This window comes from Isoptericola sp. NPDC019482 (assembly GCF_040632295.1).
Classification (GTDB): Bacteria; Actinomycetota; Actinomycetes; order Actinomycetales; family Cellulomonadaceae; genus Isoptericola.
This window is the reverse complement of the sequence record NZ_JBEYBQ010000009.1, coordinates 1-56,115: the sequence shown is the minus strand read 5'-3', so window position 1 is coordinate 56,115 and position 56,115 is coordinate 1. Positions and strand designations below refer to the sequence as shown.

General features: G+C 74.7%; 56 protein-coding genes (1 of these 56 only partly in view). 40 read left to right on the top strand and 16 right to left on the bottom strand.

All coding sequences use genetic code 11. The features are described from left to right. Together ABZ493_RS08750 and ABZ493_RS08745 are read right to left on the bottom strand one after the other, a co-directional pair. On the bottom strand, positions 1-615 hold the 5' portion of the coding sequence (locus tag ABZ493_RS08750; protein WP_430581779.1) for an ATP-grasp domain-containing protein. Its footprint begins 297 nt before the window's first position; 615 of the gene's 912 nt are visible here — the first part of the coding sequence; its start codon is at positions 613-615; the stop codon falls past the left edge of the window. Positions 616-661: 46 nt separating this feature from the next. Next, complete coding sequence (locus ABZ493_RS08745; protein WP_430581778.1) at positions 662-1,567, bottom strand: neutral zinc metallopeptidase; 906 nt, start codon at positions 1,565-1,567, stop codon at positions 662-664. Between the two features lie 82 nt (positions 1,568-1,649). On the opposite strand from ABZ493_RS08745, the gene ABZ493_RS08740 reads away from it, so the two are divergent. After that, complete coding sequence (locus ABZ493_RS08740) at positions 1,650-2,372, top strand: peptidase E (RefSeq protein ID WP_430581777.1); 723 nt, start codon at positions 1,650-1,652, stop codon at positions 2,370-2,372. A gap of 31 nt (positions 2,373-2,403) precedes the next feature. On the opposite strand, the gene ABZ493_RS08735 is transcribed toward ABZ493_RS08740, so the two are convergent. Continuing rightward, a complete protein-coding gene (locus tag ABZ493_RS08735; protein WP_430581776.1) occupies positions 2,404-3,885 on the bottom strand; it encodes a DUF2809 domain-containing protein in 1,482 nt (493 codons plus the stop codon). 111 nt (positions 3,886-3,996) lie between these two features. Here ABZ493_RS08735 and abc-f point away from each other — a divergent pair, with 111 nt between their 5' ends. Next, positions 3,997-5,595: a ribosomal protection-like ABC-F family protein gene (gene abc-f, locus ABZ493_RS08730; RefSeq protein WP_430581775.1), complete on the top strand. Its 1,599-nt coding sequence runs from the start codon at positions 3,997-3,999 to the stop codon at positions 5,593-5,595. Here abc-f and ABZ493_RS08725 read toward each other — a convergent pair. Genes ABZ493_RS08725 through ABZ493_RS08715 form a run of 3 tightly spaced genes read right to left on the bottom strand, consistent with a single transcriptional unit; the run spans position 5,568 to position 7,329 of the window. Beyond that, complete coding sequence (locus tag ABZ493_RS08725; protein WP_430581774.1) at positions 5,568-6,602, bottom strand: SURF1 family cytochrome oxidase biogenesis protein; 1,035 nt, start codon at positions 6,600-6,602, stop codon at positions 5,568-5,570. The two genes, abc-f and ABZ493_RS08725, sit on opposite strands and share 28 nt — an antisense overlap. Then, positions 6,599-6,835, bottom strand: coding sequence for a hypothetical protein (locus tag ABZ493_RS08720; protein WP_079576726.1), 237 nt, complete (start codon positions 6,833-6,835; stop codon positions 6,599-6,601). Before ABZ493_RS08720 ends, ABZ493_RS08725 begins: the two co-directional genes overlap by 4 nt. Beyond that, positions 6,835-7,329: a DUF3099 domain-containing protein gene (locus tag ABZ493_RS08715; protein WP_430581773.1), complete on the bottom strand. Its 495-nt coding sequence runs from the start codon at positions 7,327-7,329 to the stop codon at positions 6,835-6,837. Before ABZ493_RS08715 ends, ABZ493_RS08720 begins: the two co-directional genes overlap by 1 nt. 219 nt (positions 7,330-7,548) lie before the next feature. Here ABZ493_RS08715 and fabG point away from each other — a divergent pair, with 219 nt between their 5' ends. Genes fabG through ABZ493_RS08700 form a run of 3 tightly spaced genes read left to right on the top strand, consistent with a single transcriptional unit; the run spans position 7,549 to position 9,718 of the window. Then, positions 7,549-8,301, top strand: coding sequence for a 3-oxoacyl-ACP reductase FabG (gene fabG / locus ABZ493_RS08710; protein WP_430581772.1), 753 nt, complete (start codon positions 7,549-7,551; stop codon positions 8,299-8,301). Positions 8,302-8,355: 54 nt separating this feature from the next. Next, positions 8,356-9,120, top strand: a complete 765-nt coding sequence (fabI, locus tag ABZ493_RS08705; protein ID WP_430581771.1) for an enoyl-ACP reductase FabI — start codon at positions 8,356-8,358, stop codon at positions 9,118-9,120. Between the two features lie 49 nt (positions 9,121-9,169). Further along, on the top strand, positions 9,170-9,718 hold the full coding sequence (locus ABZ493_RS08700; RefSeq protein ID WP_430581770.1) for a histidine phosphatase family protein: 549 nt from the start codon (positions 9,170-9,172) through the stop codon (positions 9,716-9,718). A gap of 3 nt (positions 9,719-9,721) precedes the next feature. Here the strand turns inward: ABZ493_RS08700 and ABZ493_RS08695 are convergent, their stop codons facing one another. The 4 genes from ABZ493_RS08695 to glgC form a co-directional block, all read right to left on the bottom strand. Then, complete coding sequence (locus ABZ493_RS08695) at positions 9,722-10,276, bottom strand: cysteine hydrolase (protein ID WP_430581769.1); 555 nt, start codon at positions 10,274-10,276, stop codon at positions 9,722-9,724. Beyond that, positions 10,273-11,709 (bottom strand): cytosine permease, encoded by a 1,437-nt coding sequence (locus ABZ493_RS08690; protein ID WP_430581768.1) that lies wholly within the window; start codon positions 11,707-11,709, stop codon positions 10,273-10,275. The genes ABZ493_RS08695 and ABZ493_RS08690 overlap by 4 nt, the downstream gene beginning before the upstream one ends. 75 nt (positions 11,710-11,784) lie before the next feature. Continuing rightward, entirely contained in the window at positions 11,785-12,525 is a 741-nt protein-coding gene (serB, locus tag ABZ493_RS08685) for a phosphoserine phosphatase SerB (protein WP_430581767.1), read from the bottom strand. Then, positions 12,518-13,762, bottom strand: coding sequence for a glucose-1-phosphate adenylyltransferase (gene glgC, locus ABZ493_RS08680; protein ID WP_430551762.1), 1,245 nt, complete (start codon positions 13,760-13,762; stop codon positions 12,518-12,520). The genes serB and glgC overlap by 8 nt, the downstream gene beginning before the upstream one ends. A 65-nt stretch (positions 13,763-13,827) precedes the next feature. Between glgC and glgA the strand changes: the two genes are divergently transcribed. After that, positions 13,828-15,120 carry a glycogen synthase gene (gene glgA / locus ABZ493_RS08675; RefSeq protein WP_430581766.1) on the top strand — a complete coding sequence of 431 codons (1,293 nt, stop codon included), beginning with the start codon at positions 13,828-13,830 and terminating at the stop codon, positions 15,118-15,120. Positions 15,121-15,235: 115 nt separating this feature from the next. Here glgA and ABZ493_RS08670 read toward each other — a convergent pair whose 3' ends face one another. After that, on the bottom strand, positions 15,236-16,000 hold the full coding sequence (locus tag ABZ493_RS08670) for a hypothetical protein (protein WP_430581765.1): 765 nt from the start codon (positions 15,998-16,000) through the stop codon (positions 15,236-15,238). A gap of 88 nt (positions 16,001-16,088) precedes the next feature. On the opposite strand from ABZ493_RS08670, the gene ABZ493_RS08665 reads away from it, so the two are divergent. From ABZ493_RS08665 to ABZ493_RS08640, 6 genes are all read left to right on the top strand, one after another. After that, the gene (locus ABZ493_RS08665; RefSeq protein ID WP_430581764.1) at positions 16,089-16,886 is read left to right on the top strand and encodes an ABC transporter ATP-binding protein; all 798 of its coding nucleotides are present in this window, start codon (positions 16,089-16,091) and stop codon (positions 16,884-16,886) included. A gap of 124 nt (positions 16,887-17,010) precedes the next feature. Then, on the top strand, positions 17,011-17,484 hold the full coding sequence (locus ABZ493_RS08660; RefSeq protein WP_430581763.1) for an NfeD family protein: 474 nt from the start codon (positions 17,011-17,013) through the stop codon (positions 17,482-17,484). 104 nt (positions 17,485-17,588) lie between these two features. Next, a complete protein-coding gene (locus tag ABZ493_RS08655; RefSeq protein ID WP_430581762.1) occupies positions 17,589-18,776 on the top strand; it encodes an SPFH domain-containing protein in 1,188 nt (395 codons plus the stop codon). A gap of 159 nt (positions 18,777-18,935) precedes the next feature. Then, positions 18,936-19,706, top strand: a complete 771-nt coding sequence (locus ABZ493_RS08650) for a TetR/AcrR family transcriptional regulator (RefSeq protein WP_430581761.1) — start codon at positions 18,936-18,938, stop codon at positions 19,704-19,706. Beyond that, positions 19,706-21,457: an ABC transporter ATP-binding protein gene (locus ABZ493_RS08645; RefSeq protein WP_430581760.1), complete on the top strand. Its 1,752-nt coding sequence runs from the start codon at positions 19,706-19,708 to the stop codon at positions 21,455-21,457. Before ABZ493_RS08650 ends, ABZ493_RS08645 begins: the two co-directional genes overlap by 1 nt. Further along, positions 21,454-23,478 (top strand): ABC transporter ATP-binding protein, encoded by a 2,025-nt coding sequence (locus ABZ493_RS08640; protein ID WP_430581759.1) that lies wholly within the window; start codon positions 21,454-21,456, stop codon positions 23,476-23,478. The genes ABZ493_RS08645 and ABZ493_RS08640 overlap by 4 nt, the downstream gene beginning before the upstream one ends. A 28-nt stretch (positions 23,479-23,506) precedes the next feature. On the opposite strand, the gene ABZ493_RS08635 is transcribed toward ABZ493_RS08640, so the two are convergent. After that, entirely contained in the window at positions 23,507-24,043 is a 537-nt protein-coding gene (locus ABZ493_RS08635; RefSeq protein WP_430581758.1) for a GNAT family N-acetyltransferase, read from the bottom strand. 71 nt (positions 24,044-24,114) lie between these two features. Further along, the gene (locus tag ABZ493_RS08630; protein ID WP_430581757.1) at positions 24,115-24,852 is read right to left on the bottom strand and encodes an NAD(P)-binding oxidoreductase; all 738 of its coding nucleotides are present in this window, start codon (positions 24,850-24,852) and stop codon (positions 24,115-24,117) included. Positions 24,853-24,987: 135 nt separating this feature from the next. Here ABZ493_RS08630 and ABZ493_RS08625 point away from each other — a divergent pair, with 135 nt between their 5' ends. The 19 genes from ABZ493_RS08625 to ABZ493_RS08535 all read left to right on the top strand — a co-directional run bounded on the left by ABZ493_RS08625 (position 24,988) and on the right by ABZ493_RS08535 (position 44,470). Further along, a complete protein-coding gene (locus ABZ493_RS08625) occupies positions 24,988-26,058 on the top strand; it encodes an AraC family transcriptional regulator (RefSeq protein ID WP_430581756.1) in 1,071 nt (356 codons plus the stop codon). Between the two features lie 40 nt (positions 26,059-26,098). Beyond that, positions 26,099-26,956: an RNA methyltransferase gene (locus tag ABZ493_RS08620; RefSeq protein WP_430581755.1), complete on the top strand. Its 858-nt coding sequence runs from the start codon at positions 26,099-26,101 to the stop codon at positions 26,954-26,956. A gap of 128 nt (positions 26,957-27,084) precedes the next feature. Further along, complete coding sequence (locus ABZ493_RS08615) at positions 27,085-27,891, top strand: ABC transporter ATP-binding protein (protein ID WP_430581848.1); 807 nt, start codon at positions 27,085-27,087, stop codon at positions 27,889-27,891. A gap of 110 nt (positions 27,892-28,001) precedes the next feature. Then, complete coding sequence (locus tag ABZ493_RS08610; RefSeq protein ID WP_430581754.1) at positions 28,002-28,988, top strand: iron-siderophore ABC transporter substrate-binding protein; 987 nt, start codon at positions 28,002-28,004, stop codon at positions 28,986-28,988. A 19-nt stretch (positions 28,989-29,007) separates the two neighbouring features. Continuing rightward, complete coding sequence (locus ABZ493_RS08605) at positions 29,008-31,101, top strand: iron ABC transporter permease (protein WP_430581753.1); 2,094 nt, start codon at positions 29,008-29,010, stop codon at positions 31,099-31,101. Between the two features lie 41 nt (positions 31,102-31,142). Further along, positions 31,143-32,069: a universal stress protein gene (locus tag ABZ493_RS08600; protein WP_430581752.1), complete on the top strand. Its 927-nt coding sequence runs from the start codon at positions 31,143-31,145 to the stop codon at positions 32,067-32,069. Positions 32,070-32,123: 54 nt separating this feature from the next. Continuing rightward, positions 32,124-33,176, top strand: coding sequence for a siderophore-interacting protein (locus tag ABZ493_RS08595; protein WP_430581751.1), 1,053 nt, complete (start codon positions 32,124-32,126; stop codon positions 33,174-33,176). Positions 33,177-33,210: 34 nt separating this feature from the next. Then, positions 33,211-33,696, top strand: a complete 486-nt coding sequence (locus ABZ493_RS08590; protein ID WP_430581750.1) for a hypothetical protein — start codon at positions 33,211-33,213, stop codon at positions 33,694-33,696. 313 nt (positions 33,697-34,009) lie between these two features. After that, positions 34,010-34,690: an SAF domain-containing protein gene (locus ABZ493_RS08585; protein WP_430581749.1), complete on the top strand. Its 681-nt coding sequence runs from the start codon at positions 34,010-34,012 to the stop codon at positions 34,688-34,690. A 7-nt stretch (positions 34,691-34,697) separates the two neighbouring features. Then, positions 34,698-35,489: a hypothetical protein gene (locus ABZ493_RS08580; protein ID WP_430581748.1), complete on the top strand. Its 792-nt coding sequence runs from the start codon at positions 34,698-34,700 to the stop codon at positions 35,487-35,489. After that, positions 35,486-37,234: an ATPase, T2SS/T4P/T4SS family gene (locus tag ABZ493_RS08575; RefSeq protein WP_430581747.1), complete on the top strand. Its 1,749-nt coding sequence runs from the start codon at positions 35,486-35,488 to the stop codon at positions 37,232-37,234. Before ABZ493_RS08580 ends, ABZ493_RS08575 begins: the two co-directional genes overlap by 4 nt. Continuing rightward, positions 37,231-38,097 carry a type II secretion system F family protein gene (locus ABZ493_RS08570; RefSeq protein WP_430581746.1) on the top strand — a complete coding sequence of 289 codons (867 nt, stop codon included), beginning with the start codon at positions 37,231-37,233 and terminating at the stop codon, positions 38,095-38,097. Before ABZ493_RS08575 ends, ABZ493_RS08570 begins: the two co-directional genes overlap by 4 nt. Beyond that, the gene (locus ABZ493_RS08565; protein WP_430581745.1) at positions 38,094-39,005 is read left to right on the top strand and encodes a hypothetical protein; all 912 of its coding nucleotides are present in this window, start codon (positions 38,094-38,096) and stop codon (positions 39,003-39,005) included. The genes ABZ493_RS08570 and ABZ493_RS08565 overlap by 4 nt, the downstream gene beginning before the upstream one ends. Before the next feature lie 56 nt (positions 39,006-39,061). Continuing rightward, entirely contained in the window at positions 39,062-39,262 is a 201-nt protein-coding gene (locus ABZ493_RS08560; protein WP_430581744.1) for a hypothetical protein, read from the top strand. Continuing rightward, positions 39,259-39,675 (top strand): TadE family protein, encoded by a 417-nt coding sequence (locus ABZ493_RS08555; RefSeq protein ID WP_430581743.1) that lies wholly within the window; start codon positions 39,259-39,261, stop codon positions 39,673-39,675. Before ABZ493_RS08560 ends, ABZ493_RS08555 begins: the two co-directional genes overlap by 4 nt. After that, entirely contained in the window at positions 39,672-40,121 is a 450-nt protein-coding gene (locus ABZ493_RS08550; RefSeq protein WP_430581742.1) for a TadE/TadG family type IV pilus assembly protein, read from the top strand. The genes ABZ493_RS08555 and ABZ493_RS08550 overlap by 4 nt, the downstream gene beginning before the upstream one ends. 45 nt (positions 40,122-40,166) lie before the next feature. Continuing rightward, on the top strand, positions 40,167-40,610 hold the full coding sequence (locus ABZ493_RS08545) for a Tad domain-containing protein (protein ID WP_430581741.1): 444 nt from the start codon (positions 40,167-40,169) through the stop codon (positions 40,608-40,610). Continuing rightward, positions 40,610-43,813 carry a LysM peptidoglycan-binding domain-containing protein gene (locus tag ABZ493_RS08540; protein ID WP_430581740.1) on the top strand — a complete coding sequence of 1,068 codons (3,204 nt, stop codon included), beginning with the start codon at positions 40,610-40,612 and terminating at the stop codon, positions 43,811-43,813. Before ABZ493_RS08545 ends, ABZ493_RS08540 begins: the two co-directional genes overlap by 1 nt. A 15-nt stretch (positions 43,814-43,828) precedes the next feature. Next, positions 43,829-44,470: a prepilin peptidase gene (locus ABZ493_RS08535; protein ID WP_430581739.1), complete on the top strand. Its 642-nt coding sequence runs from the start codon at positions 43,829-43,831 to the stop codon at positions 44,468-44,470. Between the two features lie 5 nt (positions 44,471-44,475). On the opposite strand, the gene ABZ493_RS08530 is transcribed toward ABZ493_RS08535, so the two are convergent. The 3 genes from ABZ493_RS08530 to ABZ493_RS08520 all read right to left on the bottom strand — a co-directional run bounded on the left by ABZ493_RS08530 (position 44,476) and on the right by ABZ493_RS08520 (position 47,530). Continuing rightward, complete coding sequence (locus tag ABZ493_RS08530) at positions 44,476-46,245, bottom strand: serine/threonine-protein kinase (protein WP_430581738.1); 1,770 nt, start codon at positions 46,243-46,245, stop codon at positions 44,476-44,478. Positions 46,246-46,346: 101 nt separating this feature from the next. Next, positions 46,347-46,946, bottom strand: coding sequence for a YbaK/EbsC family protein (locus ABZ493_RS08525; protein ID WP_430581737.1), 600 nt, complete (start codon positions 46,944-46,946; stop codon positions 46,347-46,349). After that, positions 46,943-47,530, bottom strand: a complete 588-nt coding sequence (locus ABZ493_RS08520) for a YbhB/YbcL family Raf kinase inhibitor-like protein (RefSeq protein ID WP_430581736.1) — start codon at positions 47,528-47,530, stop codon at positions 46,943-46,945. Before ABZ493_RS08520 ends, ABZ493_RS08525 begins: the two co-directional genes overlap by 4 nt. Before the next feature lie 126 nt (positions 47,531-47,656). Here ABZ493_RS08520 and ABZ493_RS08515 point away from each other — a divergent pair, with 126 nt between their 5' ends. From ABZ493_RS08515 to ABZ493_RS08475, 9 genes are all read left to right on the top strand, one after another. Next, positions 47,657-48,400 carry an SDR family oxidoreductase gene (locus ABZ493_RS08515; RefSeq protein WP_430581735.1) on the top strand — a complete coding sequence of 248 codons (744 nt, stop codon included), beginning with the start codon at positions 47,657-47,659 and terminating at the stop codon, positions 48,398-48,400. A gap of 11 nt (positions 48,401-48,411) precedes the next feature. After that, positions 48,412-48,996 carry a TetR/AcrR family transcriptional regulator gene (locus ABZ493_RS08510; protein WP_430581734.1) on the top strand — a complete coding sequence of 195 codons (585 nt, stop codon included), beginning with the start codon at positions 48,412-48,414 and terminating at the stop codon, positions 48,994-48,996. A 52-nt stretch (positions 48,997-49,048) separates the two neighbouring features. Further along, entirely contained in the window at positions 49,049-50,101 is a 1,053-nt protein-coding gene (locus ABZ493_RS08505; protein WP_430581733.1) for an NADPH:quinone oxidoreductase family protein, read from the top strand. A gap of 119 nt (positions 50,102-50,220) precedes the next feature. After that, a complete protein-coding gene (locus ABZ493_RS08500) occupies positions 50,221-50,991 on the top strand; it encodes a glucose 1-dehydrogenase (protein ID WP_430581732.1) in 771 nt (256 codons plus the stop codon). A gap of 131 nt (positions 50,992-51,122) precedes the next feature. Next, complete coding sequence (locus ABZ493_RS08495) at positions 51,123-51,860, top strand: ATP-binding cassette domain-containing protein (RefSeq protein ID WP_430581731.1); 738 nt, start codon at positions 51,123-51,125, stop codon at positions 51,858-51,860. Beyond that, positions 51,857-52,588 (top strand): ABC transporter ATP-binding protein, encoded by a 732-nt coding sequence (locus ABZ493_RS08490; protein ID WP_430581730.1) that lies wholly within the window; start codon positions 51,857-51,859, stop codon positions 52,586-52,588. The genes ABZ493_RS08495 and ABZ493_RS08490 overlap by 4 nt, the downstream gene beginning before the upstream one ends. 100 nt (positions 52,589-52,688) lie before the next feature. Next, positions 52,689-53,567 carry a branched-chain amino acid ABC transporter permease gene (locus tag ABZ493_RS08485; protein WP_430581729.1) on the top strand — a complete coding sequence of 293 codons (879 nt, stop codon included), beginning with the start codon at positions 52,689-52,691 and terminating at the stop codon, positions 53,565-53,567. Continuing rightward, entirely contained in the window at positions 53,564-54,733 is a 1,170-nt protein-coding gene (locus tag ABZ493_RS08480; protein WP_430581728.1) for a branched-chain amino acid ABC transporter permease, read from the top strand. The genes ABZ493_RS08485 and ABZ493_RS08480 overlap by 4 nt, the downstream gene beginning before the upstream one ends. 5 nt (positions 54,734-54,738) lie before the next feature. After that, complete coding sequence (locus tag ABZ493_RS08475; protein WP_430581727.1) at positions 54,739-56,007, top strand: ABC transporter substrate-binding protein; 1,269 nt, start codon at positions 54,739-54,741, stop codon at positions 56,005-56,007. Positions 56,008-56,115: the final 108 nt, after the last annotated feature.

Genomic DNA, 56,115 nt, shown 5'->3' with positions numbered 1-56,115 from the left:
GGAGCGGTAGACCTGCGGGCTGTACTCCGTGCCGGGGGCGAACTCCTGCACGATCCACGAGGCATCGAGAGAGGACCACCCGGGGTCGCGCGGGTCCTCGACGACGCGCACCCCGCGGCCGCCGCGGGAGACGCGGGGCTTGACCACCACGGGACCCCCGGCCCACGCCAGCGCCTCCGCGGCCGAGCCGAGCGCGTCCGCGGGGGCGTGGCGCGGCACGGCCACGCCCCGGCGGTCCAGGGCCCACATGGTGAGGAGCTTGTCGTCGGCGACGGCGGTGGGGCCCGGCGGTGACAGCACGACGGCGTCCCCCAGCCCGGCAGCGCGGGCCAGCACGGCCAGGCGGGGCAGCTCGTCGGACACCGTCGGCACGACGAGACGCGGACGGTGCCGGACCAGGAGCTCGATCGTCGCGGCGTCGTAGGCGGGATCGACGGCGGCGGGCACCTTCTCGACGGTGTCGAAGCCCGGGAGCGGGACCGGGGAGAGGTCGACGCCCACGACGCGTCGTCGGGCCGCGTCGGCACGGCGGGCGAGCTGCGTGCCCAGGGTGCGCCCCGCGGGTCCGGCCGCACCCGTCACGAGGATCGTGTGCCGGGCCGACGCATCCTCCATGTTCGGATCGTAGGTTCCGCCCCGCGGGGGTGCAGCCGGGAAACCCTCAGAGGCTCCGTGCGACCAGGGTGTCGCAGTCGTCCAGGGTGCCGCCCTCGTAACCGACGGTGAACCACCGCACCCGCTGCTCGGAGGTGCCGTGGGTGAAGCCCTCCGGGCTGACCTGGCCGGTGGCCTGCTGCTGGATGCGGTCGTCGCCGACCGCGGCGGCGGCGCCGAGCGCCTGGCGCAGCTCGGCGGGGGTGATCGGGTCGAGGAACGTCACGCCCGTGTCGGGGTCGATCTCGGTCGCGGCGGACCCCGCCCACATGCCGGCGAGGCAGTCGGCCATGAGCTCGATGCGCACGGAGTCGGACTCGGGCCCGCTGCCGCTGCGGTCGGCGGCGTCCATCGCGCCGACGAGCTGCTCCACGTGGTGGCCCACCTCGTGCGCCACGACGTACTCCTCCGCCAGCGGCCCGCCCTCGGCGCCGAACTGGGTGGTGAGCTGGTCGAAGAACGAGACGTCGACGTACACCGTCTGGTCCGGCGGGCAGTAGAACGGCCCCGTCGCGCTGGTCGCGGCCCCGCAGCCCGTCGTCGTCGACCCGGAGAAGCTCTCGACCGGCGGCAGCGCGTACTCCACCCCGGCCTGCTCGGGCAGCACGCGTTCCCAGTAGGCGTCGAGCGACTGCACGGTGGCCGACAGGCGGCACTCGCGGTCGGTGTTCGCCTGCTCGGCGGTGCAGTCCTCGACGAACTGCTCCTGCCCGTCGCCGGCGGGCGCCGCGGCGTCCTGCACGGCGCCGCCCAGCGCCCCCGTGAGCTGGCCCAGGTCGCCGCCGCCGAGGAACACCGCCAGCAGCGCGACGACGATCGCGCCGATGCCGCCGCCGACGACCGCTCCGCGGCGCCGGCCCGCCCCCTTGCGGACCCGGCCCCCCTCGAACTCGCCGCCCTCGTTGAAGGTCACGCTCGCCACGCTAGGTCGGGGCGGGGGTGGTCGCGCGGGAAAGGGCGGGCGCCCGTGGCCGCCCGCTCCGTAGGGTGCAGCCATGCTCTCCACGGTGACCGGTACGGTGCTCGCCCTCGGCGGCGGCGGGTTCTCGATGTCCGACGACGGCTCCTCCGCGATCGACGACCACCTGCTCGACCTCACCGGCAAGGACACGCCGAAAGTCTGCTTCGTGCCCACCGCGAGCGGCGACGACAACGGGTACGCCCACCGCTTCGAGGAGGCGTTCGCCGGTCGGGCCCGGACGTCGGTGCTCTCGCTGTTCTGCCACGAGCCGTGGGGTTACGCCGACCCGACGCTGCTGCTCGAGCAGGACGTCGTGTACGTCGGCGGGGGCTCGACGGCGAACCTGCTGGTGGTCTGGCGGCGGCACGGGCTGCCCGGCATCCTCGCCGAGGCCGCGGCCGCGGGGACGGTCCTCGCCGGCATCAGCGCGGGGATGAACTGCTGGTTCGAGTCCTCCTCGACCGACTCCTTCGGCCCGCTCGCGCCGCTCGACGACGGGCTGGGCTTCCTGCCCGGCAGCGCCTGCCCGCACTACCTGGGCGAGGCCGACCGGCGGGAGGCGTACCTCGGCTGGGTGGCCTCCGGGGCGCTGCCCGCCGGCTACGCGGTGGACGAGTACGCCGCGCTCCGTTTCGTCGACGGGGTGCCCGTCGAGGCCGTGAGCGAGCGGCCCGACCGCCCCGTCCTGCGCGTCGAGCGCGACGGTGACGGCGCGCGGGAGGTGCCGTTCGACGTGCGCCGGCTCCCCGGGACCTGACGGGGCGTGGCCGGGCGTTGTCGGTGAGGCGTCAGTACTCCGTCGGCGTCTCGACCGACTGCCAGTGCCACGGCTCGGGCAGCCGGCCGTCGGGCTCGGCCCAGCCCGGGTGGGTCCAGCCGTGCTCCTCGGCGTGCTCCTTGAGCCAGGCGTAGCGCTCGCCGTCGAAGCCCTGCGGCCCCATGGAGAGGTCGACGGCGGTGCCCAGGCCGTGGTTGGAGCAGCCGGGCGGGGCGGCCAGCGGGTTGGGGTCGTCCGGGTTGTAGACGTCGACCTGCTGCTCGTAGCTGCGGTAGGCGGAGTTCACCGTCAGGTGCTGGCCGAACTCGGCACGGTAGGCGGCGTCGAGCGCCACCAGCCCGTCCAGGACGTCGGCGCGCACGGAGTACTGCGGCGCCCACGGGATCGGTGCGAGCTTCTTCGCGGAGATCTTCCCGGCCTCCGGGAACCACACCTGGTCGGGCTCGGGGCAGACGACGGCGTCCTGCGCCGTCATGAGGTCCGTGGTCGCGTCGGCGAGGTTGTCGCGCAGCGCGGCCAGGTCCGCCGCGGCGGACTCGAGCTCCGTGAACGACGCCGTGGCGATCCGGTCGTCCTGGGTCTCGGCGGTCAGCTCGTCCGCGGTGCCGAGCGCGTCGCGGGACGAGGCGCGCACCCTCTCGCCGGCGTCCTGCCCGCTCTCGGCGAGCTCGTCGGTCGCGGCCAGCACGCGGTCGGCGCGGCGCGCCACCGGGGCGAGAGCGTCGCGCGCGTCGGCGGCCTGCGTGCGGGCGAAGGCGAGGCGCGAGGCCTGCACCGCCTCGACGTCGTCGTCGAGCCGCGTGCCGAGCGCGGGGGCGTCGCCGGGCATCCGGTCCAGCACCGGCGTGGCGTCGATCAGGGCGCGGGCCTCGTCGATCGTCGCGGCGAGGTCGTCGCGGACGCCGGCGTCGGCCACCCGGTCGGCGGAGCCGTCGAGCGCGTCCTGCGCGACGACGACGCGCGCGGAGAGCTCCTGGGTCTCGGAGCGCAGCACCCAGGCCAGGGCTGCGCCGCCCGCGGCGAGCGCGACGACCAGCACCACGGGGACCGCGACGCGCGCGCCCCGTCGTCGTGCCCCGGTCGCTGCACGCACGTGCCGCAACGAGTGGTCCACCCCGCGCGCCCGGGGCCGGACCAGGGCGAGCAGCAGCCCGCCGGCCACCGCCCCCGCGGCGTACCAGGCCAGGTCGGCGGGCGTGAACGCCGTGCCGAGCACGAAGCGTGCGAAGGGAAAACGCTCGACCACCTGGCCGGGGACGTCGGTCAGCCACGCCGCCTCGATGCCGGCGCACACGACGAGCCCGACGACGGCCGCGATCACGGGGCGCGTGCGCGGGACGAGGAACGCGACGAGCAGGACGACGAGGGTCGCGAAGAGGGCGTCCCCGAGCGGCCCGCCGACGGCGGGCGGGAGCAGGGCGCGGCCGCCGAGGCCGGCGAGGACCACGACGACGGCGAGGCCGGCCGTCGTCGGGCGAGGGGCGCGGGTCACGCGCGAACCTTACCGAGAGCGGCGGGAGTGTGACCTAGGTCGTCGTGGGCCGGACGCCGGGAGCACTAGACTCGGGGGGCCTCCCACCCTCTGTCGAAGGACACCCCTGCCTTGATCACCGCCCATGGCGTCGAGCTGCGCTTCGGCGCCCGCACCCTGCTGCACGAGGCCACGTTCCGCATCGCGCCGGGCGACCGCATCGGCCTCGTCGGCCGCAACGGCGCGGGCAAGACGACGCTCACCAAGACGCTCGCGGGCGAGACGCTGCCCGCGGCCGGGCAGATCACCCGCGGCACCGACATCGGCTACCTGCCGCAGGACCCGCGCACGGGCGACCTCGACGTCATCGCGATGGACCGCGTGCTCAGCGCGCGCGGCCTGGACCACATCGTCACGCAGATGCGCGAGACGGAGGGGCTCATGGCGTCGGCCGACGCCGACACGCAGGCCGCGGCGCTCGAGCGGTACCCCAAGCTCGAGGCGCGTTTCCTCGCCGCCGGCGGGTACGCGGCCGAGTCCGAGGCGCACCGGATCACCAGCAACCTCGGCCTCGACGACCGCGTCCTGGCCCAGCCGCTGAACACGCTGTCCGGCGGTCAGCGCCGCCGCATCGAGCTGGCGCGCATCCTGTTCTCCGGCGTCGACACGCTGCTGCTCGACGAGCCCACCAACCACCTCGACGCCGACTCGATCGTCTGGCTGCGCGACTACCTCAAGACGTACAGCGGCGGGTTCATCGTGATCAGCCACGACGTCGACCTGCTGCGCGCCACGGTGAACAAGGTGTTCCACCTGGACGCGAACCGCGGCGAGCTCGACCAGTACAACCTGGGCTGGGACGCCTACCTGGAGCAGCGCGAGCAGGACGAGCGCCGCCGCCGCCGCGAGCGGGCCAACGCCGAGAAGAAGGCCGGCGTGCTGTTGGCCCAGGCCGACAAGATGCGTGCCAAGGCGACCAAGGCGACGGCCGCCCAGAACATGATGAAGCGCGCGGAGCGGATGCTGTCCGGGCTGGAGGGGGAGCGGCGCGCCGACAAGGTCGCGCACCTGCGGTTCCCGAAGCCGGCGCCCTGCGGCCGCACTCCGCTCACGGCCACCGAGCTGTCGAAGAGCTACGGGTCGCAGGAGGTCTTCGCGGGCGTCGACCTCGCCATCGACCGCGGCTCGCGCGTGGTCATCCTCGGCCTCAACGGCGCGGGCAAGACGACGCTGCTGCGCATCCTCGGCGGCGTGGAGCAGCCGGACACGGGACAGGTCGTGCCGGGGCACGGGCTGAAGATCGGCTACTACGCCCAGGAGCACGACACCCTGGACATGGACGCCACGGTCGTGGAGAACCTGCGGCACTCGGCCCCGGACCTCACCGACACCCAGGTGCGCTCGGTCCTCGGGTCGTTCCTGTTCAGCGGCGACGACGCGGAGAAGCCGGCGAACGTGCTGTCCGGCGGGGAGAAGACCCGGCTCGCCCTCGCCACACTCGTCGTCTCGAGCGCGAACGTGCTGCTGCTCGACGAGCCGACGAACAACCTCGACCCGGCGTCGCGCGCCGAGATCCTCGGCGCGCTCGACACCTACGAGGGGGCCGTGGTGATGGTCACCCACGACGACGGCGCGGTCGAGGCGCTCAATCCGGAGCGGGTGCTGCTGCTGCCGGACGGCGACGAGGACCTGTGGTCCGCGGACTACGCCGAGCTGGTGTCGCTGGCCTGACGCTCGCCGGCGGGCCGCTCGGCGTCGGCCCGCGGCCGCTCGGCGGCGTCCAGCAGGGCGTCCTCGTAGTCCTCGTCGAGCTTCCGCCGGCGGGGACGCTGGGGGCGCCCGGCAGCGCCCGGCCGCCCGGTCCCGTCCCGGGGGTCCGGGTCGTCGCCGGCGGCGAGGAGGTCGCCCGCCGTGACGTGCACGGGTCGCGTCTCACGCCGCCACAGCACGACGTAGCCGCCCAGCGCGCCGAGCGCGAAGATGCACCACTGCACCGTGTAGCTGAGGTGCGAGCCCGGGTCGGTGTCCGGCTCCGGGAGCGCGCCCGGCGTCGTCGCGGCGGACGGGTCCTCGGAGCGCAGCTGCCCGTACCCGCCCACGGTGGCGCCCTCTGCCCACGCGGCGCCGTCCGCGCCGGCGGCGAGCACCTGGTCGGTGTGGATGGCCTGCACCTGCCCTGCGGGGGTGCCCCGGTCGGAGGAAGGCTCGTCGGGCCGCATCGTCATCGTCACCTCGACCTCGCCGGACGGCGGGTCGGGCACGGAGGACGGCCCGCTCGCGTCCTCGCCCAGCGGCACGAACCCCCGGTCCACGACGAGGACGACCCGCTGCCCGTCCGCCCCGGTGGTCTCGAGCGGCACCAGCACGTGGAAGCCGGGCTGGCCGCCGACGGGGCGGTTGCGCAGCAGCACCGTGTCCTCGGGGCGGTAGGTGCCGGTGGCCACGGCGGGGCGCCACTCGTCATCCGGGTCGAGGACGTCGCCGGGCTCGGGCAGCACGTCCGTCAGGGGCACCGGGGCCGCCGCGTAGTTCGACTCCACCAGGTCGATCTGCGCCTCGCGCCACGTGTAGCGGTGCCACTGCCACACGGCCGCCAGGACGCACACGGCGGCCAGCAGCACGGCGCCCAGGCCGAGGGTGATCCACTGCCGGCGCGTGCGCGGCGCGGCGGGCCCGTCGGGGGAGCGGTGGTCGTCCGACGGCAGGGGCGGGCGGTCCGTGGGGTGGTCGGTCGTCACGCGCGATCGAGCTCCGCGACGGGGACCGTCTGCTTCCAGAACGAGCGCGCGCCGAGGAACTGCTCGAGGTGCTCGCGGTGGTCGTCGCACGCGAGCCACACCTTGCGGCGCTCCGGCGTGTGCAGCCGCGGGTTGTTCCACAGCAGGCCCCACGCCGCCTCGGCGCGGCAGCCCTTGGCGGAGCAGATCAGCTCGCCCGCCACCGGGTCGGCGTTCGTCCCGAGCACGTCCATCAGCGGGTCCCTCCGGGGTTCTCGTTCGTGTCCTCGTTCTCGTCCGCCGGGTCGTCCTGGTGCTCGACGACGCGGTGCGGGCCGTCGAACGTCTCCGGCCCGGAACCCTCCTGGCGGTGCGGGGCGGCGTCGTCCTGGGCGGGCTCCTGGGTGGACGCGGTCAGCTCGGTGGGCGCGACGTCGACCATCGGCGAGGTGTCGTAGGAGACGCGGTCGCGCCCCGCGTTCGCGAACAGCACCGCCGAGTACGGCAGGACGACGGCGGCGACGACAAGGACCCACCGCACCCAGGTGTCGCCGACGGCGATCGCGCCCAGGAAGCAGATCACCCGGATGCCCATCTGCACGAGGTAGCGGTGCGTGCGGCGCGCCTGGTCCTCCTCCAGCGGCTCGGGCGCGCTGGTGATCGAGGGGACCTCGGCACCCTGGTCCGCACCGTGGCGGCGGCCTCCGGAGGGGCGCGGACCGGGAGAGGTCGCGCGGGCGTTGCTCACCCGGCCAGTCTAAGGCGGCGCGCACAGCCCCCCGGACCCGCCGGCGGGGGCACCTCGCCTTGTAGGGATCCGACAAACCGCCGGGAGGACGTGTGACGCGCCGCGACCCTGCGAGGGCGCCGCGTCGGGGTACCGTCACCAGGGCGTCGACGGCCGTCCGCACGCCCGTCCCGCCCATCCCCGTCCGCCCGCACGAGCACGACCGCCCGAGGAGATTCCGTGACCGACGCCCCCGCCCCCCAGCCCGCCGCCGGTGCCGGCACCTCCGCCGGCCGGGTCGTCGTCGTGACCGGCGCGGCACGTGGCATCGGCCGCACCATCGCCGAGCACTTCGTCGCCGCGGGCGACACGGTCGCGACGCTCTACCGCAGCGGCGAGCTGCCGGAGGGCGTGCACGGCTACGTCGCCGACGTCACCGACAGCGCGGCCGTGGACGCCGCGTTCTCGGCGATCGAGTCCGACCTCGGCCCGGTCGAGGTGCTCGTCGCCAACGCCGGCGTCACGCGCGACCAGCTCCTGATGCGCATGAGCGACGAGGAGTTCGAGACCGTGCTCGACGTCAATCTCACCGGGACGTTCCGCTGCGTGCGCCGCGCCTCCAAGGGGATGATCCGTGCGCGCAAGGGCCGCATCGTGCTCGTCGGCTCGGTCGTGGGGCTGTACGGCGGCCCCGGCCAGGTCAACTACTCGTCGTCCAAGGCGGCCCTCGTGGGCATGGCCCGGTCGATCACCCGCGAGCTCGGCGGCCGGGGCATCACGGCGAACGTGGTGGCGCCGGGCTTCGTCGAGACGGACATGACGGCCGCGCTGCCCGAGGCGACCCAGAAGCAGTACAAGGCGTCGATCCCGGCCGGCCGGTTCGCGTCGACCGACGAGGTCGCGGGCGTCGTGCAGTTCCTCGCCTCCGACGCCGCGGCCTACGTCTCCGGCGCGGTCATCCCGGTCGACGGCGGCCTCGGCATGGGCCACTGACCGGCACTGCCGGCATCCCCGCTCCCACCCCCTCAGCACAACCGGAAGGTCATCATGGCTCTGCTCGACGGCAAGAAGCTCCTCATCACGGGCGTCCTCACGGACAGCTCGATCGCGTTCCACGCCGCCCGCCTCGCCCAGGAGGAGGGCGCCGAGGTGGTGCTCACCTCGTTCGGCCGCCAGATGAAGCTCACGCAGGCGTTCGCGAAGCGCCTGCCGGTCACGGCGCCCGTGGTGGAGCTGGACGTCACCAGCGACGAGGACCTCGCCGCCCTCCCGGAGCGCGTCAAGGAGCACGTGGACGGGATCGACGGCGTCGTGCACTCGATCGGCTTCGCCCCGCAGACCGTGATGGGCGGCAACTTCCTGGGCGCCGAGTGGGGCGACGTCGCGACGGCCCTGCAGGTCTCCACGTTCTCGTACAAGTCGCTCATCGAGGCGGCCCGCCCGCTGATGTCCGGCGGCGCCTACGTGGGCCTCACGTTCGACGCCACGTTCGCCTGGCCGGTCTACGACTGGATGGGCGTCGCGAAGGCCGGCCTGGAGTCCGCCAACCGCTACCTGGCCCGCGACCTCGGGCCCCACGGCATCCGGTGTAACCTCGTCTCCGCCGGGCCCATCCGCACCACGGCCGCGAAGTCCATCCCGGGGTTCGCGACCATGGAGGACGCCTGGCCGCAGCGGGCCCCGCTGGGCTGGGACCAGACGACGGCGGAGCCGGCTGCGCGCGCCGTCGTGGCACTTCTCTCGGACTGGTTCCCCGCCACGACCGGGGAGATCGTCCACGTCGACGGCGGTGTGCACGCGATGGGTCAGTGACGGGTCGGGGCCCGGAGCGGCCCCTGGAACGACCTGTGAGACGGAGCCCATGAGAGCGGTGACGCAGGCCGAGGGCGAGGCGCCGACCTGGCGCCTCGTGCTGTTGCGCCATGCCAAGGCGGAGCCCGGCAAGGGCGTGATCACCGACGACCGTCGCCCGCTGGCGCTGAACGGGCGCAAGCAGGCGAGCCGCGTCGGCATGGCGCTGACCGCGGCGGGGGTGCGGCCGCAGGTCGCGCTCGTGTCCTCTGCGCTGCGCACCCGGCAGACCTGGGACCTGGCCTCCTCCCACCTCGACGGCTCGGGTGACACCGTGCTCGAGGTGCGGGACGAGCTCTACGAGGCGAGCGTGCGCGACGTCCTCGGCCTCCTGCGGGAGGTCGAGGCGTCGGCGTGCACGGTGCTCGTCGTCGGGCACGAGCCGACCATGGCGGCGACGGCGGCGTACCTCGCCGGGGACGGCTCCGACGCCGCGGCGGTCGCCCAGGTGCGCGTCGGCGTCCCGACCGCCACCTACGCGGTGCTCGAGTCCGCCGAGCCGTGGTCCGAGTGGGGCCGCGACGGCGCGCGGCTCGTGCACGTCGGCCGGCCGTCCTGACCGTCAGGAGCTGCCGCGGGTCTCGCCGAGCAGCTCGTCGACGGTCGTGACCTCCACCAGCGGCGCGTAGAGCCCCATCGTGTCGAGCGCGCGCCGGTGATCGGCGTCGCTCGCCCCGGCGCACGCGTCGGCCACCACGCGGACCCGCCGGCCGGCGTCCGCGGCGGGCAGCACCGTGGACAGCACGCAGCAGTCGGTGGAGACGCCGGCCACCACCAGCTCGTCCGCGCGGCCCGTCGCCGCGTCGAGCTCCGGTCCCCACTTGCCGAACGTCGTTGCCGTGACCACCGGCGCGCCCGCGGGGTCCAGGCCGTCCGCGAACGCGTACAGCGGGTCGTCGGGCGGCACGAGGGCGAACGGCCACTGCGCGAAGTAGTCCCGCCACGCGCCCTCCGGCTCGCGGGGCGCCACGTAGCGGGTCCACACCGTCCGGCGGGCGAAGGCCGGCAGCAGCCGCCGCAGGTTCGCGGCCGCGGCGTCGAAGCCCGGCGCGGCCCACGGGCTGCCCGGCCGGCCGAAGACCGCCTGCATGTCGACCACGACGAGCGCGGCGCTCATGCCGCCTCCTGCGCCGACTCCTGGCGCCGCACCGCGCGCGCCGAGAGGACGAACGTGCCCAGCAGCCCGAGCGCGAGGGCCACGAGCACGCCGAGGTTCGCGCCCGCCCACTGACCGTCGCGGCCGCCGAGGCCGAGCGGCTCGAGCAGGTAGCCCTGCCACGACAGCCACCCGGCGTACGTGTTGGTGACGAGACCCCAGCCGATGGCGGTGCCTGCCACGACGAGCAGCACCGCCGACCACCGCACGCTGCCGTACCGCCCCCGCCGGTCCGCGAGCTCGTCGTCCGCGTAGTCCTTGCGGCGCAGCGCGATGTCGGCGAGCAGCACGCCGCACCAGGCGGCGATCGGCACGCCGAGCGTGATGAGGAAGCCCTGGAACGGGCCGAAGAAGTCGTCGGCGACGAAGACGACGTAGGTGGCGCCGAGCACCATGAGGACGCCGTCGATCGCGGCCGCCACCCAGCGCGGGGCGGGCAGCCCCAGCGACAGCAGGGCGAGGCCCGAGGAGTAGATGTCGAGCGCCGCGCCGCCGATCAGCCCGGCCAGCGCCACGACCATGAAGGGGACGAGGAACCACTCCGGCAGCAGCACGGCCAGCGCGCCGATCGGGTCGGCGCCGATCGCGTCGGCGAGGGCGGGGTCCGAGCCGGCGAGCAGCATCCCGGCGACGAGCAGCAGCACCGGCGGGAGGGAGGCGCCGAACGTCGTCCAGCCGACGACGGCGGGGCCGGAGGCCGTGCGCGGCAGGTAGCGCGAGTAGTCGGCCGCCATGTTCACCCAGCCGAGCCCGAAGCCGGTCATCATGAAGACCAGGCCGCCGATCACCTGCGGGGCCTGGCCGGGCGGGATCGCCGCGACCGTCGCCCAGTCGATGTGGCCCGCGACCAGCACCACGTAGATCACGGTGAGCACCGCGGTGAGCACGGTGATGACCTGCTGCAGCCGCATCACGAGCTGGAAGCCGAAGATCCCCGCGGCCACCACGACCAGCGCCACCACCGCGAGCGTCACGACCTGCGTCACGGTGCCGCCGCCCCACCCGAGGGTGCCGAGCACGGTCGCCGTCGCGAGCGTGGCGAGGGCGACGAGCACCGTCTCCCAGCCCACCGTGAGGATCCAGGACAGCAGCGACGGGAGCCGGTTGCCGTCCACGCCGAACGCCGCCCGGCTCAGCACCATCGTGGGCGCCGACCCGCGCCGTCCGGCGAGCGAGATGAACCCGCAGGCCAGGAACGACGCCACGATGCCCACGGCGCCCACGACCACGGCCTGCCAGAAGGACACGCCGAACGCCAGCAGGTACGCGCCGTAGCCCAGGCCCAGCACGGACACGTTCGCCGCGAACCACGGCCAGAACAGGTCCCGTGGCCTCCCGTGCCGCTCGGACTCGTCGATGGTGTTGAGCGCGTTGGTCTCGACCGTCGTCGCCATGCTCCGATCCTGGCCCCTGCCAGGGGCTTCGCGCTACGGGTGCGCGCTCAGGCCGGTGGGCTCAGGGCCGCCGGCTCAGGGGCGGGTGCTGGCGGGCCCGCGGCCCGCCGCGGCGTCGACGGCGTCGATGACGCCGAGCACGTCGTCGAGCCGGGGGCCGTCCACGCTGAACGGCGCCTGCGCGCGCACGAGCGGCTTGGCGGCGAAGGCGATGCCGATGCCCGCGGCGTCGATCATGTCGAGGTCGTTGGCCCCGTCCCCGACCGCGACGGTGTCGACCATCTCGAGCCCGCACTCGGCGGCCCAGCGGCGCAGCGTGGCGGCCTTGTCGGCGCGGTCGACGACCGGTCCGACGGTGCGGCCGGTGAGGACTCCGTCGGCCACCTCGAGGCGGTTGGCGCGCCAGCGGTCGATGCCGAGTGCGGCGGCGATCGGGCCGAGGATCTCGGCGAATCCGCCGGACACGAGCCCGAACTCCCAGCCGCGGCGGCGGGTCTCGCTCACGAGGTCCGCGGCGCCCGGCGTGAGGACGACGGCCTCGCGCACCGCGGTCAGCGCCTCGACGGGCACGCCCCGCAGGGTGGCGACCCGCTCGCGCAAGGAGCCGGCGAAGTCGAGCTCGCCACGCATCGCCCGCTCGGTCACCTCGGCGACCTCGGCGCGCGTGCCGGCGTGGTCGGCGAGCAGCTCGATCACCTCGGCGGTGATGAAGGTGGAGTCGACGTCGGTGACGACGAGCCGGCGGCGCGGCGCCTCGGCGCCGCCGTCCGCGGTGCTGGCGGGGGCGGGGGCGGTGCGGGGAGCGGGGTCAAGCAACGACGGTGCCCTTCGGGACGACGGTGATCCCCGACTCCGAGACGGTGAAGCCGCGGGCCCGGTCCTCGTCGTGGTCGACGCCGACGCGGGCCCGTTCGCTCACCACCACGTTCTTGTCGAGGATGGCGCGGTGGACCTGGGCGTGCCGCTCCACCTGGACGTTGTCCATCACGACGGCGTCCGTGACGGTGGCCCACGAGTGCAGGTGCGCGCCCGGGGACAGGATGGACCCTGCGACGGTCGCGCCGGAGATGAGGACACCAGGCGAGACGATCGAGTCGGCGGCGTGACCCAGGCGCCCCGGCCCGGCGTGCACGAACTTGGCGGGCGGCAGCCCCGTGTACCCGGTGAGCAGCGGCCAGTCCTGGTTGTACAGGTTGAACACCGGCTGCACGGCGATGAGGTCGGTGTTGGCCTCGAAGTAGGCGTCGATCGTCCCGACGTCGCGCCAGTAGTCGCGGTCGCGGTCGGTGGACCCGGGGATCTCGTTGCGGATGAAGTCGTACACGCCGGCGGTGCCCTCGGCGACGAACGCGGGGATGATGTCGCCGCCCATGTCGTGCCGGGAGTCGGGGTCGGCCGAGTCCTTCGTGACCGCCTCGACGAGCGCGTCGGCGTCGAACACGTAGTTGCCCATCGACGCGAGCACCTCGGTGGGGGAGTCGGGCAGCCCCACCGGGCTCTCCGGCTTCTCCAGGAACTCGCTGATCCGCGTCGGGTCCTCGCGGTCCACCTCGATGACGCCGAACTGGTCGGCCATCGCGATCGGCTGCCGGATGGCCGCGACCGTGGCGCGGGCGCCCGAGGAGACGTGCGCCTCCACCATCTGCGAGAAGTCCATGCGGTACACGTGGTCCGCGCCGACCACCACGACGATGTCGGGCCGTTCGTCGTCGATGATGTTGAGGCACTGGTAGATGGCGTCCGCGGACCCGAGGTACCAGTGCTTGCCGACCCGCTGCTGCGCGGGCACCGACGACACGTAGTTGCCGAGCAGCGACGACATGCGCCACGTCTTCGAGATGTGCCGGTCCAGCGAGTGCGACTTGTACTGGGTGAGCACGATGACGTGCAGGTAGTGCGAGTTGATGATGTTGGACAGCGCGAAGTCCACGAGCCGGTAGATGCCCCCGAAGGGGACGGCCGGCTTGGCACGGTGCGCGGTGAGCGGCATGAGGCGCTTGCCCTCGCCCCCGGCGAGGACGATCGCGAGCACGCGGGGCTGGGTCGACGCCATGCCACGACCCTAGGGCGTCGTGGGCCGCCGCGCCCGCGACCCGCCGACCCCGCTAGGTTGGCCGGGTGAGCACGCCCACCAGCAGCCCCGCCGGCAGCCCGTTCCGCGTCGACCTGCTGACCCGCGAGTACCCGCCGCACGTCTACGGGGGCGCCGGCGTGCACGTGGCCGAGCTGTCCGCCGTGCTGCGCCGCCACGTCGACGTGCGGGTGCGCTGCTTCGACGGGCCGCGCGCGGCCGCCGACGCCGAGGCGGGCGTGACGGGCTACGGCGTGCCGGCCGAGCTCGCGTCCGCGAACCCCGCCCTCGGCACGTTCGGCGTGGACCTGGCGATGGCGCAGGACGTCGGGGGCGCAGACGTCCTGCACTCGCACACCTGGTACGCCAACCTCGCCGGGCACGTCGGCGGCCTGCTGCACGGTGCGCCGCACGTCGTGACGGCGCACTCGCTCGAGCCGTTGCGGCCCTGGAAGGCGGAGCAGCTCGGCGGCGGGTACGCCCTGTCGTCGTGGGCGGAGCGCACCGCCTACCTGGGCGCCGCGGGCGTGATCGCGGTGTCCGCGGGGATGCGCGCCGACATCCTGCGCGTCTACCCGGAGCTCGACCCGGCGCGGGTGCACGTCGTGCACAACGGCATCGACCTCGCGGGCTGGCGGCGCCCGGCGCCCGGCGACCCGGCGGCCGAGCGGGTCGTCCGCGACCTCGGCATCGACCCCGAGCGCCCGGCCGTCGTGTTCGTCGGCCGCATCACCCGGCAGAAGGGCCTGCCGTACCTGCTGCGCGCCGCGGCGCGGCTGCCGCGCGAGGTGCAGGTCGTGCTGTGCGCGGGCGCCCCTGACACCGCGGAGCTCATGGCGGAGGTGCGCGGCCTCGTGGCGGACCTGCGCCGCGCGCGGGGCGGCACGGGCGAGGCGGGGCCCGGCGGCTCCGGTGCCGAGGCTGGGGTGGTCTGGATCGAGCAGATGCTGCCCCGCCCCGACCTGCTCGCCGTGCTCGCGGCGAGCACCGTCTTCGTCTGCCCGTCGGTGTACGAGCCGCTCGGGATCGTCAACCTCGAGGCGATGGCCGTCGGCCTGCCCGTGGTCGGCACCGCGACCGGCGGCATCCCCGAGGTGGTCGACGACGGCGTCACGGGCGCCCTGGTGCCGATCGAGCAGGCCGACGACGGCACGGGCACGCCGCTGGACCCCGAGCGGTTCGTCGCGGACCTGGCGGGTGCGCTCGAGCGGGTGCTCGACGACCCGGCCGGTGCGGCGGCGATGGGCGGGGCCGGCCGGCGCCGGGCCGAGGAGCTGTTCTCCTGGGAGGCCGTCGCCGAGCGCACCCTCGACGTCTACCGATCGGTCCTCGTTGGCTGACCCGCACGGCTGACCCGCACGGCTGACCCGCACGGCTGACCCGCACGGGTGAGCAGGACGGGTGAGCAGGACGGGTGAGCAGGACCGAGCGGGTCGCGCGGGCCGGTGGGCGGGGTCAGCCCACGGAGCCGTAGGTCGCGGCGCTGAGCGCCCGCCGGGCGGTGCGTTCCACCTCGCGCAGCGCGGTGGAGCGCTGGTCCGACTGCCAGACGTTGACGGCGCCGCCCTCGTCGACCGTCGCGAGGTCGACGATCGCGAGCAGGCGCGTCGCGAGCTGCAGCACCCGCGCGCGGCGGCCGTCGAGCTGCGGTACCGGCCAGCCGTCCGTCGTCCCGCCCCGGAGACGCTCGATCGCGTCCGCGGCGTCGTCGCGCCAGCGCGCCACGTCGAGGGCGTCGAGCGCGTCGGTCGCGGTGACGAGGCTGGTGCGCAGCTCGCGCTCGGCGTCGGCCAGGGAACCGAGGGTGCCGGCGACGAGGGTCGACCACGCCGGGACCGGCCGGACCTGCCACGCGACGAGGTGGCCGGGCTCGAGCGCGCTGCCGAACGCCGTCACCGCGGGCACGGCGGCGAAGGAGCCCGCCGGGGTGGTGACCACCACGCACTCGCCGGCGTCGGTCGCCGCGGCGCTGACGTCCGCGGGCACCCCGCCGAGGTCGCCGGGGGCGGGGAGCAGCGCGCACACCTCGCGCGGGCCGTCGAGCCACGTCGTGACGAGCTCGCGCAGGTCGGCGTCGTCGGCCCCGGGGAGGCCGACGACGCCGTGCGGCTCGTCGTCGCCCTGCACGCTGCGCACGACGACCCCGGGCGCGGCGCCGGCCGTCTGCAGCCACAGGGCCAGCACGACGCTGCGCGGGAGGACGTTCGGGTCGGTCTCCACGGGGCTCACAGTAGACGTCCGCGAAGCGCGTCCGCAGGGCGAGGCGGTCGTCCGGGCCGGGGTGCGTGCTCGGGTAGGGTCGGGCCTCATGAGCGCGGTTCTCGACCTGCAGGGCGTCACCGTTCGACGCGGTACCACCACCATCCTCGACGCCGTGGACTGGCAGGTGAACGAGGGCGAGCGCTGGGTCGTCCTCGGCCCCAACGGCGCCGGCAAGACGACCATGCTGCAGATCCTCGCCGCACGCTCGCACCCCACGGCCGGGACGGCGGAGCTCCTGGGCGAGCGCCTGGGCCGCGTCGACGTGTTCGAGCTGCGCCCGCGGATCGGCTTCGCCTCCGCGGCCCTCGCCGACCGGATCCCGGGGCACGAGACCGTCCGCGACGTGGTGCTCACGGCGGCGTACGGCGTGACCGGCCGGTGGCAGGAGACCTACGAGGAGTTCGACGAGCAGCGGGCCAAGGACCTGCTCGCGGCGTTCGACGTCGCGGACCTGGCGGACCGCTTCTACGGGACCCTGTCGGAGGGCGAGCGCAAGCGCGTGCAGATCGCCCGTGCCCTCATGACCGACCCGGAGATCCTGCTGCTCGACGAGCCCGCGGCGGGCCTGGACCTCGCCGGCCGGGAGGAGCTGGTCGGCGCGCTGTCCGAACTCGCGGCCGACCCGGCGTCGCCCGTCCTGGTGCTCGTGACGCACCACGTCGAGGAGATCCCGCCGGGGTTCACCCACCTCATGCTCATGAAGCGCGGGGGCATCCAGGCCGCCGGTCCGATCCACGAGGTGCTCACGGCCGAGAACCTCTCGCAGGCGTTCGGCACCCCTCTCATGGTCGCCCACGGCGGGGGCCGCTGGCTGGCCCGTGCGGCGCGACCCGCCGGCCGCTGAGACGGCTTCCCGCGTCGGCTCGGGCTTGGTAAAGTCTGTGCAAAACCTGGTGGCGGGGGCGTCGCTTCCCTGAGGGGTCTCCGGCACCGCACGCTCCCGCGAGGGACGACGAGGGGAGAGGTCCGTGGACTCCTGGCTGTGGTGGGTCGGAGGCGCGCTGCTGCTCGCCGCGATCGAGATGCTCTCGTTGGACCTCGTGCTGATCATGCTCGCCGGCGGCGCCCTCGGCGGAGCCGTCACCGCGGCGGCGGGCGGTGAGCTCTGGCTCCAGATCCTCGTCGCATGCATCGTGTCCGCGCTGCTGCTCTTCACGCTGCGACCCTGGCTGCTGCGCCACCTGCGCCAGCGGATGCCGCTGGTCGAGACCAACGCGGCGGGCCAGATCGGCCGGCTGGCCGTGGTCCTGGCCGAGGTCACCGAGACCGGCGGCCGAGTCAAGCTGCAGGGCGAGGTCTGGAGCGCCCGCCTCGAGGACGACGGCATCCCGAACTCGACCGGGCGCGTGCCCGTCGGCGCCGAGGTCCGCGTCGTCCGTATCGACGGCGCGACCGCCGTCGTCGCCCCGGTGGCGACGACGCACGAGCAGCACCCCGCCTGACGTCCCGCGCGCCGGGCCCTCCCGCCGGCCGGGATCCTGCACGACCCGCCGGGGAGACCGGCGGCACCGTCCGATGTCGACAGTGTCGACAGGAAAGGACCGACGTGTCCGATACCGAACCCGGCACCATCGTGCTCTACGTGGTGCTCCTCATCCTGGCGATCGTGCTGATCGTCGCGCTGGTCAAGGCCGTGCGCATCGTCCCCCAGGCGACGGCGCTGATCGTCGAGCGGCTCGGTCGCTACAACAAGACCTTCGAGCCCGGGCTGCACCTGCTGGTGCCGTTCGTCGACCGCATCCGTGCGGGCGTCGACCTGCGTGAGCAGGTCGTGTCCTTCCCGCCGCAGCCCGTGATCACGAGCGACAACCTCGTGGTGAGCATCGACACCGTCATCTACTTCCAGGTGACGGAGCCCAAGTCGGCGGTCTACGAGATCGCGAACTACATCACCGGTATCGAGCAGCTCACGGTCACCACGCTGCGCAACGTCGTCGGTTCCATGGACCTCGAGCAGACGCTCACCAGTCGCGACCAGATCAACGGCCAGCTGCGCGGCGTCCTCGACGAGGCGACCGGCCGCTGGGGCGTGCGCGTCAACCGCGTCGAGCTGAAGTCGATCGAGCCGCCCGCCTCCGTGCAGGGCGCGATGGAGCAGCAGATGCGCGCCGAGCGTGACCGTCGCGCCACGATCCTCACGGCGGAGGGTGTCAAGCAGTCGCAGATCCTCACCGCCGAGGGTGAGAAGCAGTCCCAGATCCTCCGGGCCGAGGGTGACGCCCAGGCGAAGATCCTCCAGGCCGAGGGTGAGGCGCGCGCCATCCTCCAGGTGTTCGGCGCGATCCACGAGGGCGACGCCGACCCGAAGCTGCTGGCCTACCAGTACCTGCAGATGCTGCCGGAGATCGCCAACGGCAACGCGTCGAAGCTGTGGGTCGTGCCCACCGAGTTCACCGCGGCGCTCGGCTCGATCGCCAAGGGCTTCGGCGGCGTGCCCGGCACGCCCGGCATCCCCACCCCGCCCGCCGACGACGAGGGCGGCGCCGAGGCGCGCCCGCGGCCGTCGTCGCTCCCCGCGCAGGCCCTGGAGGACCCGGGCGAGGCGCTCGCGGAGGCGCGGCGCCAGGCCGAGGCCGCCACGGCGGACGCCACGAGCGCGGGCACCCGGTCGGGCGCACCGTTCGACCCGTCCGCCGAGCGCGGCCAGCGGCCGTCGGACGGCCCGACGCCGCCGCCGTCGCCCGGGGCGCAGCCGCGGTCGCTCGGCGGCGAGCCGGAGGACCCGCAGCAGTAGCGGTGGTCCCGGCACGTTGCCGGCAGGTGGCCGGCGCGAATCCGGACGCGAGGGCCGTCACCCCGAGGGGTGGCGGCCCTCGCCGTCTCCGGACGGCGCCGACCGGTGCGGATCGACCAGCGTTGCGGAGTGAGTGCTCACTCATTTAGTGTGGCGACCATGAGCCCCACGCCCACGCCGACCGGTCGTGCCGCCCCCATGGCGCCGGACGACCGCCGCTCGGCGATCGTCGACGCCGTGCTCCCGCTCGTCGGCGAGTTCGGCCTCGACGTCACGTCCCGCGAGCTCGCGGATGCCGCGGGCGTCGCCGAGGGCACGCTGTTCCGCGCCTTCGGGGACAAGTACACGCTCATCGGCGCGGTGGCGGTCGAGGGCCTGCACCGCGCGTCCGGGCCGGTCGAGACGCGCGCGGAGCTGGCGGCGATCGACCGCGAGGCGCTGCTCGAGGAGCGGCTCGAGCGGGTCATCGAGCTCGGCCGCCGCCGGATGAGCGACGTCATGCGCTGGATGGGCGTGCTGCGCGCGCTGCACCACCGCACCGGGGCGCGCGACCAGGTCGAGCCCGGGCACGTGCAGGACTTCCGCGCGCAGCTGATGGAGCAGCGGGAGCAGCAGCGCGAGGCCACGGTCGCCGGCCTGATCGGGGTGCTGCAGCCCGACGAGCACCGGCTCCGGGTGCCGATCGAGGTCGCGGTGGCCCTGGTCGAGGCGAGCATCGCCGGCACGCACGCCCGCGTCGACCACCTGCTGCCGGCACCCTCGCCCCGGGTCGTCGCCGATGCGCTCGTCAACGGCATCGCGGAGGATCGAGAAGAAGAGCACGTTCCCGAGGCCACCCCGGCGCAGAACGCTGCGCACCGGAAGAACACCGCGTCCGACAATTTCCCCGGGACGGCGACGCCCCGTACCCCCCACCCCCAGGAGCCCTGATGCTCGTCTCCCTGGCGCGGAGCTATCTGCGCCCGTACTCCGGCGCGGTCGCGCTGCTGCTGGTGCTCCAGCTGCTCGCGACCCTCGCCTCGCTCTACCTGCCGTCCCTCAACGCGGACATCGTCGACAACGGCGTGACCACCGGGGACACGGCCTACATCATGCGCGTGGGCGGGTGGATGCTCGTCGTGAGCCTCGTCCAGGTCGCCTGCGCGATCGGCGCGGTGTTCCTGGGCGCCCGGGCCGCGACGGCGCTGGGCCGTGACGTGCGCCGCGACCTGTTCGACTCGGTGCAGGGCTTCTCCGCCCGCGAGCTCGGGCAGTTCGGCGCCCCGTCGCTCATCACCCGTACGACCAACGACGTGCAGCAGGTGATGATGGTCGTGCTGATGACCTTCACCATCATGGTGATGGCGCCGATCATGCTGGTCGGCGGCGTCATCATGGCGCTGCAGGAGGACGTCGAGCTCTCGGCGCTGCTGCTCGTCGTCGTGCCCGTGCTGGGCATCGCGATGGGCCTGCTGATGTGGCGGATGGTGCCGTACTTCAAGGCGATGCAGAAGCGGATCGACGCGATCAACGGCGTGCTCCGTGAGCAGATCACCGGCCTGCGGGTGGTGCGGGCGTTCGTCCGCGAGCGCCGCGAGCTGGAGCGGTTCGGTGCCACCAACGAGGCCCTGTACGACACGTCGCTCAACGCGGGCAAGCTCATGGCCCTGGCGTTCCCGATGGTCATGCTCATCATGAACGCCTCGAGCGTGGCGGTGCTGTGGTTCGGCGCGCAGCGCATCGACAACGGGCAGATGCAGGTGGGCGCGCTGATGGCGTTCCTCAGCTACATCATGTACATCCTCATGGCCGTCATGATGTCGACGATGATGGTGATGATGGTGCCGCGCGCCTCGGTCGCCGCGGGCCGCATCAGCGAGGTCCTCGACACCGAGACCTCGGTCACAGAGCCGACCGCGCCGGTGTCCCTCTCCTCCCTGGCCGGCGGCGAGGGGCCGCGCGGCGAGGTGCGGTTCGAGGGCGTCGAGTTCCGGTACCCCGGCGCCGACGAGCCGGTGCTGCACGACCTGTCGTTCACCGCGTCTCCCGGGCGGGTGACCGCGATCATCGGCTCGACCGGCGCGGGCAAGACGACGCTGCTCAACCTCGTGCCGCGGCTCTTCGACGTGACCGGCGGGCGGGTGCTCCTGGACGGCGTGGACGTGCGGCACCTGTCCACGGCGGACCTCGGTTCCCAGCTCGGCCTGGTGCCGCAGAAGGCGTTCCTGTTCAGCGGGACCGTCGCGGACAACCTGCGCTACGGCAAGGGCGACGCCACCGAGGACGAGATGTGGTCCGCGCTGGAGATCGCGCAGGCGCGCGACTTCGTCGAGGCACTGCCGGAGGGCCTCGAGGCGCCGGTGGCGCAGGGTGGCTCCACCTTCTCCGGCGGGCAGCGGCAGCGGCTCGCGATCGCGCGTGCCGTCGTCCGGCGCCCGCGCGTCTACCTGTTCGACGACTCGTTCTCGGCCCTCGACTACAGCACGGACGCGCGGCTGCGCGCCGCGCTGCGGCCACGCACGCAGGACGCGACCGTCCTCGTCGTCGCGCAGCGCGTGGCGACCATCCGGGACGCCGACCAGATCCTCGTGCTCGACCACGGGCGCATCGTCGGGCGCGGCACGCACGCCGAGCTGCTCGCCGACAACGAGACCTACCAGGAGATCGTCTCCTCCCAGATGTCCCTCGAGGAGGCGGCATGAGCACCGAACGCAAGGCACCGGCCGCCCGTCCCGCCGGCGGACCCCGCGGCGGCCACGGCCCGATGGGCGGCATGGGCGGGGCCCCGGGCGCCAAGGCGATGGACTTCCGCGGGTCGCTCGTGCGGTTCGCGCGGGTCATGCGCCCCGAGCGGGCGCGCGTCGTCCTGCTCACCCTGTGCGGCATCGTGTCGGTGGCGCTCACCGTGGCGGGCCCGAAGATCCTCGGCGAGGCCACCAACGTCATCTTCGCCGGGGTGGTCGGCAAGGCCCTGGGCGCCTCCGTGCCCGCCGGGACGCCGATCGACCAGGTGGTCGAGGGGCTGCGCGCGTCCGGTGACACCACCCAGGCCGACATGCTCGCCTCGATGCAGGGCGTCGTGGTCGGGCAGGGCGTGGACTTCACCCGCCTCGCGGAGATCCTGATGTGGGTGCTCGCGATCTACCTGGGCGCGTTCCTCTTCGGCTGGCTGCAGGCGCGGATCATGACCATCGCCGTGCAGAACACGATGCGCCGCCTGCGCGACGACGTCGAGGCCAAGCTGCACCGCATCCCGCTGAGCTACGTGGACAAGCAGGCCAAGGGCGAGATCCTCTCGCGCGTCACCAACGACATCGACAACGTCGCGCAGACGACGACCCAGACGCTCGCGCAGCTCGTGACCTCCGTGCTCACGGTGATCGGCGTGCTCGGGATGATGTTCTGGATCTCGTGGGTGCTGGCGCTCGTCGCGCTGGTGACCGTGCCGTTGTCCGTGATCCTCACGATGCAGATCGCCAAGCGGTCGCAGCCGCAGTTCGTGGCGCAGTGGGCGGCGACCGGGCGGCTCAACGCGCACGTCGAGGAGATGTTCACCGGCCACTCGCTGGTCAAGGTCTACGGGCGCCAGGAGGCGGCGGCCCAGAAGTTCGGCGCGGAGAACGAGGCGCTGTACGACGCGTCCCGCAAGTCGCAGTTCATCTCCGGCACCATGCAGCCGTCGATGGGCTTCCTCGCGAACCTCAACTACGTGATCGTGGCCGTGATCGGCGGGCTGCGCGTGGCGTCGGGGCAGCTGTCGCTCGGTGACGTGCAGGCGTTCATCCAGTACTCGCGGCAGTTCACGCAGCCGCTCACGCAGATCGCGTCGATGATGAACCTGCTCCAGTCCGGCGTCGCGTCGGCCGAGCGGGTGTTCGAGCTGCTCGACGCGCCGGAGCAGGAGCCGGACCCGGCGGACCCCCACCGGCTCGGCGAGGTCCGCGGCCGCGTGGCGTTCGAGGACGTCTCGTTCTCCTACGTCCCCGAGACGCCGCTCATCGAGCACCTCGACCTCGTCGCGGAACCCGGTCAGACGATCGCGATCGTCGGGCCGACGGGCGCCGGCAAGACGACGCTGGTGAACCTGCTCATGCGGTTCTACGAGGTGAGCTCCGGGCGCATCACGCTCGACGGCGTGGACACGCGCGACCTGACGCGGGACGACCTGCGCTCGCGGATCGGCATGGTGCTGCAGGACACGTGGCTGTTCAAGGGCACCATCGAGGAGAACCTGCGGTACGGGGTGCGCGACGGCGCCACGGTCGGGGAGGCGGAGTTCCTCGCCGCGACCGAGGCCACGCACGTGGACCCGTTCGTGCGCACGCTGCCCGACGGGTACGCGACGCTGCTCGACGACGAGGCGACCTCGCTGTCCGCGGGGGAGAAGCAGCTGCTGACCATCGCCCGCGCGTTCCTCGCCGACCCGGAGATCCTCGTCCTCGACGAGGCGACGAGCTCGGTCGACACCCGCACCGAGGTGCTGGTGCAGCAGGCGATGAACGCGCTGCGGGCGAACCGCACGTCGTTCGTCATCGCGCACCGCCTGTCGACCATCCGCGACGCCGACACCATCGTCGTCATGGAGCACGGGCAGATCGTGGAGCAGGGCGACCACGACACGCTGCTCGCCGCGGGCGGGGCCTACGCGCGGCTGTACGAGTCGCAGTTCAGCGCCCCCGCGGTGGACGAGGAGGACGTGGTGGCCGACTCCGCCGGGGTCTGACGGCGGACCCGCTCGATGTCGTCAGGGGTCAGGGCAGCACGAGCATCCGGGCCGGCGGCGCGCCCTCGCGCTGCCAGTCGAACCGCGCCTCTCCGACGACGCGCCACCCGCGGTGGAGGTAGACGGCGTGCGCGACGCCGTCGCGGTCGTCGACGTCGAGCACCGGCGTGCGGCCCCGGGCGTGCAGGTGCGCCACGGCGACGTCGAGCAGCGCGCCGCCGACGCCGCGGCCCTGCGCGTCCGGGCCGACGAAGAGGACCGACACGCAACCCAGCTCGTCGACCGGGCGGCCGGCGCCCGCGGACCAGATGGCGCCGAACCGGTCGTCCGGCACGGACGTCACGCTCACGTGCCCCACGACCGCGCCGTCGAGCTCGGCGACCCACGCGCGCTCCTCGTCGGGCCGCACCAGGAACTCCTCGACCGGGAAGGGCAGCGGCCACCGGTGCGGGTAGCCCGACGCCGGCTGCTGGGCGGCGAGGACGTCGACGAGGGCGGGCAGGTCGGCGGTGGTGCGGTCGCGGAGCACGACGGCGGGCGTGCGGGCCGGGGCGTGGGAGGTCACCTCGCGATCCTGGCACGGGGCCCCGACAGGCTCGCGCCGGTCGGGGCCCGGGGTCCGAGGTGGTGCGGACGTCACGCAGAGACGCTGAGCGTGGCCCCGACGGCAGCCGGGTCGGCGAGGGCGGCGGCGTGCACCCGCGCGAGCTGCGCGCGGGACACCTTGAGCCCGCGCCGCGTGTCGTCGGTCGTGACGTGGGCGGGTGCCTCGGTGTCGGCGCCGTCGGCCGCGTCGTCCGGGGCGTCGGTGAGCGAGACGGGGCGGACGAGCGTCCAGTCCAGGCCGCTGGCGCGCACCACGTCCTCCTGCCGGCCCGAGTCCGTGAACTGGCGGCCGATGACGAAGCGGAACACCAGCTTCCACGTGAGGTCGAGGTGCGCCCACGAGTCGCCGAGCCCGTAGGTGCTCTGCACGACCAGGCGGCGCACGCCGGTCTCCCGCATCGCGTCCACGACGTTCCTGGTGCCGCGCGACCGCACGTCCGGCGCCGTGCTCGACCGGCGCAGCCACTGCACGGCGAGCGGGTTGTCCGAGATGCCGAGCGCGACGACGACGGCGTCCTGCCCGGCGACGGCCTTGGCGACGGCCTCGGGGTCGAGGGCGTCGCCGTCGACGGGCCGCACGGAGCCCGGCCCAGCGCCCGGCCCAGCGCCCGGCCCAGCGCCCGGCCCAGCGCCCGGCCCAGCGACCGGGGCGGCGAACGCGGTGCTCGCCGTCCGGCCGAACGCGGTCACGCGGTGACCCGCGGCCACGAGCTCGCGGGTGATGGCGAGGCCGCTACCCCGCGTCGCTCCGATCACGATGACGTCCATGAGAGTCCTCCTCGTCGTGCCGGGTCCCGTGCGGCCCCGGCCTCTGGCTCCAGACTTCCGCCCGGGAGCCGGACGAACCATGAGGTGTCATCCGGGAGTCTTGACCGTTCGTCCGGAGGGTCGCAGGATGGCGGGATGAGCGACGCTGCCGCCCTGCTGCCCGTCCCCGGCGCGGGGAAGCCGCAGGAGGATCCCTGGGCGGACGTGCTCGGGACCCTCGAGATGGACGCCGTCTTCTGCTCCACCGGCCGGTTCTCCGAGCCGTGGGGCATCGCGATGCCGGCGCTGCCGGGCGTGCTGATGTTCCACCTGCTGCTCGACGGCCGGGCGGTCGTCGACGTCGAGGGCGGGCGGCACGGCCTCGGCCCCGGCGACCTCGTGCTGGTGCCGCACGGCGCCGGCCACGCGATCACCGGCACCGCCGACGACCCGGCCACCGGGCTCTGGGACGTCGACCGCACGGTGGTCGCCGACCGGTACGAGCAGCTGCGGATCGACGGTGGCGGTCGCCCGGCCACCCTGGTCTGCGGCGCGGTCGGGTTCACCGACCCCGGCGTCGGCCGCCTGCTGGCGAGCCTGCCGGCCGTGCTCCGGGCGCCGGACGCCATCAGTGCCGGTGACAGTGCCGGTGACAGTGCCGGTGACGGTGCCGGTGACGGTGCCGGTGACGGCGATGCCGTCGAGCCGGACGGCGACTGGCTGCGCGCCGTCGTCGCCGCGATCGACCACGAGGTGCGCCACCCGCGGCCGGGCACCGACGTCGTCACCGCCCGGCTGGCCGACGTGCTCCTCGTGCACGTGGTGCGCCGCTGGCTCGAGGCCCAGGAGCCGGCGTCGGGCTGGATCGCCGCGCTGCGCGACCCGGCGCTGGGCCCGGTCCTGCGCGCCGTGCACGCGGCACCGCAGGACCCGTGGACGCTGGAGTCGCTCGCCGCCGTCGCGCGGCTGTCCCGGTCCGTGTTCGCCGAACGGTTCGCCCGCACGGTGGGCGAGCCGCCCATGGCCTACGTGGCCGGGTGCCGGATGGATGCCGCCGCGCGGCTGCTGCGCGCCACGGACGCGAGCGTCGAGCGCGTCGCCCGGCAGGTCGGCTACGACTCGGTACCGGGCTTCCACCGTGCGTTCGTGCGACGGCACGGCGCGACGCCGGGCGCGTGGCGGGCGGGCGCCCCCGTGCGCACGCTGGCGGAGGTCCTCGCGCGCTGACCGGTCTCCCGCGGGCGAGGGCCCGGGGGAGAATGCGTCGGTGAGCACCCCCGAGCCCGGCGTCGACGACGCCCGCACCACCCGCGTCACCGACCCCGCCGACCCGCGCCTGCACGACTACACGGACCTCAAGGACGTGAAGCTCCGCTCCGTGCGCGAGCCCGCCGAGGGGCTGTACATGGCGGAGTCGTCGTCGGTGATCCGGCGTGCGCTCGAGGCGGGCCACCGGCCGCGGTCGTTCCTCATGGCCGAGAAGTGGCTCGACTCCATGGCGGACGTGCTCGCCGCCCACCCCGACGCCCCGGTGTACGTCGGCTCCGACGAGGTGGTGCAGCAGATCACGGGGTTCCACCTGCACCGCGGGGCGCTCGCGGCGATGCACCGACCCGTGCTGCCGTCCGCGCACGAGCTGCTCGCCGCGGCGCGGGGCGGGGAGGGTGCCTGCCGGGTCGCCGTGCTGGAGGACATCGTCGACCACACCAACGTCGGGGCCATCTTCCGCGGGGCCGCGGCCCTCGGCGTCGACGCCGTCCTGGTGTCGCCGCGCTGCGCCGACCCGCTCTACCGCCGGTCGGTGCGGGTGTCGATGGGCACCGTGTTCCAGGTGCCGTGGACGCGGCTGGAGTCGTGGCCGGGCGGCCTGCACGCGCTGCAGGAGGACGGCTTCACCGTCGCGGCGCTCGCGCTGTCCGACGACTCGGTCTCGCTCGACGACCTGGTCGCCGACCCGCCCGAACGCCTCGCGATGGTGCTGGGCACCGAGGGTGACGGCCTGTCGCGCGGTGCCGTGGCAGCGGCCGACGTCGTGGTGCGGATCCCCATGGCCGGGGGAGTGGACTCGCTCAACGTCGCCGCCGCGTCTGCCGTCGCGTTCTGGGCGACGCGCGACCGAGGGTGACCTGAGTCACTCGGAATTACGCAACAGGGGGATGACGTAACCCTTCGGTGAAGGTTAGCCTCACCTACGTGAGTCAGACCTTGGTGACCTCGCCGCCCCCCGTGGTCGAGTCCCGTCCCGCCGTCGCGATGGCCGGACGCGGCCTGCGGCTGTCCTACGACCGCCGCACCGTCGTCGACGACGCGGAGATCGAGCTGCGGCCGGGCGCCGTGACGGCGCTGCTCGGGCCCAACGGCTCGGGCAAGTCGACGCTGCTGCGCTCGCTCGCGCGGCTGCACCGCCCCGATGCGGGCAGCGTCACGCTCGCCGACGGCGACCGCGACGGCGACACCGACGCGCTCGCCCTGCACCCCAAGGACTTCGCGCGGCGGGTCACGCTGCTGTCGCAGAGCCACCCGACGCCCAGCGGCGTCACGGTGCGCGACGTCGTCGCCTACGGGCGCCACCCCTACCGCGGGCGCTTCCGCTCCGCCGACGACGACGGGCCGCAGGCCGTCGCGCACGCCATGGACGTCACCGGCGTCGCCGAGATGGCCGAGCGGGGCGTCGACGAGCTCTCCGGCGGCGAGCTGCAGCGCGTGTGGCTCGCGACCTGCCTCGCGCAGGACACCGGCGTGCTGCTCCTCGACGAGCCCACCACCTACCTCGACCTGCGCTACCAGGTCGAGCTGCTCGACCTGGTGCGCGACCTCGCCACCGAGCACGGCGTCGCCGTCGGCGTCGTCCTGCACGACCTCAACCAGGCGGCCGCCGTCGCGGACCACGTCGTGGTGCTGCACCGCGGCCAGGTGCGGGCCTCCGGGCCCGCCGCCCGGGTGCTCACCAGCGAGCTGCTCACCGAGGTGTACGGCATCCGCGTCGACGTGACGACCCACCCGGACACCGGCCGCACCCGCTGCGAGGCCGTCGGCAGGCACGCCGCGCGCGACGTCTGACCTCCCCTCGCCACCAGACTCGCCCCCGGACCCACCCCTCGCCGGCGCCCCCGCCCGGCACCGTCGCGCCCGCACCCGTGGCGCACCGACCGAAGGACAACGAGACACCCATGCGCATCCCCACCCGTTCGCTGCTGGCCGGAACCACCGCCGCCGTGGCCGTGCTCGCCCTCACCGCGTGCGGCACCACTGAGGACCCGGCGGCCGAGGCCGCCGCCGAGCCGTCGGCCGCGGCCGGTCCCGTCACGTACACCGACGAGCGCGGAGAGCACACCCTCGACGCCCCCGCGGCCGACGTCGTCTCGCTCGAGTGGGGCCTCACGGAGAACCTCGTCGCGCTCGGTGTCGAGCCCGCGGGCCAGGCCGACGTGGCCGGCTACAACACCTGGGACACGGTGGCGCCGATCGACGAGGGCACCCCCGACGTCGGAACGCGCGGCGAGCCCAGCCTCGACGCGATCTCCGCGCTCGAGCCGGACCTGGTGGTCACCACCACCGACATCCCCGAGAACGTCATCGCCCAGATCGAGGAGGTCGCGCCCGTCCTGACGCTGCGCGGCTCCGACGGCGCCGACCCGCTCGGGTACATGCGGCAGACCGTGACCACCCTGGGCGAGGTCACCGGGAAGCAGGACGCGGCCACCCAGGCGCTCGCGGACTTCGACGCCAAGGTCGCCGAGGGCAAGGCCGCCCTCGAGGACGCCGGGCTCGGCGGCGCCGAGTTCACGATGGCCGACGGGTGGATCGCCAACGGCACCGTCTCGGTGCGCATGTACACCCCGGGCTCCTTCTTCGGCGCCCTCGGCGAGGCCGTCGGCCTCAAGGACGCCTGGACCGAGGGCGGCGACCCCGACTACGGGCTCGCGCAGACCGACGTCGAGGGCCTGACCAAGCTCGGCGACGTGAAGTTCGTCTACGCCGCCAACGACTCGGAGGCGGACCCCTTCGCCGACGGGCTCGAGGGCAACAAGGTCTGGGAGCAGCTGCCGTTCGTCACGGCGGGCGACGTGCACCGCATCCCCGACGGCATCTGGATGTTCGGCGGCCCGCTGTCCGGCGCGGCGTACATCGACGCGCTCGTCGACGCGCTCGCCTGACCGTCCGCAGCACGTGTCCGTGACCGTCTCCCCGCCGTCCGCCGCCCCCGCCGTGCCGGGGCGGCGGGCGGCGCCCGTCCGTGTCGTGGCGGCGTTCGCCGTCGCGCTCCTGGCCGTGCTCGTCCTGGCCGCGGTGCACCTCACCCAGGGCACGGCGGACGTCGGCGCGCTCGACGTCCTGCGCGCGCTCGTCGGCGCCGACCACGACGGCACGGTGGCCGTGCTCGTCTCCTCCCGGCTGCCGCGCCTGCTGGCGGGCCTGCTCGTGGGCGTCGCCCTCGGCGTCGCGGGAGCGGTGCTGCAGTCGGTGGCCCGCAACCCGCTGGCCTCGCCGGACACGCTGGCGGTCAACGCCGGCGCGTACGTCACGGTGGTCGCCGCGGCGGCCCTGGGCCTGAGCGTGCCCTTCTACCTGCAGGGCGGCATCGCGTTCGTGGGCGGGCTGGCGGCCGCGGCGCTCGTTCTCGCGCTCGCGCGCGGCGGCGCCGACGGCCCCACCCGGCTGGTCCTCGCGGGCTCGGCCATCATGCTCGCGCTCCACTCGCTGACGATGGTGCTGCTCGTGCTCTTCGAGCAGGAGACGACCGGCCTGTTCGCGTGGGGGAGCGGCAGCATCGTCCAGTCCGGCACACGCACCGTGAGCATGGCGGCCCCCGTCGTCCTGGTCGGCGTCGCCGCCGCCCTCCTGCTCGCCCGCCGGCTCGACCTCCTCGGCCTCGGCGACGACGCCGCGCGCGTCCTCGGCATCGACGTGCGCCGCACGCGGGTGCTCGCCGTCCTGGCGGCCGTGCTGCTCGCCGCGATCGCCGTGACGGTCGCCGGCCCGATCGGCTTCGTCGGACTCGCGGCGCCCGTCATCGCCCGGCTCGTGGGGCGCAAGGTGCCCGGCCTCGGCCGGCACGTGCTGCTCCTGCCGTTCGCGGCCCTCGTCGGCGTCGTCGTGGTGCTCGGCGCGGACGTGCTGCTGCGGGCGATCCTGCCCGGTCAGGCCTCGGTCGTGGTGCCGACCGGCGTCGTGACGAGCGTGCTCGGTGCCGGCATCCTCGTGTGGATGGCCCGGCGGCTGCGCGACGCCGGGGCCGGGGCGCGGGGTGCCCGCGGGGCGCTCGGCCGGCCCCGCTCACGGGCGTGGGTCGTCACCGTCCTGGTCGTCCTCTCCGTCGCTCTCGCCGCGGCCGTGGTGGCGGGCCTGCTGCTCGGGGACCGGATCGTGCTGCTCGGCGACGTCTCGAACTGGGTGCAGGGCGCCGCGGGGCGCCAGGTGAGCTTCGTGCTCGACCAGCGCGTGCCGCGCGTGCTCGCCGCCGTGCTCGCGGGCGCGGCGCTGGCGCTCGCCGGCACGATCGTGCAGGCCGTGTGCCGCAACCCGCTCGCCGAACCGAGCCTGCTGGGCGTCACGTCGGGCGCGGGCCTCGGCGCGGTGCTGATGATCCTGCTCGTGCCCGGGGTCGGCATCTGGTCGATGTCTGCCGCGGCGGGCGCGTGCGCGCTCGGGGTGTTCGCCCTCGTGTACCTGCTGTCGTCGCGGGGCGGGCTGGGCTCGGAGCGCCTGGTGCTCGTCGGCATCGGCGCGCAGGCGGGCACGACGGCGCTCATCACCCTCGTCGTCCTGGTGATCGCGCCGTGGGACGTCAACCTCGCCCTGACCTGGCTGTCGGGCTCGACGTACGGCCGCAGCCTGGAGCAGCTCCTGCCCGTCGCCCTCGCGCTGCTCGTCATGGTGCCGCTGGCCGCGACCTACCGCCGCGAGCTCGACGTGCTGTCGCTCGACGAGGACACCCCGCGCGTCCTCGGCCTGCCGGTCGACCGCTCGCGCCTCGTGCTGCTCGGGGCCGCCGCGCTGACCACGGCTGCCGCGGTGTGCGCCGTCGGCGTGATCGGCTTCGTGGGCCTTGTGGCGCCGCACGCCGCGCGCGCCCTGGTCGGCGCCCGGCACGCGCGCGTGCTGCCCGTGGCGATCCTCGTCGGCGCCGTCCTGGTGTCCGCGGCGGACACGCTCGGCCGCGTCGTCATCGCGCCCGGCCAGATCCCCGCCGGCCTCGGCACGGCGCTGCTGGGGGCGCCCTACTTCGTCTACCTCCTGTGGCGGTCGCGCGGTCGCGGAACCGCCTGAGCCCGCTTTCGAACGGGGCCGCCGCGAGGGACGATGGTCGGGTGGAGGAGGACCGGGCCGCCCCGGTGGTGGTCGGCTACGACGCGTCGGAGCCCGCCGACGTCGCCCTCGCCTGGGCGGCGCGGGAGGCGCGCACGCGCGGCGCCGTGCTGCGCGTCGTCTACGTGCGCGACGCGCACGACACCGGCGTCGCCGCACGGCCGCACGGGGACGACCTGGGGGAGCGGGGCGACGCCGGAGCGTGGCCCGTCGTCGAGGAGGCGGCCGCCCGCGCCCGCGACGTCGCCCCCGGCGTGACCGTGGAGACCTACGTCGAGTACGCCTCGCCGTCCGCGGCGCTCGTGGGGCTGTCGGCCGACGCCGGCGCCCTCGTGCTCGGCGCCACCCGGCACGGCGGCCTGTACGAGGCCATCCGGGGCACGGTGGTGCTGCAGGTGACCGCGCACGCGCACTGCCCGGTCGTCGTGGTGCCCGCCGAGGGCCCGCGGGCGGACCTGCCGCCCGACGCCCCCGTCGTCGTCGGCTACGACGGCTCGGAGCAGTCCGCCGTGGCCCTCGACGCCGCCGTCGACACGGCGTGGGAGCTCGGGCGCACGCTCCGCGTGGTCGTGGTCTGGCGCCCCGGGGTCGCCGAGTGGGTGACGTCGCGCGGCCCGACCGAGCACGAGGCGCACGACATCACCGAGGCCGACGCCGGGCCGGTGCTGCAGCGCGGCCTGGCCCGGGTCGAGGAACGGCTGCGCGAGCGCGGCGCCTCCGAGGGCGCGCTCGAGGTGCTCGGCGAGACGCGCGAGGGGCAGGTGGTGCGCGTGCTGCACCGCGAGGCCGAGGGCGCCGAGCGTCTGCTCCTGGGCACCCGCGGGCGGGGCGGGTTCGCCTCCCTGCTGCTGGGCTCCGCGACGCACACCCTGGTGCGGACCTCGGCCTGCCCGGTCGTCGTGGTGCGGGGGATCGGTCACGGCGTGTGACGACGGTCACCCGGGCTTGCGTACCCCCGCAGAGGTGAGGTTAGGCTTACCAGCGTGACCGAGACCGTCGAGGCGACCGAGCGCGCCGACCAGACCACCGCGCAGGACGTCGCCCCCGAGCAGCCGTACCGCATGTTCGACGTCACCGTCTCCCGGGTCACCCGGCTCTGCCCGTCGTTCATCCGCATCACGTTCACCGGCGACGACCTCGACGGGTTCGCCGACAACGGCAAGGACCAGCGGATCAAGTTCCTGCTCCCCGCGCCCTGCGGCGGCTGGGAGTACCTCGACCGGCAGAACCCCGACTGGTTCACCTCGTGGCGGGCGCTGCCCGAAGAGCGTCGTAACCCGCTGCGCACCTACACCGTGCGCGCCGTCCGCCAGGACCTGCGCGAGGTGGACGTCGACATCGTGCTGCACGGCGACACGGGCCCCGCGTCGCGCTGGGCCAACGGCGCGACGCCGGGCTCGCCGCTCGTCATCATGGGCCCCAACGCGGCGTACACGGACGGGCCGCACGGCGGGCTCGAGTTCAACCCGCCCGCCCGCAGCCACGCCCTGCTGCTGGCCGGCGACGAGACCGCCGTCCCGGCGATCGCCGCGATCTGCGAGTCCCTGCCCGACGACGCCGTCGGCGAGGTCTTCCTCGAGGTTCCGCACCGCGAGGACCGCTGGACCCTGGCCGCCCCCGCCGGCGTGCGGATCTCGTGGCTGCCGCGCGAGGACCGCGAGCACGGCGACGTGCTCGTGCCCGCCGTGAAGGAGGCCGCGGACCGGCTGCTCGCGATGGGCGTGCGGCCGTCGGTTGACTCTCCCACCGTTCCCGAGCTGCTGGCCGCGGAGGCCGACGGCTCCGCGCTGACCGCCGCGGGCGTCGACCTCGACGGCGAGCTGCCTGACGTCGACATCGACGCGGACATCCTCTGGGAGGTGCCCGTCGACGCGACCGGCCAGCCACTCGCGCAGGACACGGTGCTGTACGCGTGGCTCGCCGGCGAGGCCGGCTCGATCAAGACGCTGCGCCGCTACCTCGTCTCCGAGAAGGGCGTCGACCGCAAGGCCGTCGCCTTCATGGGCTACTGGCGTCGCGGCCGCGCGGAGTGCTGATCATCCAGAGCCGGTCCGAGCACGGCTGCTGACCGTGCCGTACAAGCTCGTCGCGAGTTCCGGGGCCAAGGATGTGTGGGTGTTTGCGCACCATCCGGGCATGCCAGAGCTCGGCCCGTTCGTCCTGCCCGACGGCCGAGACGCGTACCAGCTGATCAGGGACGGACGCACCACTGACCTTCCGTTCGTGCCCCGCTTCGTGCAGACGCACGGGAGGCGCTGGGGCGACCTGCTGTGGACGACAGAGCAGACCAAGATCGCCTCCCAGCTGTTCGTCGATGCGCTAGAGGGGTTCTCGGGCTGGCACGACTTCGACGTCGAGGTGCTGGACCGTCACGGGAGGCGCCGCGAGGGGTACCGAGGGTTCGCGGTCGACGGCACGGGCTCCGAGTCTGACGTGTGGAACTACACCGGCGGGCAGAACTCCTGGTTCGCGGTGTCGGACGCCGTGATTGAGGCGCTACGCGGCCGAGGGGTCACCGAGGCGAGCCTGACTCGCATGGACGGCGCTCCCGGCTAGATCCCGACATGGGTGCTGCCCTGGCATCGAGCCCGCTGTTGCCAACGTTGCCGCACTGCTGCCCAGGTGACGCACAACCGCTTCCCGGCGGATGTCCGATACGCGCAGAATTCTCAGTCCGCGAGACGTACGATCTTGTCTCGCGAAGCGGACGATGCGCTGGGTCAACCGCGCCGCCGTGATATTTACTGGGTGCGCTCCGGCTCTCTTGCCCAGGCCGAGCTCGACGACCTCACAGAACTCCTCACGGTGGCGATCTGCCGCCGCCGACGAGCACGCCGTGCTCTGACCTGCAGCGAGAGGCCCTCACGACATGACGACGACGACGCCTGTGCCGGAGAACACCCGCGCGCGCGGCCAAGCGAGCGCGGACCCGTCCGGCGCGCCGGCCGGGCAGATCGCCCCTCCGCCCAAGATGCGGCGCCGTCCGGCGCTCATCGCGCTGTCCGTCGTCCTCGTGTGCGTGGGCGCCCTCGCGAGCGCGTTCGCCTTCCAGTCGATGTCGAACAGCCAGGAGGTGCTCACGGTCCGCGAGACGATCAACCGCGGGCAGGTCATCGACGCCGACGACCTCGTCGTCGTGCAGATCGGCGTGGACCCCGCGCTGCAGGCGGTCCCGGCGAGCAGCGCGGAGGCCGTGGTGGGCAAGCGCGCGGCGCTCGACATCGCCGCCGGCGGCGTCCTCACGGCCGAGCAGGTGACCGACGAGAGCGTCCCCTCCGCGGGGAACTCGGTGGTGGGCGTGAGCGTCACCGCCGCCATGCTGCCCGCGGGCCAGGTGCGGTCGGGCGACGAGGTGCGGATCGTGACCACCTCGACGTCCGGCGACACCGAGGGGCCCACGGCCGTCGCGGGCGTCGTGGTCGGCGTCACGACCGACACCGTCAGCGGCAACACCTTGGTCAACGTGCAGGTCGCCGCCGGCGACGCGCCGCAGGTCGCGGCGGCGTCTGCCGAGGGCAGCGCCGCGATCGTCGTCGACAGCCAGGAGTGACGAGCCGATGGCACTGATCGTCCTGACCTCCGCGAACGGCTCGCCCGGGGTCACCACCAGCGCGCTGGCGCTGGCGCTCTCCTGGCCGCGGCCCGTCGTCCTCGTCGACGCCGACCCCACCGGGGCGCGCGCCGTGCCCGCCGGCTACTTCGGCGGTGCGCAGATGCCCACCGACGCGACCGTCGTGGACCTGGCCGTCTCCCACCGGCACGGCACGCTCGCCGAGGACCTGCCGCGGGCCCTGATGTCCTTCCCCGACAGCCAGGTGCAGTACCTGGCCGGCGCCATGAACCACCAGCAGGCGCGCGCCCTCGACGAGCTCTGGGAGCCGCTGTCGGCGGTCTTCAAGTCGCTGGAGAACAACGGTCAGGACGTGATCGTCGACGCCGGCCGCCTCGGCCTCGTCGGCTCGCCGACCAAGCTGCTCACCCAGGCCGACCTCGCCCTGCTCACGACGCACAGCTCCCTGCCCGCGCTCGTCGCGGCGAGCTCGTGGGCGCAGAGCCTGCGCGACGCGTTCACCGGCGTGGGCGCGATCGAGAGCCTGGGCGCGCTCGTCGTCGGTCCGGGCAAGCCCTACGGCAGCGGTGAGGTCGCGAAGGTGCTGCAGGTGCCGGTCGTCGCGGGCCTCACCTGGGACCCGGCCTCGGCCGAGGTGTACTCGCTCGGCGCCAAGCGTCCGAAGAAGTTCTCGTCCTCCGGCCTGAACAAGTCGGTGCGCGCCGCCGTGCAGAGCATCGGGTCCAGCGTGGCCCGCTCGCGCCAGCAGCTCGCCGTCGGCGAGAGGAGCGCCCTGTGAGCACGCAGCCCCCGGACCCCAGCTCGCTGCCCATCTTCACCGCGTTCCCGCCGTCGTCCGACCGGGACCAGGGCCGGGACCAGAGCACGGACCAGACCAGGGTGCGCCGCCCGGCGCACGCGCTGGCGGGCCCGGTCGACGGGACCACGGCCCCCGCCGCCGTCGTGCACCACCTGCCGACCGTGCCGGTCGCGGCCGTCGCGCGGACGGCCGGCCACGCCGCGCCGCCCGCGTCCGTCCCGCCGCAGTGGCCGGGCGCCGGGCACCCGGCACCCGTCGCGCCCCAGCGCGCGATGCCGCCCGCCCGGGCCGAGGACACGCACGTGCCCGGGTCGGCGACCACCCAGGCCGCGACCCAGGTCGCGGGCCGCGCCGACTTCCTCGCCCAGCCCAAGGGCGTCGACTGGAAGCAGGTCGCGGAGTTCCGCGGCCTCGCGTCGACCCGCCTCGCCGAGCGCCTCGGCGAGGACCGCGGCAAGGACGTCGAGGCGGAGCGCGAGCTCGGCCGCGCGATCATCCAGGAGATCCTGGACGACGCCGCGGCGGACCTGCTGCACGACGGGCGCGCCGCGTGGAGCATCGACCACCAGCGGGTGCTCGCCAAGGCGATCCACGATTCGCTGTTCGGCCTGGGCCGCCTGCAGCCGCTGATCGAGGCCGACGACGTCGAGAACATCATCATCAGCCCGCACGACAACGCCTGGGTCGAGAAGACCACGGGCGAGCTCGTCAAGGTGGACGCCGTCGCGGACTCGGACCAGGAGCTGCGCGAGAACCTCGCGTTCATCGCGACCCGCTCCGACTCGAACGCGCGCAGCTTCTCCCCGGCGAGCCCGCACCTGCACATGCGGCTCGACGACGGCTCCCGTCTCGCGGCGGCGTCGTGGGTCACGGCCAACACGTCGGTCGTCATCCGTCGCCACCGGATGCGCAAGGTGGAGCTCGACCGGCTGGTCGAGCTCGGGATGATGACGGCCGTGCAGGCGTCGTTCCTGCGCGCTGCGGTCCGGGCGAAGAAGTCGATCGTCGTCGCGGGGCCCCAGGGCGCCGGCAAGACGACGATCGTCCGCGCGCTGTGCGCGGAGATCCCGCGGTTCGAGCAGATCGGCACGTTCGAGACGGAGTTCGAGCTCCACCTGCACGAGCTGCCCGAGGTGCACGACGTGGTCCACGCCTGGGAGGCGCGGCCCGGCTCCGGCGAGATCGGCGCGGACGGCCGCCAGGCGGGCGAGTTCACGCTCGACGAGGCCATCTACAACTCGTTCCGGTTCAACCTGTCGCGGCAGATCGTCGGTGAGGTCCGCGGCAAGGAGGTCTGGGCGATGATCAAGGCGATGGAGTCGGGCGCCGGCTCCATCTCCACGACCCACGCCGCGAACGGCTCGGGGGCCATCCGCAAGCTCGTCACCTGTGCGATGGAGGCCGGCCCGCACGTCACGCGCGAGCTGGCGACGACGAAGCTCGCCGAGACCGTGGACCTCGTCGTCCAGGTCGGGCTGCAGACCCGCCCCCTCGACGCCACGGGGACGCGCTGGAAGCGCGACCGGTGGGTGTCGGAGATCGTGCACGTCGCGCCGGGCGAGGAGGCCGTCGGGTACGCGACGACGCACGTCTTCTCGCCCAACCCCCAGGGCGGCCCCGCCGTCCCGGGCACGATGCCGGAGGAGCTGCGCGACCTCGAGCGCTTCGGCTTCGACCTGACGGCCTACCTGGTCGAGGGCGCCCAGCAGGGAGACCTGCGATGACGGCCCTGCTGCCCGCCCTCGGCGGCGCGCTCCTCGTGGCGGGCGTGATCGGCCTCGTCGTCGGCCTGCGCCGCGTGCCGGTCGACGACGCGGCCCCCGGCCGGCGCCGCCTGGCAGCGAAGCTCGCCGCCGTGGACCGCCGTACGAAGATCCTCGCGGTGGTCGGCCTGGTCGGCGGCGTCGTCGTCTACCTGATCACGGGGTGGATCATCGCCGTGGTGCTCGGGCCGATCGCGGGCGTCGGGCTGCCGGTGCTGCTCAGCGCCGGCAACTCCGGGGACGTCATCCGCAAGCTCGAGGCGCTCGAGGAGTGGACCCGCAGCCTCGCGGGCGTGCTCACCGTGGGTGTCGGGCTCGAGGAGGCCATCCGCATGTCGCTGCGGTCGGCCCCCGACGAGATCCGGCCCGAGGTGACCAACCTCGTGGCCCGGCTGCGTGCCCGCTGGGGCACCATCGCGGCCCTGCGGGCTTTCGGCGACGAGCTCGACGACGCGACCGGCGACGTCGTGGCGGCCACGCTCATCCTCGGCGCCAGCCGCCGCGGCGCGGGCCTGGCGTCCGTGCTGGAGTCGCTGGCGCAGTCCGTGGCCGACGACGTCCGCGCCCGCCGCGAGATCGAGGCGGAGCGCGCCAAGCCCCGCGCCACCGCGCGCTGGGTCACCATCATCACCGCCGGCGTGCTCGTCGTGCTGGCCTTCACGGGCGACTACATCGCCCCGTACTCCACGCCGCTGGGGCAGGTGCTCATCACGGCGTACCTCGCCGCGTACGTCGGCCTGCTCGTGATGATGCGGCAGATGTCGAAGGGCGAGGCGCTGCCCCGCTTCATGGGCGAGCGCGCCCGTGAGGGGGCGCGCTCATGACGACAGGGCTGCAGATCGCGCTGCTCGGCGGCGCCCTGGTGGGTCTCGGCATCGGGCTCCTCGTGTGGCGCCTCGCCCCGAGCCGCCCGGACGCGACCGACGTCGTGCGCCGCTACTCGCAGGAGGCGGCGAAGGAGCGCGCCACCCTGCAGACGGACCTCGTGGCGGGCGACCGTTACGAGCGCGTGGGCGTGTGGGCGATCAAGCGGTTCCCGCCCGCGGCGTGGGGCAAGACGCCCACCAAGGAGCTTGCGCTCCTGCGCATCCCCGTGCACCGCTACTACGGCAAGAAGGTGCTGTACGGCGTCGTCGGCCTGGTCATCCCGCCGGTCCTCACGCTCGTCCTGGCGGTCGCGGGCGGGCCGTCCCTGCCGTTCACGATCCCTGCCGTCGCGTCCCTGGCGCTCGGCGTCGTGCTGTTCGTGTCGCCCGACATCGACGTGCGCACCGAGGCCAAGCACGCCCGCACGGACTTCGCCCGCGCCCTGAGCGCGTACATCGACCTGGTCGCGCTCGAGCGGCTCGCCGGCGGCGGGTCCCGGCAGTCGATGGAGAGCGCCGCCGAGATCGGCGACTCGTGGGTGTTCCGCCGCATCGGCGAGGAGCTGCAGCGCTCCCGCTGGAACGGCGTCGCCCCCTGGGACGCCCTGCAGCACCTGGCCGAGGAGCTCGGCCTGCCCGAGCTGGACGACCTGGCCGACGTGATGCGCATGAGCGGCGAGGGCTCCCAGGTGTACGACAACCTGCGCGCCCGGTCCGCCGCCATGCGCGCGGCCATGCTCAACGCCGAGCGCGGCAAGGCGAACGCCATGAGCGAGCGGATCAACATGCCCATGTCTCTGCTGGGCGTGGTATTCATGATCATCCTCGTGACGCCCGCGCTCCTCAACGTGATGGGAGGCATCTGACGCCCCCCTCTCACCGACCCCTTGACCATCGCTCCATCCCCCGAAGAGGAACACCCATGCTCCAGCTCATCGCCACCCTGCACACCTTCGGCGTGAACGTCGCCGACCGCGCCCGCACCACGCTCACGTCCCAGCCCGAGCGGGGTTCGGAGACCATCGAGAAGGTCCTCTGGGCCGTGGCCGTCATCGCCATCGTCGGCATCGTCGTCGGCGTGATCACCACCTACGTCACGAGCGAGTCGGCCAAGATCAAGTGACCCGGCGGCCCGAGCACGCGCACGTACCCCGCGGGCCGCGCGCCCGCAGGGCGCGCGAGCGTGGGTCGTCGACCATCGAGATGGTCTTCATCTTGCCCGCCCTCTTCACGCTGATGTTCGCCGGCGTCCAGGCGGGGCTGTGGTACCAGGCCCGCACGGTCGCCTACGCGGCCGCGCAGGAGGGCGTGCGGGTGGCGGCCGCGCAGAACGGCACCGGAGGCGCCGGCAAGGCGGCGGCGAAGGACTATCTGGCCGACGTCGGAGGCGGACTGACGGACAACGGGATCACCGTCCGGAGGACGCCGACCGAGGCGACGGTGACCGTGCGGGTCGGCGCCCAGTCGATCGTGCCCCTGTGGAACCCGGCGATCTCGCAGTCCGCGAGCCTGCCCGTCGAGAGGCTCACCGGATGAGGCGTCTGGTGCGCACCGCGCGGCGTCGGCTGCGTTCCGGCGAGCGGGGGTCAGCGGCCATCGAGGCGGCGGTCGGCGTCCCCGCCTTCCTGCTGCTCATCGGCCTGGTGTTCGCCGGCGGCCGTGTGGCGCTGGCGGGGCAGTCCGTCGAGGCTGCCGCCACCGAGGCAGCCCGGTCCGCATCCATCGCGCGGACCGAGACGGAGGCGCGGAGCAGTGCGATCGCAGCGGCGCAGCGCAGCCTCGACGAGAAGGGGCTCAACTGCACGCCCGGCGTCGCGCTGGACACGAGCGACTTCGGGAACGCCGTCGGCGTCGCCTCGAGCGTCTCCGCGACGGTGACCTGCAACCTCGGCGTGCGCGACCTGGCGGTGCCCGGCCTCCCGGGAACCATCAGGATCTCCAAGACCATGGAAAGCCCGATCGACACCTACCGGGAGCGCTGAACGATGCCCGCAGTGCCCGCCAGGACCGTCCCCCGGCGCCTTCGCATGCGACGCACCCGCCAGGAGGCCGAGCGCGGCTCGGTCTCGATCTGGCTCGCGCTCGGCGCGTTCGTCATGATCGTCGTGGTCGGCATGGCCGTCGACCTGTCGGGCCAGGTGCTCGCCCAGCAGCACGCGCGCGACGTCGCCCAGCAGGCGGCGCGCGTCGGGGCGCAGCAGGTCGTGGCGAGCGAGGCGCTGAGCGGGCGGGGCATCAGCCTGGACGCGGCCCGCGCCAGGCAGGCGGCCGGTGGGTTCGTCGGTCAGGCCGGGCTGACGCTGGGTCGCCCAGTCGTGGTGGCCGGCGACCGCGTCGAGGTGACCACGAGGGACTCCTACACGCCGAAGTTCCTCGGCATCATCGGCATCCGGAGCATGCCGGTGTCCGGTGAGGGCGAGGCGCGGGCGATCCGCACGCTGGTCGTCGGCGGCGAACCGGTGGAGCGATGATGCGCCGGCTCAAGGGGTTCCTGGCCCTGCTGCTCCTCGTCGGCGTGACGGTCGGGGTGCCGTACCTGCTCGTCGCCGTGGGGGCCAACCCGCTCGAGGCCGGGCTGCTCTCGCCGGACGTCCTCCTCGACATGCTCACGTCGCCCGACGACGGCTCGCTCCTCATGCTGCTGCTGCAGGCCGCGGCGTGGGTGGCGTGGGCGTTCCTGGCGCTGAGCATCGTCGTGGAGCTCGTGGCGCAGCTGCGCGGCGTGCGCGCGCCGCGGCTCGTGGGCCTGCGGTTGCCGCAGAACGCGGCCCGGGGGCTCGTGGCGGCCGCGCTGCTGCTGTTCACCACCGTGCCGATGGCGACGACGGCGACGGCCCTCGAGGGCGGCACGGCCGGGGCGCCGCAGGACGCCGTCGCGGTCGTCTCGGTGCAGCAGGCCGTCCCGGGGCAGAGCGCCGGGGTGGGGGAGCTGGCCCTCGACGCCGCGCTGGCGTCGCAGTCCGCCGGGCAGGGCGGCGGGGCCGCCCCGATCTCGTCCGACCTGCTCCGTGAGGCCCGGGCGCACGTCGCCGATCAGGCGCCACAGGCCGAGCAGGTCGCGCACGTCGACGACGCCGCGCGCACGGTCCAGCACACCGTCGAGCACGGCGACTCGCTCTGGTCCCTCGCCGAGCACTACCTGGGGGACGGCCACCGCTTCCGGGAGATCGTCGCCCTCAACGCGGACACGCTCGCCGACCGCCCCGACTTCCTCACCCCCGGGTGGGTGCTCACCGTGCCCGCCGGGCAGTCGCAGGACGGCGCGGCGGCGGCGCAGGAGGAGAAGGCGGCCGGGTCGGTCGTCGTCGAGGCCGGCGACAACCTGTCGCAGATCGCCGCGCAGCAGCTGGGTGACGCGGACCGGTACCCGGAGATCTACGAGGCCTCGCGCGACATCGCCCAGCCGGGCGGGGCGCACCTCACCGACCCCGACCTGATCCTGCCGGGCTGGACCCTGGAGGTGCCGGGCGCCGAGGGGGCGAAGGGCACCCAGGCGGCCGCCGAGGAGCGAGCCGCCGAGCCGGTCGCGCAGCAGGCCGCCGCGCCTGCCGCAGAGTCCGCCCCGGACACCGCACCGCAGGCCGCATCGGACGCCGTTCCGGACACCACCCGGGACGCGGCGGTGGCGCAGGACGTGGCCGGCTCCGCGCAGGATGCCGACCTGGGCGCCGACGCGCCGTGGCGGGTCGCCGGGGGAGCGGGCCTCGGCACGCTGCTGGCCGCGGGCGTCGTCGCGCTCGTCGCGCGCCGTCGTCGGGAGCAGCAGCGACGCCGCCTGCCCGGGCAGGCGGTCCCGCTGCCGTCCGGCGAGGCCGCGGCTTTCGAGCACGAGGCGCGGTCGTCCGCCGACCCGCTGTCCGTCGCGCGCGTCGACGTCGCGCTGCGGGCCCTGGCGCGGCAGTGCGCCGACGCTCGGCGCGCCCTGCCGGCGCTGCGCGCCGTGCGGCTCGGCGAGGCGACGGTCGACCTCTACCTCGCCGCCCCCGCCGAGCTCGCCGCCCCCTGGAGCGCGTCCGACCCGACGGGCACCGTCTGGTCCCTCGACCGGGCCGGCGTGGGCCGGTTCGAGGAGACGTACGGCTCGACGCTCGCCGGGGCACCCGCGCCCTACCCGGCGCTCGTGACGCTCGGTCACGACGAGGGCCCGTGCCACGTGCTGCTCAACCTCGAGACGCTCGGCACCCTCGCGGTGACGGGGGACGCGCAGGCTGCCGGCGAGGTCGTGGCCGCGCTGGTCGTGGAGCTCGCCACGTCGGCGTGGGCGGACGACCTGCAGGTCAACCTCGTCGGAGGGCCGGGCGACCCGCTCGTCGACGCCCTCGTCGGGCTGGAGGCCACGCTGCGCACCGGGCGCGTCCGGCGGCACGACACCGTCGGGGCGCTGCGGCAGGAGCTGAGCCGGCGCGCGGACCTGGACCGTCAGGCGCTGGCCCGGGCCGGCGTGACGAGCGTCGGCGCCGCGCGCGCCGCCGGCGTCGCGCCGGACACCTGGAGCACGGAGATCGTCGTGCTCGGCGTCCCGGTGCCCGAGCCCGAGCGCGCCCGCCTCGCGGCCCTCGTCGACGAGAACCCGCGGATCGCCCTCGCGAGCATCGTGCACGGTGCGGCGCCGTCCGCCGTGGGCGGCGAGGCCGGCTGGAGCCTCCAGGTCGGGCCGGGCGCGGCCCGGGCGCAGCTCGCCCCCGCCGGCATGGCGCTCCGGCCCCAGCGGCTCTCGGGCGCCCGGGCCGCGCAGCTGCGGGACCTGGTCGCGCTGGCGAGCACCGAGCTCGCCGGCGACCACACGCACGTGCGGGAGCCGTCGCTCGCCGAGGTGGAGGCGATCGCGCCGGTCGACGACGTCACGCTGGACGGCGACCTCGACGCCACGGACGCCGACCAGACGCACGTCGCGACCCGCGGCCCGGCCGAGGCGTCGCCGCGGGTCCGCGTGCTCGGCGCCGTGCACCTGGAGGGCGCCGCCGGCCCGGTCGACCCGGCCGAGCGCCCGCGGCTCCTGGAGCTCGCGGCCTTCCTCGCCCTGCACCCCGGCGCCACCGCCGAGGCGGCCGGCGCCGCGCTCTGGCCCGGGCTGGGCGAGGCGGAGCGGGCCGGTGCGCTCTCCACGGCCGTCGCGCGGCTGCGGCGCTGGCTCGGCCCGGCGTCCGACGGCGGGGAACGGGTGCCCCGCCACGCGGCGGCCGACCGGCTCGCGCTGCACGACGTGGGCGCGGACGTCCTTGAGTGGTCGGCGCTCGTGGGCGACGACGTGGCGTCGGCGTCGACGGAGGACCTGGAGCGGGGGCTCGACCTGGTGCGCGGTGCGCCGTTCACCGCGGGCCGGCCGGGCCGGTACGCGTGGGCGGAACGAGACCGTCAGCGGCTGTCCGCGTGGGTGGTCGACGCCGCCTGCGAGGTGGCCCGCCGGCGCGTGCTCGAGGGGCGCTGGCGCGCCGCGGAGCACGCCGTCGCGGTCGGTCTGCGCGTGGAGCCCACGCACGAGGCGCTGTGGCGCCTGCGGGTGCTCGCTGCCCACGAGAGCCGCGACGCCGCGTCCGAGACCGCCGCCGTGCAGGGTCTGCTGACCGCGACCGAGCCCCTCGGCGGCGACCTGACGCCGCGGACGGCCCAGCTCCTCGCGGCGCTGCAGCACCCCGGCTCCGAGTTCGACGGCCTCATGGCCCGCGCGCTCTAGGACGTCGCGGACGAGATGCACGGTGACCTCGGGCCCACGGCCCTCCTGGTCGGTGCCGTCGCGGGCCTGCTCGCCGGCGTCGCGCTGTGGCGATGGCTGCGGACCGGGGCCTACCGGTACGACACCGACGAGCCGCGCTCCCGCCTCGAGCGGTCCTGGGTGGTGGTGCCGCTGGCCGCCGCCGGGGGCGCCGTCGCGGGGCTCACGCCGTGGCCGCTGCCCGCCGCGGCCTGGGTGTACCTCGTCGGCGGCGCGGCGCTCGTGTGGATCGACGTGGACGTGCACCGGGTCCCGGACGCCGTGACGCGTGTATGGGGGCCGCTGGTCGCCCTGGCGCTCGTGGTGACCGCCATGGTCACCGGCCAGTACGGCGTGCTCTGGGGGGCCGCGGCCGGGGCGCTCGCCCTCGGTCTCCTGTTCGGCGTGATGGCGTTCTTCAGCCTGGGCCTGGGCGACGTCAAGCTCGCTCTCGTCACCGGCCTGGTGGTCGGCCCGCTCGGGGTGACCGGCGTGATCACGGCCCTGGTGGCCACCTGCGCGGTGGCGGCGGCCGTGGGGGTGGGGCTGCTGCTGCGCGGGGCGGGGCGCAAGGCGCACCTCGCGTACGGCCCGGCGCTCGTCGCGGGCGCCGCGGTGGCGCTCCTCGTCGCGACCTGACGTCGTCAGCCGGCGCGGTCGAACGACGCCTCGTAGGCACCGCCGCGCTGCGTCATGGTGGCGTCGTCGCACTCGTACTCGACGTCGGCGCCGGGCACCGACACCGGGTGGCTGGTCTGCGTGGTGCCGGCGACCTCGTCCTCGACGGTGACGCCCGAGTAGTCCACGTCCTTCACGTGCAGGACGCCGTCCTTCGTCGTGACGTGGAAGGTCGCGGTGCCGCTCCAGGTCTGGACGATCTCGCCGAGGGTCGAGTGCGTGCCGCGCAGGGGGTCGGCGTCGTCGAACCGTGCGGTCTCCGTGCCGTCCGCGCGGAACTCGAGCACGCGCCCGTCCCACCCGGTGACGTCGACGGGCTCGCCGAGCTCGGGCTGCTCCCACGTGTCCTTCATGGACGTCTGTGTCCACGTCCCGACGAGACAGGAGTCGATCGCCGCGGCCGCCGTGCCGGGCGTCTGCGGCGGCGTCGGGTCGTCGTCGCCCAGCAGCAGCGCCGCACCGGTGGCGGCCCCCGCCAGCACGACGACGGCGACGACCGCGACGACGAGGCCCCGGCGTCGCCGCGCGGGCGGGGCGGGGGGCTCCTGCGGCTCCTGCCGCACCGCCGCACCGGGGACGTACGTGTCCGCCGCGTCCGACCAGTCGTCGTCGGCCCGGGCGGGCGACGCCAGCGGGACGTCGATGACGGCCGGCGTGGCCGGCACGGAGGTCGCCGGCTCGGAAGGTACCGGTTCGGAGGGCGCCGGGACCGAGGACGCCAGTGAAGGCGTCGCCGGTGCGTCGGGTGCGGCCGGAGCCTCGATGCCGGGGACGGTGCCGGGCACGGCGACGGGGCCGGCGAGGCCGACGTGGGCGACCGGGCCGGCGGGCGCCGGGTCGGCAGGCTCCGGGTCGGCGGCCACGTCCGCGGGCGCCGGTGCCGCGGGGGACGGGGGCAGGTCGGGCTGGGCGTCGAGGATCTCGCGCACGCGGGGCCGGGACGCGGGGTCCTTGCTGAGGCAGGCCCGGACGAACGGCAGCAGCTCCTCCGGGCAGCCCTCCAGCTGCGGGTCCTCGTGGACCACCCGGTAGTACATGAGGTCCGGGCGCCCCTGCCCGAACGGGCGGTTCCCGGTGGCAGCGAAGTACGCCACGCCGCCGAGCGCCCACACGTCGGTCGCGGGGGAGACGTCGTCGCCCCGGGCCTGCTCGGGGGCCATGAAGACGGGCGTGCCCAGCGGGGAGCCGGCGCGGGTCAGCACCGTCCCGTCGGATGCCTGGGCGATGCCGAGGTCGATGACGCACGGGCCGTCCGGGCCGAGCAGGACGTTGTCCGGCTTGATGTCGCGGTGCACCAGGCCGGCGCGGTGCACGGCGTACAGGGCCTCGGCCACGTGCCCCACGAGGGCGCGGACCTCGGCGGGCGGCAGCGGGCCGTGCTGGGCCACGCGGTGCGCGAGCGTGGGGCCGGGGACGTACTCGGTGGCGAGCCAGGGCGTCGGGGAGTCGAGGTCCGCGTCGATGAGGGCCGCGAGGAACGGCCCGCGGACGCGCAGGGCCGCCGTGACCTCGCGGGCGAACCGGGCGTGGAACTCGGCGTCCTCGGCGTACTCGGAGCGGATCACCTTGATCGCCAGGCGCCGGCCGCTGCGCATGGTGCCGAGGTACACCATGCCCATGCCGCCCCGGCCGATCCGGCCCAGCAGACGGTGCCCGCCCAGCTCCCGGGGATCGTCCGCCGTCAGCGGCGTGACACCGTCCGGCAGGGCCGTGTCGTCCGTCCGGTGCTGGGACAAGGGTGCTCTCCAGGAGGGTGGTCGGGGGCGCGCCGGCGCGGCCCTGGGCAGCTGGCGATCTTACCAAGGGGAACGCGACGAGCCGGTATCTGAGACGGCGGTCAGCGGGCGACGCCGAGCCCGTCGACGACCTCGACCCCCGGCATCGCGCAGAGGCGCTCGCCGGGCATGAGCAGCTTGGACCGGCGGACCCCGGAGCCCATCAGGGCGAGCGCGCCGGGCGCGGCGAAGCGGGAGTCCACGAGGACGAGCCACTGCGGCGGCAGGCCCACCGGGGTGATGCCGCCGTACTCCATCCCGGACTCCGCCGTCGCGCGGTCCGTCGGCAGGAACGACGCCTTGCGCGCGTCCAGCAGCTTGCGCACCCGGGTGTTGACGTCGGCGAAGGTGGCGGCCGTGACGACGCACGCCGCGATCCGCTCGTCGTCGCCGCGCCGCCCCGCCACGACGACGCAGTTGGCGGACGCCTCGGGCGGCAGGCCGTGGCGGTCGTTCAGCGTGGCCGTGTCCGCGTGGTCCGGGTCGATCTCGGTGACGGCGACGAGCCCGCCGACCCGGTCGTCCTGCGCGGCCCAGGCGCGCAGGGCGTCGGCGACGGGCGGGGCGAGCAGGTCGGGGTGGTCGAGGGCGGCCGCCCACGGCAGGTCGCCGAGCGTCGGGAGCCCGGGTGTCGGGAGCCCGGGTGTCGTCGCGCCGCTCATCGGCGGTAGGTCGCCGTGAGCGTGGCGCGCGCGAGGACGTGGAAGTAGACGTTGAACGCGACGTGCACCGGGCTGTTCGCCTCGGACAGGCCGAGCGTCGGGACGTCGAGCGCGTGCACCGCGAACACGTACCGGTGGGCGTGGTCGCCGGGCGGCGGGCCCGCGCCCTCGAAGCCGAGCCGTCCGCCGTCGCTCGGCACGTGGAACGCCCCGGCCGGGAGGCCGGCCCCGCCCACGGCGCCCGCGCCGTGCTCCAGCGAGGTCACGTCGGCGGGGACGTCGGCGACGGTCCAGTGCCAGTAGCCCGACGGGGTGGGGGCGTCGGGGTCGAAGCAGCTCACCACGAACGACCGCGTCCCTGCGGGCGCGCCCGACCACGCGAGGTGGGGCGACACGTCGGCGCCGTCGACGCTGAAGTCGACGGCGAGCGGCTCGCCGTCGGTCACGTCCGTGCTCGTGAGCGTGAACGTGGCGGGGACGGGGAGCAGGGAGTACGGGTCCGGGGGGAGGGGGCGCTCGAAGTCGGTGCCTGGTTCGGTGCCTGTTTCGGTGCCTGGTTCGTTGCCTGGTTCCGTGCCTGTCATGGGGGCCATGCTGCCCGACCGTCCCCGCCGCTGGCCAGGACGCGACGCGGGCGGGTCGCGGGCGGGCCGTGGTACGGTGCCCGCACCAAACCGACTGGACGGTACGTTGGATCTCGCGAGGAGGCGATGGTGGGCAGGTTCGCAGGGAGGGTCGCGCTGGTCACGGGCGGCAGCCGAGGCATCGGGCTGGCCGTGGCACGGCGGCTCGTCGACGAGGGCGCCGCGGTCGTCGTCACCGGGCGCAAGCAGGAGGCGCTCGACGAGGCCGTCGAGGCCCTCGGTGCCGACCGGGCCTCCGGCCTCCCGGGCCGGGTCGACGACCCGGAGCACCGCGCCGCCGTCCTCGCCCACGTCGCCGAGCGGCACGGCCGTCTCGACCATCTGGTCAACAACGCCGGCATCAACCCGGCCTGGGGGCCTGCCCTCGACGTCGACCCGGGCGTCGCGCGCAAGATCCTCGAGGTCAACGTCGTGTCGGCGCTGGAGTGGACGCGCGACGCCGTCGCCGCGGGGCTGAGCCGGTCGATCGTCAACGTCGCCTCGATCTCGGGGACGTCGTCCAGCCCGAACATCGCCTTCTACGGTGCGTCGAAGGCCGCGCTCATCAACCTCACGCAGCAGCTCGCCCATGAGCTGGCGCCCGCGCTGCGCGTCAACGCCGTCGCCCCGGCGGTCGTGAAGACGCGCTTCTCCCGCGCGCTCTACGAGGGCCACGAGGGGCAGGTCGCCGAGCGGTACCCCCTCGCGCGGCTCGGCGAGCCCGACGACGTCGCCGGCCCCGTCGCCTTCCTGCTGTCGGACGACGCGGCGTGGGTGACCGGCCAGACGCTCCGGATCGACGGCGGCGCGAGCATCGCGCCCGTCGGGTGAAGGATGGGGGCATGAAGAGCACGAACGTCGCCGACCGGGTCACCGCGGCCGCCCTGGACCTGTTCGCCACGCAGGGGTACGCCACCACCAGCGTGCAGCAGATCGTCGAGGCCGCGGGCGTCACCAAGGGCGCCATGTACCACTACTTCCAGTCCAAGGACGACCTGCTGTTCGCGATCTACGATCGGATGCTGGCGCTGCAGAAGGCCCACCTCGACCAGATCGTCGCCGCGGGCGGGCCCGTCGAGGACGTCGTGCGGGCCGTGTGCGTCGACGTCGTCGAGACGTCGATCGACTTCCTGCCCGAGGGCACCGTCTTCTTCCGCAGCATGCACATGCTCACCGAGCCGCGGCTCAAGGAGGTCACCCAGCGGCGGCGCGAGTACCACGACGAGTTCGCGGCGCTGCTGCGCCAGGGGCAGGACGCCGGGGTGTTCCGCACCGACGTGCCGCGCCCGCTGCTCGTGGCGCACTTCTTCAGCGACGTGCACTACCTGTCGCACTGGTACTCGCCCACGGGCCCCGAGACCAAGACCGAGGTGGCCCAGCAGCTCACCGAGCTGTTCCTGCGCGGGATCCGCACCCCCGCGTCCTGACCCGCCCGCCGCGGCGCCGGGCGGGCACCATACCGAGGAGACGAGAGCGACGATGACGACGCTGCCCGGCACGACCCCCACCCGCACCCCTGCCGCCCCGGACGGGCCCGCGACGATGCGCGCCTGGCGCGTGACCGGGCCGGGCGAGCCGGCCGACGTGCTTCGGCTCGACGAGGTGCCCGTGCCCGAGCCCGGGCCGGGGGAGGTGCTCGTGAGGGTGCGTGCCGTCGCGGTGAACTTCCCCGACGTGCTGCTGGCCCGAGGCGAGTACCAGGTCCGGCCCGAGCCGCCGTTCGTGCCCGGCATCGAGCTGTGCGGCGACGTCGTGGCGCTCGGCGAGGGCGTGACGGCCGGCGAGCGCGGGCTCGCGCCCGGCGCCCGCGTCGTGGGATCCGCCATCGGGGTGCTGTCCGAGCTGGCGGTGCTGCCCGCCCCCGCCGTGCACCCGGCGCCCGCCGACCTGGACGACGCGGAGGCGGCCGCGCTGACGATCGCCTACCAGACCGCCTGGTTCGCCCTGCACCGCAAGGCGCGGCTGCGGTCGGGCGAGCACCTGCTGGTGCACGCGGCGGCCGGCGGCGTGGGCACCGCCGCGGTGCAGCTCGGGGCCGCCGCCGGCGCCCGGGTGATCGGCGTCGTCGGGAGCCCGGCGAAGGTCGACGTGGCCCGCGCGGCGGGCGCGCACCACGTCGTCGTGCGCGGCGACGGCCTCGCCGCGCAGGTCAAGGAGCTGACCGGAGGCGCGGGCGCCGACGTGGTCGTCGACCCGGTCGGGGGCGCGTCGTTCGAGCAGTCGACGCGCTGCATCGCCTTCGAGGGCCGGATCGTCGTCGTCGGTTTCGCGAGCGGCGACGTCCCCCCGGTGCGCGCCAACCATGCCCTCGTGAAGAACTACGACGTGCTGGGCCTGCACTGGGCCCTCTACCAGCAGCGCATGCCCGCTCTCGTCGACGCGGCGCACGACGCCCTGGCGCGCCTCGCCGCCGACGGCGCGGTGCGGCCCGTCGTCGCCGACGTGGTGCCGTTCGAGGACGCACCCGCCGCCGTGCAGCGCCTTGCCGGCGGCACCACGACCGGCCGCCTCGTCGTCCGCGTCGCCGGCTGACGCAATTCACCGACCGCCGTCACCTTCCACCAAGCGATCCGTACCGCCATCCACCCGGTTGCCGGTACGGATCGCTTGCTCGAAGGGGGCTCCCCGCAGATCTCGCCCGGAGGAACCACATGTCCGCTCGTCCCGCCCCGCCCGCCAGCGACCGACCGCGCGCCGACCGCCCGCTCGTGGGGCGCGTCGCGCTCGTCACGGGCGGCGCCCGCGGCCTGGGCGCCGCGTACGTCCGCGCCCTGCACGCCGCGGGCGCCGCCGTCGTCGTCGCCGACGTGCTCGACGACGAGGCGGCGGCGCTCGCGGCCGCCCTCGGCGACCGGGCGCTGCCCGTGCGGCTCGACGTGACCGACGAGGCGGGCTGGGTCGACGCGGTCGACGCGGCCGTCGACGCGTTCGGCGGGGTGGACGTGCTCGTGAACAACGCCGGCATCGCCAACTCCGCACCCATCGAGCACTACTCGACGGCCAAGTGGGACGCCGTCATCGCGGTCAACCTCACGGGCACCTTCCTGGGTTGCCGCACCGTGGTGCCGGTGATGAAGGCCGCGGGGGGCGGGTCGATCGTCAACGTGTCGTCGGTCGAGGGCCTGCGGGGCGGCGAGCGCCTGCACGGGTACGTGGCCTCCAAGTTCGGCGTGCGGGGGCTCACGAAGTCGCTCGCGGTGGAGCTGGGCCGCGACGGCATCCGGGTGAACTCCGTGCACCCCGGCCTGGTGCGGACGGAGATGACGACCCGCATCGACCCCGACGCCGTGCCGATCCCGATCGGTCGCGCGGCGGTGCCGGACGACGTCACGGGCGCGGTGGTGTTCCTCGCGAGCGACGCGTCGGCGTACCTCACGGGTGCGGAGCTCGTGGTCGACGGGGGCCTCACCGCCGGCGTCTGAGTGCTCGGGGCGACGGCTTCGCGCGCCGGACGGTCACGGGCGTGCAACATTCTGAAGTTTGTCTCGGCAGGGCATACCGGCCAGTCGGTTTTTCCGCTAGCGTGGCTGGCACCCGACACGAAGAGGTGCCGATGTCCAGCCCCACCCCAGCAACCCCGCCCCGGCTCGAGGTCTCCGGACTCACCGTGACGTTCGGCGGCCTGACCGCCCTCGACGGCGTCGACCTCACGGTGGGCGCCGACGGCCGTGCCGAGACCGTCGCCCTGATCGGCCCCAACGGGGCGGGCAAGACCACGGTCTTCAACGCCGTGTGCGGCCTGGTGCGCCCGTCCGCCGGGGACGTCCGGATCGACGGACGTCCCGCGCCCACCTCCCCGACCCGGCTGCTCGAACGCGGGCTGGCGCGCACGCTCCAGGGCCTCGGCCTCTTCGCGGGGCTCACGGTGCTCGAGAACGTGCTCGTGCCGGTCGCCGGAGCCGCCGACGCCGTCGAGGCCGCGACGGCCGCGCTCGCGCGGCTCGACCTGGCCGCCGACGCCGCCACGCCGGTGGACGCGCTGCCGTACCCCGTCCGCAAGCGGGTAGCGCTCGCCCGCGCGCTCGTGGCACGACCGCGCCTCCTGCTGCTCGACGAGCCCGCCGGCGGCCTCGGCAAGGACGACGTGGACGCGCTCGCGGACGTCGTGCGCGACGTCGTCGCGGACGGCTGCGCGGTGCTGCTGGTCGAGCACCACGTCGACTTCGTCATGGCCGTGGCCCACCGGGTGGTCGTGCTCGACTTCGGGCGCGTCGTCGCGAGCGGTACCCCCGACGAGGTGCGCACGGACCCGGCCGTCGAGGCCGCCTACCTGGGGCTGGAGGCCGCATGACCGCCGCCACGTCCTCCGCCCTGGCCGTCGACGGCCTCACCGTGGGCTACGCCGGCGCGCCCGTGCTCGACGGCCTCCGGCTCGCCGTCGCGCCCGGCGAGGTGGTCGCCCTGCTCGGCGCGAACGGCGCCGGGAAGACCACCCTGCTGCGCGCCCTGTCCGGCCTGACGCCGCCCCGCGCCGGCCGGGTGCTGCTCGACGGCGCCGACCTCACCGCCCTGAGCGTCGAGGACCGCGCCCGGCGGGGGTTGGCCCAGGTGCCCGAGGGGCGCAGCGTCGTGACGGAGCTGACCGTCGACGAGAACCTCCGGCTCGGCGCCCTGTGGTGCCATCCCGGACGCGCGGCACGTCGGGCCGCCGTCGCCCGCACCTACGACCTGTTCGAGCCGCTCGCCCGGCGCCGCTCCAGCCTCGGGCACCAGCTGTCCGGGGGCGAGCGGCAGATGCTCGCGCTCGGCCGGGCCCTGCTGGCCCGCCCGCGCGTGCTGCTGCTCGACGAGCCCTCGCTCGGCCTGGCGCCCCGCGTCGTCGCACAGCTCATGGGCGTGCTGCGCACGACGGCGCGGGAGACCGGCCTGACCGTGCTGCTCGCGGAGCAGAACGTCACCTCCGCCCTGTCGATCGCCGACCGCGGCGTGGTCCTGAGCCTCGGCGCGGTGGTCGTCGACGCGCCCGCCCCCGAGCTCGCGGGCGACCCCGCGCTGCGCCACGCCTACCTGGGCTTCTGACCGGCACCGACCGGCACTCGACCAGCCCTCGACCAGCCCTCGACCAGCCCTCGACCAGCCCTCGACCAGCACCGACCTGCGTCCCCGAGAGAGGCTCCCCATGGACCGACTCGTCTTCCTCCTCGCCACCGGGTTCGCCCGGGGGCTCGTCATCGCGCTGTTCGCGCTGTCCCTCGTGATCGTCTGGCGCGCCGCGCGGCTGGTGAACTTCGCCCAGGCGGCGGTGGCCACCGTCGCCGTCTTCGCGGCGTTCGCCGTCACCGGCGCCACCGGCTCGTTCTGGGCGGGCCTCGCCGCCGCCCTCGTCGCCGGGGCCGTGCTGAACGCCGCGGTGGAGCGCGGGCTCATGCGGCGGGTGCCGTCCGGCAGCCCGCTGCCGGGGATGATCGTCGCGATCGGGCTGGTCATGGTGCTGCAGTCCGCCCTCGGGATCGCGTTCGGCCCCCGGCACCGGCCGATGGCGGCGCCGTTCGACGAGCGACCGTTCGTCGTGGGCGGCGTGCCGCTGCTCTCGGCGTACGACCTGTTCGTGCTGGTCGTGGCGCTGGCGGTGGTCGGGCTGCTCGCCTGGCTCTTCAACGGCACCTCGCTTGGCCTGCAGCTGCGGGCGTCCGCTGCGGCGCCCGAGGTCTCCCGCCTGCTGGGCGTGCGCGTGCCGCGCATGGTCACCCTGGGTTGGGCGCTGTCGGGGGCGGTCGCGGCCCTCGCCGCGCTGCTCCTCGTGCCCACCGAGCTCGGCCTCAACGCCCACTCGGCCGACCTGCTGTTCGTGCACGCCTTCACCGTCGCCGCCCTGGGCGGGCTCGACTCGCCGACCGGAGCCCTGGTCGGCGGGGTCGTCGTGGGGGTGCTGGTCAGCCTCGTGACGGGCTACGTCGGCGCGGGCGTCGCCCCGCTCGCCGTCCTCGCCCTGCTCACCCTCGTGCTGCTGGTGCGGCCCGGCGGGATCTTCGCCGCCGCGCAGGTGCGTGCCGCATGACCGCCACACGACCCGCCACGGCACAGGAGACAGAGGAGACCGCCGTGCGCGACGACCGTCCCGCCCCCGGGCCCGCCCGGCGGCTCACCCGCACCCAGCGCATCCTGGTGCGCGCGGCCGTGCTCACCCTGCTGGCCGTGGCCGTGACGTTCGTGCTCGACCCGTACCGCAACTACCAGCTCGCCGTCGTCGCCGCGACCTTCTGCGCGACGGCGGGCCTCACGCTCCTCGTCGGCCTCACCGGCCAGCTCTCCCTCGGGCACGCCGTGCTCATGGCCGCGGGAGGGTACGGCTACGCCCTCACCGTGAACGCGGCGGCCGGCGCCGGCCTCGACGGCGACGGCGGTGCGTCGCTCGCCCGCGTCGTCCTCGGCCTCGCGGGGGCCGTCGTCGTCTCGGGCGCTGTCGGGGGGCTGCTCGGCCTCGCCGGCGCGCGCCTGCGCGGGCCCTACCTGGCCGGGCTGACGCTCGCCATGGTGGTCGCTCTGCCCGCCCTCACGGCGCAGGTGCCCGCGCTCGGCGGCGACCAGGGCCTGGCCGTCCCGTTCGAGGGCGTGCCCGAGGCGCTGTCCCGGCTGATCGTCGTGGAGCAGTGGCACGCCTGGGTCGCGATCGTCGTCGCCGCCGTCGCCGTCACGCCCCTCGCGCTGCTGCGCTCCGGCCGCGCGGGCCTGCGCATGCGCGCCGTGCACGGCGACGAGACCGCGGCCCGGCTGTCCGGGGTGTCGCCCGCGCGGGTCAAGGTCGGAGCGTTCGTCGCGAGCTCGCTCGCGGCCGGCCTCGGCGGGGCCCTCCTGTGCCTCGTCACCCAGTCGGTCGGGCCCGGGCACTACGACCTCGCGTTCTCGCTGCTGCTCGTCGTGGCCGCCGTCGTCGGCGGGCTCGGCAGCCTCGGCGGGGCGGCCGCCGGCGCGGCGCTCGTCGTGCTGCTGCCGTGGCTCGTCGACACCGTCACCGCCGCCGTCGGCGTCCCCGCCGACCTCGAGCAGCGGCTGTCCGGCAACCTCGCCGTGCTCGTCTTCGGCGCCCTGCTGATCGTCGTGACCCTGGTCTGGCCGGGCGGGCTCGCCCGCGCCGCGACCCGCCGACGCCACCGTCCCCGCGGCCGCACCGACGCGCCCGCGGCCTCGCCCCACCCCACAGCGTCTCAACCACTCGAGAGGTGATCTCCATGCGGAACCCCCGCACCGCCACCACCACTGCCGGCGTCGCCGCGGTGTCCGTCGCCGCGTGCCTGGCGCTGTCCGGCTGCAGCACGCCGGCCGCCGCCGCCCCCGGCATCAGCGACGACACCGTCACCGTCGGCACGCACCAGCCGCTGACCGGCCCGGCCGCCGCCGGGTACGCGTCGATCTCGGCCGCCACGAAGGCGTACTTCGAGTACGTCAACGCGGGCGGCGGCGTCCACGGCCGCTCCATCGAGTACGTCGTCAAGGACGACGGGTACAACCCGGCCAACACCCAGACGGTCGTGCGCGAGCTCGTGCAGGAGGACAAGGTGTTCGCCCTGCTCGGCGGCCTGGGCACCCCGACGCACTCGTCCGTGCTCGACTACCTCACCCAGAACGACGTGCCCGACCTGTTCGTCGCGTCCGGCAGCACCCTGTGGGACGACCCCGAGGGCCACCCCAACACCTTCGGCTTCAACGCCGACTACGTGGTGGAGGGGGCGGCGCTCGCGCAGTACACGGCCGACGAGCACGCCGGCAGCAAGGTCTGCGTCTTCGGGCAGGACGACGACTTCGGCGAGGAGTTCCTCGAGGGTGTCGAGCTCGCCCTCGGCGCGGACGGCGTCACCGCCCACGAGTCGTACTCGACGTCGAACCAGGACGTCACCGCGCAGGTGGGGGCTCTGCAGGCCGCCGGCTGCGAGGACGTGCTGCTCGCCACGGTGAACGGCTTCACGGCGCTCGCGGTGGGGACCGCCGCGAAGATGGGCTGGAACCCGCGGTGGTCGGCGTCGTCGTCGGGCGGCGACTACCCGACGCTCGCCGAGCTGCTCGGCGAGGACGTCGCGCCCGCGCTGCTGGACGGCTTCGTCAGCGCCAACTACCTGCCCTTCGGGCCCGACGGCGAGTGGGTCGAGCTGTTCGAGCAGATCAACGACGAGTACAACGACGGCGCACGGTTCGACGGCAACACCGTGTACGGCATGAGCGTCGGCTACCTGTTCGCCGAGGCGCTCGCCGAGGCGGGCGAGGACCCGACGCGCGAGAGCCTGATCGAGGCCGTCGAGTCGGGCGGGCTCGAGGGCAACGGCATCCTGCCGCTGATGTTCGGCGCGGACGACCACTCCGCCTTCGACGGCGTCGGCATCACGGTCGTCACCGGTGGCGTGCAGGACTACGTCGGCGCGACCTACGCCGTCGGGAGCGGCAAGGTGACCGCGGTCGAGCCGCAGCCGGTGGCGCTGCGCGACGACGGCATCCCGACGTCCTGACATCGGCGCGAGATAGAGAGGGGAAACCCGCGAGATAGAGAGGGGGTGGACCAGGATCGGTCCACCCCCCGATCGGAAGAGCGGCGGGGGGGGAAAGTGTGGGAGCGG

Coding starts and splice junctions, on each gene's coding strand:
- ABZ493_RS08740 (WP_430581777.1), top strand. CDS start 1,650: ATGCTCTCCACGGTGACCGGTACGGTGCTCGCCCTCGGCGGCGGCGGG.
- ABZ493_RS08720 (WP_079576726.1), bottom strand. CDS start 6,835: ATGGACGTGCTCGGGACGAACGCCGACCCGGTGGCGGGCGAGCTGATC.
- fabI (WP_430581771.1), top strand. CDS start 8,356: ATGGCTCTGCTCGACGGCAAGAAGCTCCTCATCACGGGCGTCCTCACG.
- ABZ493_RS08700 (WP_430581770.1), top strand. CDS start 9,170: ATGAGAGCGGTGACGCAGGCCGAGGGCGAGGCGCCGACCTGGCGCCTC.
- ABZ493_RS08695 (WP_430581769.1), bottom strand. CDS start 10,276: ATGAGCGCCGCGCTCGTCGTGGTCGACATGCAGGCGGTCTTCGGCCGG.
- ABZ493_RS08690 (WP_430581768.1), bottom strand. CDS start 11,709: ATGGCGACGACGGTCGAGACCAACGCGCTCAACACCATCGACGAGTCC.
- glgC (WP_430551762.1), bottom strand. CDS start 13,762: ATGGCGTCGACCCAGCCCCGCGTGCTCGCGATCGTCCTCGCCGGGGGC.
- ABZ493_RS08665 (WP_430581764.1), top strand. CDS start 16,089: ATGAGCGCGGTTCTCGACCTGCAGGGCGTCACCGTTCGACGCGGTACC.
- ABZ493_RS08650 (WP_430581761.1), top strand. CDS start 18,936: ATGAGCCCCACGCCCACGCCGACCGGTCGTGCCGCCCCCATGGCGCCG.
- ABZ493_RS08645 (WP_430581760.1), top strand. CDS start 19,706: ATGCTCGTCTCCCTGGCGCGGAGCTATCTGCGCCCGTACTCCGGCGCG.
- ABZ493_RS08640 (WP_430581759.1), top strand. CDS start 21,454: ATGAGCACCGAACGCAAGGCACCGGCCGCCCGTCCCGCCGGCGGACCC.
- ABZ493_RS08630 (WP_430581757.1), bottom strand. CDS start 24,852: ATGGACGTCATCGTGATCGGAGCGACGCGGGGTAGCGGCCTCGCCATC.
- ABZ493_RS08625 (WP_430581756.1), top strand. CDS start 24,988: ATGAGCGACGCTGCCGCCCTGCTGCCCGTCCCCGGCGCGGGGAAGCCG.
- ABZ493_RS08615 (WP_430581848.1), top strand. CDS start 27,085: ATGGCCGGACGCGGCCTGCGGCTGTCCTACGACCGCCGCACCGTCGTC.
- ABZ493_RS08610 (WP_430581754.1), top strand. CDS start 28,002: ATGCGCATCCCCACCCGTTCGCTGCTGGCCGGAACCACCGCCGCCGTG.
- ABZ493_RS08585 (WP_430581749.1), top strand. CDS start 34,010: ATGACGACGACGACGCCTGTGCCGGAGAACACCCGCGCGCGCGGCCAA.
- ABZ493_RS08580 (WP_430581748.1), top strand. CDS start 34,698: ATGGCACTGATCGTCCTGACCTCCGCGAACGGCTCGCCCGGGGTCACC.
- ABZ493_RS08570 (WP_430581746.1), top strand. CDS start 37,231: ATGACGGCCCTGCTGCCCGCCCTCGGCGGCGCGCTCCTCGTGGCGGGC.
- ABZ493_RS08565 (WP_430581745.1), top strand. CDS start 38,094: ATGACGACAGGGCTGCAGATCGCGCTGCTCGGCGGCGCCCTGGTGGGT.
- ABZ493_RS08560 (WP_430581744.1), top strand. CDS start 39,062: ATGCTCCAGCTCATCGCCACCCTGCACACCTTCGGCGTGAACGTCGCC.
- ABZ493_RS08550 (WP_430581742.1), top strand. CDS start 39,672: ATGAGGCGTCTGGTGCGCACCGCGCGGCGTCGGCTGCGTTCCGGCGAG.
- ABZ493_RS08545 (WP_430581741.1), top strand. CDS start 40,167: ATGCGACGCACCCGCCAGGAGGCCGAGCGCGGCTCGGTCTCGATCTGG.
- ABZ493_RS08540 (WP_430581740.1), top strand. CDS start 40,610: ATGCGCCGGCTCAAGGGGTTCCTGGCCCTGCTGCTCCTCGTCGGCGTG.
- ABZ493_RS08535 (WP_430581739.1), top strand. CDS start 43,829: ATGCACGGTGACCTCGGGCCCACGGCCCTCCTGGTCGGTGCCGTCGCG.
- ABZ493_RS08525 (WP_430581737.1), bottom strand. CDS start 46,946: ATGAGCGGCGCGACGACACCCGGGCTCCCGACACCCGGGCTCCCGACG.
- ABZ493_RS08520 (WP_430581736.1), bottom strand. CDS start 47,530: ATGACAGGCACGGAACCAGGCAACGAACCAGGCACCGAAACAGGCACC.
- ABZ493_RS08515 (WP_430581735.1), top strand. CDS start 47,657: ATGGTGGGCAGGTTCGCAGGGAGGGTCGCGCTGGTCACGGGCGGCAGC.
- ABZ493_RS08510 (WP_430581734.1), top strand. CDS start 48,412: ATGAAGAGCACGAACGTCGCCGACCGGGTCACCGCGGCCGCCCTGGAC.
- ABZ493_RS08505 (WP_430581733.1), top strand. CDS start 49,049: ATGACGACGCTGCCCGGCACGACCCCCACCCGCACCCCTGCCGCCCCG.
- ABZ493_RS08500 (WP_430581732.1), top strand. CDS start 50,221: ATGTCCGCTCGTCCCGCCCCGCCCGCCAGCGACCGACCGCGCGCCGAC.
- ABZ493_RS08495 (WP_430581731.1), top strand. CDS start 51,123: ATGTCCAGCCCCACCCCAGCAACCCCGCCCCGGCTCGAGGTCTCCGGA.
- ABZ493_RS08490 (WP_430581730.1), top strand. CDS start 51,857: ATGACCGCCGCCACGTCCTCCGCCCTGGCCGTCGACGGCCTCACCGTG.
- ABZ493_RS08485 (WP_430581729.1), top strand. CDS start 52,689: ATGGACCGACTCGTCTTCCTCCTCGCCACCGGGTTCGCCCGGGGGCTC.
- ABZ493_RS08480 (WP_430581728.1), top strand. CDS start 53,564: ATGACCGCCACACGACCCGCCACGGCACAGGAGACAGAGGAGACCGCC.
- ABZ493_RS08475 (WP_430581727.1), top strand. CDS start 54,739: ATGCGGAACCCCCGCACCGCCACCACCACTGCCGGCGTCGCCGCGGTG.